Origin of the sequence: Ramlibacter sp. WS9 (assembly GCF_003797765.1) — a bacterium.
Classification (GTDB): Bacteria; Pseudomonadota; Gammaproteobacteria; order Burkholderiales; family Burkholderiaceae_C; genus Ramlibacter.
In genome coordinates this window covers 57013-114204 of record NZ_RKMB01000012.1, presented here as the reverse complement: position 1 = coordinate 114204, position 57192 = coordinate 57013, and the positions used below count along the sequence as shown (strand labels likewise).

General features: G+C 65.7%; 50 protein-coding genes, 1 tRNA gene and 1 pseudogene (2 of these 52 cut by a window edge). 24 read left to right on the top strand and 28 right to left on the bottom strand.

Annotated features, from left to right (window positions below; genetic code table 11):
• Together rpmA and rplU are read right to left on the bottom strand one after the other, a co-directional pair.
• Positions 1–72: the 5' portion of a 50S ribosomal protein L27 gene (gene rpmA / locus EEB15_RS18530; protein ID WP_141511356.1), read on the bottom strand. Its footprint begins 186 nt before the window's first position; 72 of the gene's 258 nt are visible here — the first part of the coding sequence; its start codon is at positions 70–72; the stop codon falls past the left edge of the window.
• 12 nt (positions 73–84) lie between these two features.
• Positions 85–396 (bottom strand): 50S ribosomal protein L21, encoded by a 312-nt coding sequence (rplU, locus tag EEB15_RS18525; RefSeq protein ID WP_141511355.1) that lies wholly within the window; start codon positions 394–396, stop codon positions 85–87.
• 153 nt (positions 397–549) lie between these two features.
• On the opposite strand from rplU, the gene EEB15_RS18520 reads away from it, so the two are divergent.
• Positions 550–1533, top strand: coding sequence for a polyprenyl synthetase family protein (locus EEB15_RS18520; RefSeq protein ID WP_370283699.1), 984 nt, complete (start codon positions 550–552; stop codon positions 1531–1533).
• A 9-nt stretch (positions 1534–1542) separates the two neighbouring features.
• Positions 1543–2295 (top strand): hypothetical protein, encoded by a 753-nt coding sequence (locus EEB15_RS18515; RefSeq protein ID WP_141511354.1) that lies wholly within the window; start codon positions 1543–1545, stop codon positions 2293–2295.
• Here the strand turns inward: EEB15_RS18515 and EEB15_RS18510 are convergent.
• Positions 2265–3074, bottom strand: coding sequence for a hypothetical protein (locus tag EEB15_RS18510; protein WP_141511353.1), 810 nt, complete (start codon positions 3072–3074; stop codon positions 2265–2267). The genes EEB15_RS18515 and EEB15_RS18510 overlap by 31 nt on opposite strands.
• 145 nt (positions 3075–3219) lie before the next feature.
• Here EEB15_RS18510 and EEB15_RS18505 point away from each other — a divergent pair.
• The 9 genes from EEB15_RS18505 to EEB15_RS18465 all read left to right on the top strand — a co-directional run bounded on the left by EEB15_RS18505 (position 3220) and on the right by EEB15_RS18465 (position 12583).
• Positions 3220–3296 (top strand) — tRNA-Pro (locus tag EEB15_RS18505).
• Between the two features lie 21 nt (positions 3297–3317).
• Entirely contained in the window at positions 3318–5144 is a 1827-nt protein-coding gene (locus tag EEB15_RS18500; protein ID WP_141511352.1) for an acetate--CoA ligase family protein, read from the top strand.
• 918 nt (positions 5145–6062) lie between these two features.
• Positions 6063–6644, top strand: coding sequence for a hypothetical protein (locus EEB15_RS18495; RefSeq protein WP_141511351.1), 582 nt, complete (start codon positions 6063–6065; stop codon positions 6642–6644).
• 144 nt (positions 6645–6788) lie between these two features.
• Complete coding sequence (gene pilB / locus EEB15_RS18490; RefSeq protein WP_141511350.1) at positions 6789–8525, top strand: type IV-A pilus assembly ATPase PilB; 1737 nt, start codon at positions 6789–6791, stop codon at positions 8523–8525.
• Positions 8526–8550: 25 nt separating this feature from the next.
• Entirely contained in the window at positions 8551–9768 is a 1218-nt protein-coding gene (locus EEB15_RS18485; RefSeq protein WP_141511349.1) for a type II secretion system F family protein, read from the top strand.
• Positions 9768–10715: an A24 family peptidase gene (locus tag EEB15_RS18480; RefSeq protein ID WP_141511348.1), complete on the top strand. Its 948-nt coding sequence runs from the start codon at positions 9768–9770 to the stop codon at positions 10713–10715. The genes EEB15_RS18485 and EEB15_RS18480 overlap by 1 nt, the downstream gene beginning before the upstream one ends.
• Before the next feature lie 16 nt (positions 10716–10731).
• Positions 10732–11328: a dephospho-CoA kinase gene (gene coaE, locus EEB15_RS18475; protein ID WP_141511347.1), complete on the top strand. Its 597-nt coding sequence runs from the start codon at positions 10732–10734 to the stop codon at positions 11326–11328.
• Between the two features lie 294 nt (positions 11329–11622).
• Positions 11623–12378 (top strand): cell division protein ZapD, encoded by a 756-nt coding sequence (gene zapD / locus EEB15_RS18470; RefSeq protein ID WP_141511346.1) that lies wholly within the window; start codon positions 11623–11625, stop codon positions 12376–12378.
• A 10-nt stretch (positions 12379–12388) separates the two neighbouring features.
• Complete coding sequence (locus EEB15_RS18465) at positions 12389–12583, top strand: DNA gyrase inhibitor YacG (protein ID WP_141511345.1); 195 nt, start codon at positions 12389–12391, stop codon at positions 12581–12583.
• Between the two features lie 74 nt (positions 12584–12657).
• On the opposite strand, the gene EEB15_RS18460 is transcribed toward EEB15_RS18465, so the two are convergent.
• The 5 genes and pseudogenes from EEB15_RS18460 to EEB15_RS34640 form a co-directional block, all read right to left on the bottom strand.
• Positions 12658–13140 (bottom strand): NUDIX domain-containing protein, encoded by a 483-nt coding sequence (locus EEB15_RS18460; RefSeq protein WP_141511344.1) that lies wholly within the window; start codon positions 13138–13140, stop codon positions 12658–12660.
• Positions 13137–14009 (bottom strand): ATP-binding protein, encoded by an 873-nt coding sequence (locus EEB15_RS18455; protein WP_141511343.1) that lies wholly within the window; start codon positions 14007–14009, stop codon positions 13137–13139. The genes EEB15_RS18460 and EEB15_RS18455 overlap by 4 nt, the downstream gene beginning before the upstream one ends.
• The gene (gene argJ, locus EEB15_RS18450; protein WP_141511342.1) at positions 14006–15244 is read right to left on the bottom strand and encodes a bifunctional glutamate N-acetyltransferase/amino-acid acetyltransferase ArgJ; all 1239 of its coding nucleotides are present in this window, start codon (positions 15242–15244) and stop codon (positions 14006–14008) included. Before argJ ends, EEB15_RS18455 begins: the two co-directional genes overlap by 4 nt.
• A 144-nt stretch (positions 15245–15388) precedes the next feature.
• Positions 15389–15808, bottom strand: a complete 420-nt coding sequence (locus EEB15_RS34645; RefSeq protein ID WP_370283714.1) for a rhodanese-like domain-containing protein — start codon at positions 15806–15808, stop codon at positions 15389–15391.
• Between the two features lie 3 nt (positions 15809–15811).
• Positions 15812–16519 (bottom strand): annotated as a pseudogene (locus EEB15_RS34640) (MBL fold metallo-hydrolase); the annotation flags it as partial.
• Between the two features lie 215 nt (positions 16520–16734).
• Here EEB15_RS34640 and icmF point away from each other — a divergent pair.
• The 6 genes from icmF (at position 16735) to EEB15_RS18415 (ending at position 24997) form a co-directional block, all read left to right on the top strand.
• Positions 16735–20028: a fused isobutyryl-CoA mutase/GTPase IcmF gene (icmF, locus tag EEB15_RS18440; protein ID WP_141511340.1), complete on the top strand. Its 3294-nt coding sequence runs from the start codon at positions 16735–16737 to the stop codon at positions 20026–20028.
• Positions 20029–20267: 239 nt separating this feature from the next.
• A complete protein-coding gene (locus EEB15_RS18435; protein ID WP_141511339.1) occupies positions 20268–21041 on the top strand; it encodes an ABC transporter ATP-binding protein in 774 nt (257 codons plus the stop codon).
• 88 nt (positions 21042–21129) lie between these two features.
• Positions 21130–21834 carry an ABC transporter ATP-binding protein gene (locus EEB15_RS18430; RefSeq protein ID WP_141511338.1) on the top strand — a complete coding sequence of 235 codons (705 nt, stop codon included), beginning with the start codon at positions 21130–21132 and terminating at the stop codon, positions 21832–21834.
• A 42-nt stretch (positions 21835–21876) separates the two neighbouring features.
• Positions 21877–23076, top strand: a complete 1200-nt coding sequence (locus EEB15_RS18425; RefSeq protein ID WP_141511337.1) for an ABC transporter substrate-binding protein — start codon at positions 21877–21879, stop codon at positions 23074–23076.
• A 74-nt stretch (positions 23077–23150) separates the two neighbouring features.
• Positions 23151–24035: a branched-chain amino acid ABC transporter permease gene (locus EEB15_RS18420; RefSeq protein ID WP_141511336.1), complete on the top strand. Its 885-nt coding sequence runs from the start codon at positions 23151–23153 to the stop codon at positions 24033–24035.
• Positions 24036–24040: 5 nt separating this feature from the next.
• Complete coding sequence (locus EEB15_RS18415) at positions 24041–24997, top strand: branched-chain amino acid ABC transporter permease (RefSeq protein ID WP_370283698.1); 957 nt, start codon at positions 24041–24043, stop codon at positions 24995–24997.
• Positions 24998–25009: 12 nt separating this feature from the next.
• Here the strand turns inward: EEB15_RS18415 and EEB15_RS18410 are convergent, their stop codons facing one another.
• Together EEB15_RS18410 and EEB15_RS18405 are read right to left on the bottom strand one after the other, a co-directional pair.
• Positions 25010–26584, bottom strand: coding sequence for a hypothetical protein (locus EEB15_RS18410; RefSeq protein WP_233259543.1), 1575 nt, complete (start codon positions 26582–26584; stop codon positions 25010–25012).
• Between the two features lie 74 nt (positions 26585–26658).
• The gene (locus EEB15_RS18405) at positions 26659–28116 is read right to left on the bottom strand and encodes an MBL fold metallo-hydrolase (RefSeq protein ID WP_158290166.1); all 1458 of its coding nucleotides are present in this window, start codon (positions 28114–28116) and stop codon (positions 26659–26661) included.
• A gap of 133 nt (positions 28117–28249) precedes the next feature.
• Here EEB15_RS18405 and EEB15_RS18400 point away from each other — a divergent pair, with 133 nt between their 5' ends.
• A complete protein-coding gene (locus EEB15_RS18400; protein ID WP_141511334.1) occupies positions 28250–29017 on the top strand; it encodes an SDR family oxidoreductase in 768 nt (255 codons plus the stop codon).
• On the opposite strand, the gene EEB15_RS18395 is transcribed toward EEB15_RS18400, so the two are convergent.
• The 7 genes from EEB15_RS18395 to EEB15_RS18365 form a co-directional block, all read right to left on the bottom strand.
• Complete coding sequence (locus EEB15_RS18395; protein WP_141511333.1) at positions 29014–29895, bottom strand: carbohydrate kinase family protein; 882 nt, start codon at positions 29893–29895, stop codon at positions 29014–29016. The genes EEB15_RS18400 and EEB15_RS18395 overlap by 4 nt on opposite strands.
• Before the next feature lie 19 nt (positions 29896–29914).
• A complete protein-coding gene (locus tag EEB15_RS18390; RefSeq protein WP_141511332.1) occupies positions 29915–30877 on the bottom strand; it encodes a DUF3426 domain-containing protein in 963 nt (320 codons plus the stop codon).
• Between the two features lie 43 nt (positions 30878–30920).
• Complete coding sequence (gene prmA / locus EEB15_RS18385; protein WP_141511331.1) at positions 30921–31802, bottom strand: 50S ribosomal protein L11 methyltransferase; 882 nt, start codon at positions 31800–31802, stop codon at positions 30921–30923.
• Positions 31803–31811: 9 nt separating this feature from the next.
• The gene (gene accC / locus EEB15_RS18380; protein WP_141511330.1) at positions 31812–33161 is read right to left on the bottom strand and encodes an acetyl-CoA carboxylase biotin carboxylase subunit; all 1350 of its coding nucleotides are present in this window, start codon (positions 33159–33161) and stop codon (positions 31812–31814) included.
• Positions 33162–33280: 119 nt separating this feature from the next.
• Entirely contained in the window at positions 33281–33736 is a 456-nt protein-coding gene (gene accB / locus EEB15_RS18375) for an acetyl-CoA carboxylase biotin carboxyl carrier protein (RefSeq protein WP_141511329.1), read from the bottom strand.
• A 148-nt stretch (positions 33737–33884) separates the two neighbouring features.
• A complete protein-coding gene (locus EEB15_RS18370) occupies positions 33885–34457 on the bottom strand; it encodes a TlpA disulfide reductase family protein (RefSeq protein WP_141511328.1) in 573 nt (190 codons plus the stop codon).
• Complete coding sequence (locus tag EEB15_RS18365) at positions 34454–35047, bottom strand: hypothetical protein (protein ID WP_141511327.1); 594 nt, start codon at positions 35045–35047, stop codon at positions 34454–34456. Before EEB15_RS18365 ends, EEB15_RS18370 begins: the two co-directional genes overlap by 4 nt.
• Positions 35048–35131: 84 nt before the next feature.
• Between EEB15_RS18365 and mpl the strand changes: the two genes are divergently transcribed.
• Positions 35132–36520, top strand: a complete 1389-nt coding sequence (gene mpl / locus EEB15_RS18360; protein ID WP_141511326.1) for a UDP-N-acetylmuramate:L-alanyl-gamma-D-glutamyl-meso-diaminopimelate ligase — start codon at positions 35132–35134, stop codon at positions 36518–36520.
• Positions 36521–36565: 45 nt separating this feature from the next.
• On the opposite strand, the gene EEB15_RS18355 is transcribed toward mpl, so the two are convergent.
• The 7 genes from EEB15_RS18355 to rodA all read right to left on the bottom strand — a co-directional run bounded on the left by EEB15_RS18355 (position 36566) and on the right by rodA (position 45266).
• Complete coding sequence (locus EEB15_RS18355; RefSeq protein WP_141511325.1) at positions 36566–37567, bottom strand: hypothetical protein; 1002 nt, start codon at positions 37565–37567, stop codon at positions 36566–36568.
• 92 nt (positions 37568–37659) lie between these two features.
• Positions 37660–38781 (bottom strand): 3-deoxy-7-phosphoheptulonate synthase, encoded by a 1122-nt coding sequence (locus EEB15_RS18350; protein ID WP_141511324.1) that lies wholly within the window; start codon positions 38779–38781, stop codon positions 37660–37662.
• Positions 38782–38976: 195 nt separating this feature from the next.
• Positions 38977–39534 carry a hypothetical protein gene (locus EEB15_RS18345; protein WP_141511323.1) on the bottom strand — a complete coding sequence of 186 codons (558 nt, stop codon included), beginning with the start codon at positions 39532–39534 and terminating at the stop codon, positions 38977–38979.
• Between the two features lie 27 nt (positions 39535–39561).
• Positions 39562–41022: a metalloprotease TldD gene (gene tldD / locus EEB15_RS18340; RefSeq protein WP_141511322.1), complete on the bottom strand. Its 1461-nt coding sequence runs from the start codon at positions 41020–41022 to the stop codon at positions 39562–39564.
• Between the two features lie 35 nt (positions 41023–41057).
• The gene (locus EEB15_RS18335) at positions 41058–43121 is read right to left on the bottom strand and encodes a protein kinase (RefSeq protein ID WP_141511321.1); all 2064 of its coding nucleotides are present in this window, start codon (positions 43119–43121) and stop codon (positions 41058–41060) included.
• A gap of 32 nt (positions 43122–43153) precedes the next feature.
• Positions 43154–44104, bottom strand: a complete 951-nt coding sequence (locus EEB15_RS18330) for an NAD(P)-dependent oxidoreductase (RefSeq protein WP_141511320.1) — start codon at positions 44102–44104, stop codon at positions 43154–43156.
• 7 nt (positions 44105–44111) lie between these two features.
• A complete protein-coding gene (gene rodA / locus EEB15_RS18325) occupies positions 44112–45266 on the bottom strand; it encodes a rod shape-determining protein RodA (RefSeq protein ID WP_141511319.1) in 1155 nt (384 codons plus the stop codon).
• 780 nt (positions 45267–46046) lie between these two features.
• Here rodA and EEB15_RS18320 point away from each other — a divergent pair.
• From EEB15_RS18320 to EEB15_RS18300, 5 genes are all read left to right on the top strand, one after another.
• On the top strand, positions 46047–46640 hold the full coding sequence (locus EEB15_RS18320) for a YqiA/YcfP family alpha/beta fold hydrolase (protein WP_141511318.1): 594 nt from the start codon (positions 46047–46049) through the stop codon (positions 46638–46640).
• A gap of 41 nt (positions 46641–46681) precedes the next feature.
• Positions 46682–48730, top strand: coding sequence for a ribonuclease catalytic domain-containing protein (locus tag EEB15_RS18315; RefSeq protein ID WP_141511317.1), 2049 nt, complete (start codon positions 46682–46684; stop codon positions 48728–48730).
• An 80-nt stretch (positions 48731–48810) separates the two neighbouring features.
• Entirely contained in the window at positions 48811–49659 is an 849-nt protein-coding gene (locus tag EEB15_RS18310; protein WP_141511426.1) for an energy transducer TonB, read from the top strand.
• On the top strand, positions 49656–50489 hold the full coding sequence (gene aroE, locus EEB15_RS18305) for a shikimate dehydrogenase (RefSeq protein ID WP_141511316.1): 834 nt from the start codon (positions 49656–49658) through the stop codon (positions 50487–50489). The genes EEB15_RS18310 and aroE overlap by 4 nt, the downstream gene beginning before the upstream one ends.
• A complete protein-coding gene (locus EEB15_RS18300; protein ID WP_141511315.1) occupies positions 50486–51232 on the top strand; it encodes a transglycosylase domain-containing protein in 747 nt (248 codons plus the stop codon). The genes aroE and EEB15_RS18300 overlap by 4 nt, the downstream gene beginning before the upstream one ends.
• A 9-nt stretch (positions 51233–51241) precedes the next feature.
• On the opposite strand, the gene EEB15_RS18295 is transcribed toward EEB15_RS18300, so the two are convergent.
• The 4 genes from EEB15_RS18295 to EEB15_RS18280 form a co-directional block, all read right to left on the bottom strand.
• Entirely contained in the window at positions 51242–52315 is a 1074-nt protein-coding gene (locus tag EEB15_RS18295) for a DUF4157 domain-containing protein (RefSeq protein ID WP_141511314.1), read from the bottom strand.
• A 30-nt stretch (positions 52316–52345) separates the two neighbouring features.
• Complete coding sequence (locus EEB15_RS18290) at positions 52346–53350, bottom strand: hypothetical protein (protein ID WP_141511313.1); 1005 nt, start codon at positions 53348–53350, stop codon at positions 52346–52348.
• Positions 53351–53430: 80 nt separating this feature from the next.
• Positions 53431–56031, bottom strand: a complete 2601-nt coding sequence (locus tag EEB15_RS18285) for an Ig domain-containing protein (protein WP_141511312.1) — start codon at positions 56029–56031, stop codon at positions 53431–53433.
• Between the two features lie 9 nt (positions 56032–56040).
• Positions 56041–57192, bottom strand: the 3' portion of a protein-coding gene (locus EEB15_RS18280; protein ID WP_141511311.1) for an ATP-binding protein. Its footprint extends 219 nt past the window's final position; only the last 1152 of its 1371 coding nucleotides appear in the window; its start codon lies off the right edge, out of view — the gene reads right to left on this strand; the stop codon is at positions 56041–56043.

Below are 57192 nucleotides of genomic sequence, written 5' to 3'. Positions count from 1 at the left end.
CTTCACGCCGAGCATCTTGGGCTGGGAGTCCCGCCCGTTTCGCGTAGAGCCGCCGCCTTTTTTCTGTGCCATGACTAGTGCTCCTTAGCCTGCGATCGCGCCGATTTGCAGTTCGGTGAACTGCTGGCGATGCCCTTGGCGCTTCTGATAGTGCTTGCGACGGCGCATCTTGAAGATGCGAACCTTGTCGTGCTTGCCGTGAGCCACCACAGTGGCAACCACAGTTGCGCCGGACACCAGGGGTGTGCCGACCTTGATCTCGCTGCCGTTTCCGACTGCCAAAACCTGGTCGATCACGATTTCCTGGCCTACGTCCGCAGCAATCTGTTCTACTTTAATTTTTTCGCCGGAAGCAACGCGATACTGCTTGCCGCCGGTTTTTATGACCGCGTACATGTTGACCTCTAAAAAGTGAGTCTCCGCGGACGGATTTCCGCAGAGCCCATGACTATAGCATAGTTTGCAGTCACTCACAACGGCTGACCCGGGCACCACAAGCGACGAGTACCTGCTTCCTATAATCGGCCAAACCCTGAAGCCCGCCCGCCCTTGACTGCCTCCTCCTCCAGCACCGCCTCGGTCCTTTCCCTCATCGCGGACGACATGAACGATGTCGATGGCGTCATCGCCCGCCGGCTCGATTCGGCCGTGCCGCTGGTGGGGCAGGTGTCGCGCTACATCATCTCGGCCGGCGGCAAGCGCTTGCGCCCGGCTTTGCTGCTGCTCGTCTGCGGCGCACTGGGCTACACCGGGCCGCAGCGCTTCAATCTCGCCGCGGTCGTGGAGTTCATCCACACGGCCACGCTTTTGCACGACGATGTGGTGGACGAATCCACGTTGCGCCGCGGGCGGGCCACCGCCAACGAAAGCTTCGGCAATCCGGCCAGTGTGCTGGTGGGCGATTTTCTCTATTCGCGGGCCTTCCAGATGATGCTGGACGCGGGCCAGATGCGCATCATGGAAATCCTGGCCGACGCCACCAACGTGATCGCCGAAGGCGAAGTGCTGCAGCTGATGAACATGCACGACGCCTCGCTGGACGAAGCAGCTTACCTGCGGGTGATCCGCTCCAAGACCGCCAAGCTGTTCGAAGCCAGCGCCCGCCTGGGCGCGGTGCTGGCCCATGCCAGCCCGGAAGTGGAGGAAGCCTGCGCGAACTATGGCCAGGCGCTCGGGACGGCTTTCCAGGTCATCGACGACGTGCTCGACTATGACGGCGATGCGGGCGAGATGGGCAAGAACCTGGGAGATGACCTGCGCGAAGGCAAGGCCACGCTGCCGCTCATCGCGGCCATGCAGCGGGGCACGCCTGAGCAGCGCGGCTTGATCCGCCACGCCATCGAAACCGGCGGTGTTGCCGAACTTGACCGCATCGTGGCCATCGTGCGCGAAACGGGCGCTCTGGAGGTGACGCGCGAGGCAGCGGCAGCCGAAGCGCGCCGCGCCGTGGCCGCCGCGGGTCAACTGCCGCAGAATGGTTATAGCCAGGGCTTGCTGCAGTTGGCCGCTCAACTCCTTCAGCGCCGCAACTGAGGCGCCCTCGTGCGCGACAGCGAGCTGAAGCTTCCGGCCAAGCTGCTGCCGCGCATCGGCGGCATGGCAACCATGCCCAGCCGCCTTGAAAGCCTGCGCATCGCGCTTCCCTACATCGTCGCGCAGGTGGACACGCTCTACCTCTATCTCGACAAATACGAGGAAGTTCCGCAGGAGCTTTCAGCCATGCCCAAGGTTGTGGCGTTGCTGCCAGAAAATCCGGCCAGCAGCCTGGCCACCGCGGGCAAGTTCCATGGATTGAGTCTGCAGCCTGGGCCATGCCTGTACTTCTGTTTCGACGACGACATCATCTATGGTGACGGGTACGTGGATCACCTCGCAGCCGCGCTGCACCGGCACGATTACCGCCCCGTTGTCGGCATGCACGGCGCAGTTTACAAAGTGCCCATCGCGTCCTATGTCAAAGACCGTCAATTGCTTCACTTCAGCAAGGCCCTCAGTTTCGACGTCGTCGTGGACGAACTGGGAACGGGGACCATCGCCTTTCACAGCAGTGCCATCCGAATCGAGCCTGACGGATGGCTGAACCCGAACATGGCGGATCTGCAACTCATGATCGACGCCGTTCGGCAGAAGACCCAACGCATCTGCATCAGGCGCCCTTCCGGCCTGCTGGAGCCGATCGCAGAGAATCAGCCGGATTCCCTTTACCGCCGCTGCCTGGTGGACGACCTGGCAGAAACCCAACTGCTGCGGGCTGCGATGAAGCACTACCCTGGTAGCTGGTGCATGTCTTCCTGAAACATCCACAACGCCTCGTGGGGCACGGCAGGCCCCGGCACGGCGGGCGTATAGGCTCGAATCGAACGGATGGCCGGCGTCAGCTGGCTGGAGTACAGGCCGACCAGTTGCAGCTTGGCCTCCTGCTGGTGCCGGCGATCGAGAATGAGTGACCAACGCTGCAGTTCGCGTCCACCGAGCCACTGCCGCAGGACCTCCAGGCCGCGCTCCCGGCGGACGTTGTTGGCCGCGTAGTGCAGGTCCTCGTAGAAGGCCACGCGGTAGTGTGTCCTGAGTTGGCGCAGCCCCCTGATAACGATGTTGAGCACCGCCAGATGATCCACGTGCGCTCCTATGCCCGCTGGACAAAAGAGCCAGGGCCGGGAGGTCGGACGCCGGCCGACGGTCGGCCCCATCAGGGCGGCGATCAATTTGCCCTGGATCAACTGCGATGCGCCCGCGTACTGCGCCGAGTCGAAAGGCCCCTGGCCCCGGGCCAGCGCGTCCGGATAGTCCAACACGTTGGCGCCGAGGCCACATGCCTGCGCAAACGCGGCATCTTCCGCCAGCCTCCGCCGCGTTGTCGCGAGCATCTGGCCCGCATTGATCGAAGTCTGGTCGGCCCGGTAAAAGCTGATGGGGAAAACGGTGATCAGCGACCCTGCATGCCGTTGCCTCGCCAGACAGCCCAACGAAAAACAGATGTCGTCGGAATGCGGGGACAGGTAGATGTCGTCGTGGCTGGCGGCGCCCAGGACAGATTCAATGGCGGCTTGATCCGGGGGGCGTGCGGCGAGCATGCACCGATGTTAGTCGGGCCGACCTGCTCGGCGGCGCCGGAAAGGCGCTTGCCGGCACATGTGGGCCGCTTTGGTTTTGCTACAATCAGCGGCTTACTGCTGCGGCGCTGCCATCCTATCGAGGGCAATGCGGCGAACAGGCAGACGGGGTGTAGCTTAGCCTGGTAGAGCGCTACGTTCGGGACGTAGAGGCCGGAGGTTCGAATCCTCTCACCCCGACCAGACTTATTGCGACGGCGCGCCGTGACCCCAAATCCCAGCAGCATCCGTCTTCATCCCGAATGGCGTGCCCTTCAGGGTGTTGCCTATGGGCTGAGGGAGCCTACGGCGCAGGGCGGCATCGACGTTGTCCTTCCCCAAGACTACAGCTTCTCGGCGCTGGACGAGGTCATGCGTCCGCTCTTCGACGAAGAGATCGCGCTTCCGCAAGAGACTTCCAGTACGGCGGAATCGATGGTCCACCGCCTGCTGCATTGGCATACGGTGGCACAACGCCAACAAAAGATCCCGGTCTTCGGCAACTCTCGCATTGTCTCCGCGCGTCGTGTTGCAGGTATCAGCCAGTTCATGGTGGCAGTGCCCTATCACTCCCCCCAGGCCACCCAGCAAGCGATGGACTGGATCGTCAAGACCCTCAACGACCTGCTGAACATGCGGGACCCCAAGGCCCACGCCGCCAGGGCCATGCGCGACTTCGAGGGGTTGGTCAAAAGCCTGCGTGTACACGCCCTCGGCGGCATCAACAACTTCCATCTGCTACGCGCTTCGCACGACCTGGACATTCCGGCCCGGGCGCTTTTCGGCGACACCTACTGTTTCGGCTATGGCGCGAACTCGCGCTGGCTCAACAGCACGCAGACCGACCAGACCTCCGCGCTGGGTGTGCATATCGCCGCGAGCAAGCGCAAGACCGCCCATGTGTTGCGCCTGTCCGGCGTGCCGGTGCCTCGCCACTCGGTCGCTCACGACGAGCGCCACGCGCTGGAACTTGCACAGACCCTTGGTTACCCCGTCGTGATCAAGCCCGACGACCAGGAACAGGGGCGGGGCGTATCTGCGGGATTGCGTGATGACGCAGCCTTGGTGACTGCCTACCGGGCCGCTCTCGAGCACTCGAGGACCATCCTCGTGGAGAAGCATCACGATGGTGAAGACTACCGGCTGACGGTCCTGAAGAACCGCGTGGTGAAAATTCTGCGCCGCAGTGCCGGCGGGGTGACAGGCGACAGCGTGCACACAGTCGCTGAACTCGTGGCTTCGAGCCAGGAAACACCTCGCTTCAGAAATTATTTCCGCCAGCACGGCAAGCCATTGCTGCATCTCGATGACGAAGCGCTCGGGTTGCTTTCGGAGTGCGGTTTGTCGCCGGACCACGTTCCGGGCGCCGGCTGCTTTGTCGCGCTACGGCGCAAGAACAACATCTCTGCTGGCGGTATCCAGACGCTGATACCGGTCGCACAAGCCCATCCCGACAACATCGCACTTGCCGTCCGGTCGGTCCGGGCAGCGTTGCTCGACCTCTGCGGTGTGGATTTCTTGATACCGGACATTTCAAAGTCATGGCTTGAGACGGGCGCGGTGATCATCGAGCTGAACTCCAAGCCGCAAGTCGGCTACGCATTGGCGCCCGAGGTCTACGGGCAGACGTTGAAAGAATTGTTGAACGGCGATGGCCGCGTGCCTGTTCACCTGCTGCTCTGCGCCACCGGCCTTGACTGCCCTGACGCGCAGCAGTTGCAGGCGTTCATGCAGGAGCGCAACTGCAACGGCTTGGCCGCAGCCCAAGGTGTGTGGGTGGACGGCGCAAGAGTGGGTGATGCGGAAAACTCCTTCCATGCGGCCCGGATTGCGCTGCTTGACAAAGCGATCACCGGCGCCCTGTGCGTCATGACCGTCGAGGACATTCTTCGCCATGGGCTCCCGGCGGATCGCTTTGACAGCGTGATGATCGCCGGAGAGGACGCGGCGTCCCACGCGGACAAGCTCGCCTTGGCCCACAGCCAAGCCATGCTCAAGGGCGGAGCCGCCCGCGCCATCACGTCTGCGCCGCAATCCTTGCGTTCGCGCTGACGTGGAGCTGCGAAAATTGGCCCGCCCATGGAACCCGTGACCCGCCGTTTGTTCCAGCAGGACCGCCGGAAGGTGCTGGCGGTGGCCCTGGACGCCCCCCCAACACGAGTTGCTGCTGCGATGGATCGCCGAGGGAAAGCTGCCACAACTCCAGAAGCTGCAGCAGCGGGCGTCGGGCGTCGGGCGTCACCATCTCCTCGGTCAAGCGAGACAGCAATGAGCACTGCTGGATACCCATCCTCGCGGGCCGAAGGCGTGACCGCTGGGATCACTGGCTGGATTATTGGAATCCTGCGACCTATGCATTCGACGAGGCCTCGATCTTCGACTGGCTCTCCGCGCCGGTGTTCTACGCGCTTGCCGGACAGCGCCGTGTGGTCGCGTTCGACCTGACGGCGCCCATCGTGCCAGGCGTCGACGGCCTGCAGGTCGTGGGGTTTGCCAGCGAACTCAACGAAGCCTTTCCCCAATCGGACCCACCCGGGCTGATGGAGCAGCTGCTGGACCGGTTCGGGCCCGATCCCAAGATGTCCGACGCCTTGGCCACGGTCAATGACATGTCCCAAAGGCAAGGAGTGTCCTATGCCGTCCCCAGCCTGTACCGGCCGGAAGTGATGCAGGCGTATGCCGAAACCCAGGTGCGTTCGGTCGAGCGGCGCATTGCCGCTTGCCGGCAACTGATGCAAAGCGAAGATTGGGACCTGTTCATCGTGCAGTACTCCGAGGCCCACACGGCCGGCCACCTGATGTGGCACCTGAGTCAGGCACATCCCCTTGGCGTCCTGCGCCAGGGTGACGAGGATCCTTTGCTGGCCGTGCATCAGGCGATCGACAGCTCGATCGGACAGCTGGTGCAAGAGGCCGGCGACGAAGTCTTCGTCGTGTTCTTCACGGTGGATGCCAGCGCACCCGATTGCCTTGAGAACGCACGCGCCGCCGTATTGCCTGAATTTCTGCGATGTCGAGACGGCGGCGAACCGGATTCGGCAACGCGAGATTCCGCAAGCGCCGTCCCGTTCCACCGTCAACCGCCCCGAAACGTTGCTGGCGGTGCTGGCGGGCCGCCCCCACGATATCGCCGATGGCGCTTCGCTCGAACTTGCGCTTGCGCAGCGCGAATTCCTCGCTCGGATGCGGTGGGACGGGTTGCCCCGTTTTTTGACCCGGGATGCGGCGGGGCCGGTCATCGAAACCCTGTCCCATTGGTTCTGCGCAGTGAACGGGAGGGCCGGGAGCGATTTCGAATCGCGCCTCGCAGAACTGGAGCGTCGGTCGCGGTTCAAGGAACGGACCCGGCGGTTCATCGCCGGAACAAAAAGCACCCGATGCGACTTCACGAACCTTGGCGGTATCGACATCGAGTTGTGCAACATTGCCGGGTATTACCCTCGGTTCAAGCTGGCCAGCTCGGCGTCCGACTCGGTACCCCCCCATATCGACGGACCTCGAATCCTCATGTCGTTGCCGCTCGCATTTTCGACGCTGCACCAACGCTCGTAACAAGGCGTTTGGGCACTCCGTCTCATCCTGCCAACTACCGCGCCCCCATTGGCGCTTCCATCATTTACAGGACAAGTCCAATCGGCGATGATCGGCGCGGAGGTTTACAAACGTAGGCATCCGTATCCACACGTACAGACGCCCATGGCCGCAGTCGACCCTTCAGTAACCGAAGCCTCGCCCATGGCGTTGCCGGGTTTGGCGCGCGCACTGATTTCAGCCGGCAAGCTGGGACAGAAGTCGGCGGAGGACATTTCCCGCAAGGCACAGGCCAGTCGCAACAGCTTCATCGCGGAACTGACGGGGTCGGGCGCCGTCTCGGCCTCCGACCTGGCCCACACGATGTCCACCGCGTTCGGTGCGCCGCTGCTCGACCTCGACGCCATCGATCTGCCGCGGCTGCCCAAGAACCTGCTGGACATCAAGATCTGCCAGGCCTTTCGCGTGGTGGTGCTGAGCAAGCGCAACAACCGCCTGATCGTCGCCACCGCCGATCCGTCGGACCAGCAGGCCGCCGAAAAAATCAAGTTCGCCACCCAGATGGGGGTGGACTGGATCATTGCCGAATACGACAAGCTGATCAAGATGGTCGAGGCGAGTTCGGCCACCGCCTCCGAGGCGATGGACAGCATCATCGGCGACGACTTCGAATTCGACGAGTCCACGATGGACACGGGCGTCCAGGAGGACGCCGACACCGTCACCTCGGAAGTCGAGGACGCCCCGGTCGTCAAGTTCCTGCACAAGATGCTGCTGGACGCGTTCAGCATGCGGGCGTCGGACCTGCACTTCGAGCCTTACGAATTCAACTACCGGGTGCGCTTCCGCGTCGACGGGGAATTGCGCGAGATCGCGTCGCCCCCGATCGCCATCAAGGACAAGCTGGCGTCGCGGATCAAGGTGATCTCGCGCATGGACATCTCGGAGAAGCGGGTGCCGCAGGACGGCAAGATGAAGCTCAAGATCGGCCCCGACCGGGTGATCGACTTTCGCGTCAGCACCCTGCCCACGCTCTTCGGCGAGAAGATCGTGATCCGTATCCTGGACCCGTCGAGCGCCAAGCTGGGCGTCGATGCGTTGGGCTACGAGCCCGAAGAGAAGGCCCGCTTGCTGGACGCGGTGTCACGGCCTTACGGCATGGTCCTGGTCACCGGGCCTACCGGCTCGGGCAAAACGGTGTCGCTCTACACCTGCCTGAACATCCTGAACAAGCCGGGCGTGAACATCTCGACGGCTGAAGACCCGTCCGAAATCAACCTGCCCGGCGTGAACCAGTGCAACATGAACGACAAGGCGGGAATGACCTTCGCGACCGCGCTCAAGTCATTCCTGCGGCAGGACCCGGACGTCATCATGGTCGGCGAAATCCGCGACCTGGAGACCGCCGACATCGCCATCAAGGCAGCCCAGACGGGCCACCTGGTGCTGTCGACGCTCCACACAAATGATGCGCCCACCACGCTGACGCGGATGCGCAACATGGGCATCCAGCCGTTCAACATCGCATCCAGCGTCATCCTCATCACCGCCCAGCGGCTGGCGCGGCGCTTGTGCGTCAATTGCAAGGCGCCCGCCGACATCCCCCACGAAACGCTGCTCGAAGCGGGCTTCAAGGAGGAAGACGTCGACGGTACCTGGACGCCCTACCGTCCGGTGGGCTGCTCGATGTGCAACAACGGCTACAAGGGACGGGTCGGCATCTACCAGGTCATGCCCATCACCGAAGATATCCAGCGAATCATCCTGGCCGACGGCAGCGCCCTGGAAATCGCCAAACAAGCCGAAATGGATGGCGTCAAGAGCCTGCGGCAGTCTGGTCTCTACAAGGTCAGGCTCGGTGTGACCTCGCTCGAAGAGGTGCTGGGCTGCACCAATGTATAACGGCAGGGTTTAGAGGAGTACGCCCATGGCAACCGCAGCCGCAACCAAAGTCACCGAATTCGTCTACGAATGGGAGGGCCGCGACCGCAACGGCAAGCAGGTCCGCGGGGAAACGCGCGCCGCGGGTGAGAACCAGGTCAACGCCGCGCTGCGCCGCCAAGGCGTCACGCCCACGAAGGTCAAGAAGCGCCGCATGCGGTCGGGCAAGAGGATCAAGCCTAAGGACATCGCGATCTTTACCCGCCAGCTGGCGACGATGATGAAGGCCGGCGTGCCCCTGTTGCAGGCCTTCGACATCGTGGGCCGCGGCAACCCCAACGCTAGTGTCACGAAGTTGCTCAACGACGTGCGCACCGACGTTGAAACCGGTACGTCGCTCTCGGCTGCGTTCCGCAAATATCCGCTGTACTTTGACAGCCTCTATTGCAATCTGGTCGAAGCAGGTGAAGCGGCCGGTATTCTCGAAGCGCTGCTGGACCGCCTGGCGATCTACATGGAAAAGACCGAGGCGATCAAGTCAAAGATCAAGTCGGCGCTGATGTACCCGATCTCGGTGGTGGTCGTGGCGTTTGTGGTGGTTGCCGTCATCATGATCTTCGTGATCCCTGCGTTCAAGGAAGTGTTCAGCTCCTTCGGTGCGGATCTGCCCGCGCCCACGTTGTTCGTGATCGCCCTGAGCGAGATCTTCGTGAAGTTCTGGTGGTTGATCTTCGGCGGGATCGGCGGCGGCTTCTACTTCTTCATGCAAGCCTGGAAGCGCAGCGAGAAGGTCCAGATCTTCATGGATCGCGCCATGCTGAAGCTGCCCGTGTTCGGCGACCTGGTTTTCAAATCCGTGATCGCGCGCTGGACGCGCACGTTGTCCACGATGTTTGCGGCCGGCGTCCCGCTCGTCGAAGCGCTGGACTCGGTGGGCGGCGCGTCTGGCAACTACGTCTACCAGGCTGCCACCGAGAAGATCCAGATGGAAGTGTCCACCGGCACCAGCCTGACCACCGCCATGACCAATGCCAGCGTATTTCCGTCGATGGTGCTGCAAATGTGCGCGATCGGCGAGGAGTCCGGGTCGCTCGACCACATGCTCGGCAAGGCCGCCGACTTCTACGAGGCCGAGGTGGACGATATCGTCGCCGGCCTGTCCAGCCTGATGGAGCCGATCATCATCGTGTTTTTGGGCACTCTGATCGGCGGCATCGTGGTTTCCATGTACCTGCCCATCTTCAAGCTCGGCCAGGTCGTGTGATGATTGTCTCGCCGATGGCTGATGCCGCGATGGCCGGCGTGCTGGGCCTGCTCGTGGGCAGCTTCCTCAACGTGGTGATCCACCGCCTGCCCAAGATGATGTTCCGCGAGTGGCTGGACGAGTCCACGGACAACTTCGTGCCGGCAGAGGGCATGCCCAGTTTGTGGCAATTGGTCTTCGGCAGCGGTGCCTCCACGCCCAAGGACCTCGCGGCGGCCGCAACGGCGGCCCTGCCGCAAGTGCGAGCCCTTCCTGCCTTGAGCCTGGCCAGCCCCCGGTCGCGGTGCCCGGCGTGCGGCCACGCGATCAAATGGTATGAAAACATTCCTGTGGTGAGCTACATCGCGCTGCGCGGAAAGTGCTCGGCTTGCGCGACCCGCATCAGCCTGCGCTATCCCCTGGTCGAACTGGCCACAGGCGTCGCCTTTATGGTGGTCGCATCCCACTGGGGGCTGACACCGGTCGGCTTGGCGTGGGCCGTGTTCGCCGCGATCCTCATCGCGCAATTTCTGATCGATTTCGACACGCAATTGCTGCCCGATTCCCTCAACTATCCCCTGCTCTGGCTCGGGCTGCTGGTGGCGGCGCTGGGATGGAACATCCGGCTCGATTCGGCCGTGTGGGGCGCGATTGGCGGCTACTTGAGCCTGTGGTCGGTCTACCAGTTACACCATCGCCTGACGGGCAAGGTCGGCATGGGACATGGCGACTTCAAGCTGCTGGCGGCCCTGGGCGCGTGGTTCGGCGCCAAATCCCTGCTGGCGCTGATCCTGTTGTCCTCGATTGTCGGCGCCGCGGTGGGTGGCGCGCTCATCGTCGTCGGCAAGCTGGCCCACAAGGACATTCCCATTCCGTTCGGTCCGTTCATCGCCGGCGCGGGGCTGGTCGCCATGGCCGCCGGGCCCGCGAAGCTCCAGCAGTGGCTGCCTTTCGCCTTCCCCTTCTAGCGGAGGCCCGCGCGTGATGCGGGTGGGCCTTACCGGCGGCATCGGTAGCGGCAAGAGCACCGTCCTGCAGATGCTGGCCGGGCTCGGCGCGGCGGTCATCGATGCGGACGCCATCTCACGCGCCACCACGGCGGCCGGCGGCGCGGCCATTCCGGCCATTGCGCAGCGATTCGGCGCGGAATTCGTCCAGGCCGACGGCGCCCTGGACCGAAACCGCATGCGCGAACACGTCTACGCCGACCCGCGCGCGCGCAAAGCCCTCGAGGAGATCATCCATCCATTGGTGGGCCAGGAAAGCACCCGCCAGGTCCAAGCGGCACTCCAAGCCGGCGCCCGCTGCGTGGTGTTCGACATTCCGCTCTTGGTCGAGTCGGGCCGTTGGCGCTCGCAGGTCGACGAGGTGCTGGTGATCGATTGCTCGCCCCAGACGCAGGTCGAGCGCGTCGTCGCGCGCAGCGGGCTCCAGCCCGAAGAAGTGCAGGCCATCATCGGTGCGCAAGCTCCCCGCGCACTGCGGCTGGCGGCGGCCGATGCCGTGATCTGCAACGATGGCTTGTCGCTGGAACAGCTGCGTGACAAGGTGGTACAGGTGGCCCGCCGCTTCGGGCTATGATTGGTCGTTTTGCGAGAGACCAAGGGCCTGTTCACACTGTTTTTTCCAGATGCGTTGCGAGTCAAAAAGGTCATGCGCAAGGCGCGAAATGCGAGCCGGGGTCGGCCCCCGGCCGCATTTCGTAACGCGGCGCATGGCCTTTTTGGCCGCAACCCGGAGGGAACGTGGTTAAAACCGCGCCACTCGTTGTTGCACTCCTAGCCAAGGCGAAAAGCCTTGGCGTCGTCGCGCGCCTAGATTGGCGCGGTTTTAACCACGTTCGCACTGGCAAAAACAGTGTGAACAGGCCCTAGCGTGATCCTCTACGAATACCCTTTCAACGAACGCATCCGCACCTACTTGCGCCTGGAGCACCTGTTCCGCCGGCTTGGCGAACTGGTGCCGCGCGAGCATCCCATCGATCACCATTACGCGCTGGCCACCATCTTCGAAGTGATGGACGTGGCCGCGCGCGCGGACCTGAAGTCCGACGTGATGAAGGACCTCGAAAAGCAGAAGCAAGCGCTCAATAGCTATCGTGGCAATCCCGCCATCGCAGAGAGCGTTCTGGACGAAGTCATCGGCAAGCTTGAAGGCTGCTTCTCGACCCTGAACAACCTGCCGGGCAAAGCCGGCCAGTCGCTCACCGAAAACGAGTGGCTCATGAGCATCCGCAGCCGCGTGGGCATCCCGGGCGGCACCTGCGAATTCGACTTGCCAGCCTACTACGCCTGGCAGCATCGCAGCGCCACGATGCGCCAGGACGACCTGGAACGCTGGGCCTCGACGCTGGCGCCGTTCGCTGAATCCGTTCACATGCTGCTCAAGTTGCTGCGCGATTCGGGCACGCCACAGAAGGTGATGGCCAGCCATGGCCAGCTGCAACAGACGCTGCCGCAGGGCCGCACTTTCCAGCTGTTGCGCCTGCGCCTGGACCCGAAACTCGGCCTGGTGCCCGAGATCAGCGGCAACCGCTTGATGGTGTCGGTGCGCCTCATGCGCCAGGAAACGGCCGACCGCCTGCAAGCCAGCAACGACAATGCCCAGTTCGAGCTGACCCTCTGCTCGTGAGGTGCACGTGATGGCCCAGCCGGATCAGCCCGAGAACGTCAAGCCGCGCCTGGTACGCTGTCCTGCGTGCGGCGGAGACAGTGTCTACGTGCCCAGCAACCCGTACCGCCCGTTCTGCTCGGAGCGCTGCAAGAACATGGACCTGGGCGCCTGGGCCAGCGAAAGCTTTCGCGTGCCCGAGGCGCCGCCGCGCGATGACGAATGACCCCGGCTGCGCCGGGGATGACAAATGACGAAGAGGTCTTCGCGTCCGTCATTGGTCATTGAAGCGCAGCGATGTCATTTGTCATGCGTCCGGCCCTCGAAGCCGCGCTCCTGCGCGAACCACTGCAGCACCGGCACCGTGCCGGGCAGCACCGGCTCCACTTTCACCGGCAAGGACTCCCAGGCGTACGACTGACCCTCGTGCATGTGCAACTCGCCGGTCCACTCGTAGACCTTGCAGAAGTTGAGGCGCACCAAAGCATGCGGGTAGTCGACACGTTCGATGCGCCACGGGTGGACCGCACCTATCGTGACGCCGATCTCTTCGATCAGTTCGCGCCGCAGGGCCTGCTCCACGGTTTCCCCGGCTTCGACCTTGCCGCCCGGGAATTCCCAATAGCCTTCATAGACCTTGCCCGGCGGCCGCGACGTGAGCAGGAAGGCGCCGTCCGGGCGGAGCAACACGCCCACAGCCACTTCGACTTCCTTGCGGTCGGGGCCGCCCTCACGGGGTCGGTCACCATGGGCGACCAAGGGCTTCGAATCAACGCCGCTCATGCGGGGTGGCGGCCAGCATAGTCGCGGGCGAACTGGTAGGCCACGCGGCCGCTGCGCGAGCCGCGCTCCAGCGCCCACACCAGCGCCTCGGGCCGGGCTGCGGAGATCGCCTCGGCCTTCACGCCGAACCAGGCCAGCCACTGCGCCGTGATGGCCAGGTACTCGTCCTGATTGAACGGGTAGAAGCTCACCCACAGGCCGAAGCGCTCGGACAGCGAGATCTTTTCTTCGATCACCTCGCCCGGGTGCACCTCGCCGTCTTCGGTGTGCGTGTAGCTGAGGTTCTCCTTCATGTACTCGGGCAGCAGGTGGCGCCGGTTGCTGGTCGCATAGATCAGCACGTTGGGCGTCGCCGCCGCCACCGAGCCGTCGAGGATGGACTTGAGCGCCTTGTAGCCCGGCTCGCCCTCCTCGAAGCTCAGGTCGTCGCAGAACACGATGAACTTCTCGGCCAGCGGCGCGACCACGTCCACGATGTCGGGCAGGTCCACCAGGTCGGCCTTGTCGACCTCGATCAGCCGCAGGCCCTGCGGCGCGTATTCGTTCAGGCAGGCCTTGATCAGCGACGACTTGCCGGTGCCGCGCGCGCCCGTCAGCAGCACGTTGTTGGCCGGCTGGCCCTGCACGAACTGCAGCGTGTTGCGCTGGATCTTTTCCTTCTGGACGTCGATTTCTTTCAAGTCCGCGAGGCGGATGGCGCCGACGTGGCGCACCGGCTCCAGCGCGCCGTGGCCGGACGAACGCTTGCGGTATCGCCACGCGGTCGACAGCGTCCAGTCGGGGGCCGACAGAGGTTGCGGCAGGATCGCTTCGATCCTCGAAAGCAGCTGCCCAGCCCGCTCGATCAACTGCTCAAACTTTTCGTTCATGACCTGTAATCAGCATTGATGCTCACGTAGTCGTGGCTGAAGTCGCAGGTCCAGACCGTGTCGGCGGCATTGCCGCGGCCCAGGCCCACCCGCACCGTGATCTCGCTTTGCTTCATCACGCGCTGGCCGTCCTCTTCGCGGTACGCCGGGTTTCGCCCGCCGTTCACGGCGACGTGCACGTCGTCCAGGTGCAGGTCGATCTTCGTCTGGTCGAGGTCGTCAATGCCCGCATAGCCGACCGCCGCCAGGATTCGGCCCAGGTTGGGGTCGCTGGCGAAGAACGCAGTCTTCACCAATGGCGAGTGCGCGATGGCGTAGGCCACCTTGCGGCATTCCTCGCCGGTCTGGCCGCCTTCCACGCGCACCGTGATGAACTTGGTCGCGCCCTCGCCGTCGCGCACGATGGCTTGCGCGAGCAGCCGCGCCACGTCGGTCATGGCGGCCTTCAAGGCCTTGCCGGCGGCGCTGTCCAACGACGTGATGGGCGCATGCGCCGCCTTGTTACTGGCGATCACCACGAACGAGTCATTGGTCGAGGTGTCGCCGTCGACCGTCACGCGGTTGAACGAGCCCTCGGCCAGTTCCAGCGCGAGTTGCTTCATCACACCCGCGTCGACCTTGGCATCGGTGGCCATGAAGCCGAGCATCGTCGCCATGTTCGGGCGGATCATGCCGGCGCCCTTGCTGATGCCGGTGATGGACACAGTGACGCCGTCGATCGCGACCTGCCGGCTGAACGCCTTGGGTACGGTGTCGGTGGTCATGATGCCTTCGGCGGCGCGCAGCCAGTTGTCGGCTTTCGCATCGGCCAGCGCGGCCGGCAAGCCCGCCTCGATGCGATCCACCGGCAGCGGCTCCATGATGACGCCGGTGGAAAACGGCAGCACCTGCTCAGGCGCGATGTCGAGCTTCTGCGCCAGTGCGACGCAGCTCCTCTTCGTGCGCACCAATCCGTCCTGCCCCGTGCCTGCGTTGGCGTTGCCCGTGTTGATGACCATGGCGCGAATGCCGCCGCGCCCGGCCGACTGCTCCAGGTGCTCGCGGCATACCTGCACCGGCGCGGCGCAGAAACGGTTCTGGGTGAACACTCCCGCGACCGAAGCACCTTCGTCGATCAGCACGACCGTCAGGTCCTTGCGGTTGGCCTTGCGGATGCCGGCTTCGGCGATGCCGATGCGCACGCCGGGCACGGGATGAAGTTCGCCGGCCTGCGGCGCGGACAGATTGACAGCCATGGCTCTTGCTCTTGTTACGAGTGAAGAAAAGTCTATTTTCGCGCACGCCATTCGGGGGCCACCGCGGAACCGGCTTCGCCGGGCCGCCGGTGGCGCCCCCTGAGGGGGAGGCGGCCACAGGCCGCTGCGGGGGGGAGCTTCATCCTAACGCTGGCGCCACGGCAGCCCGAGCATGCGCCATCCGCCGCGCTTGCCGCGCTGCGCGTTTTCGTCGGGATCGCCCTCGAAGCCTTCGAGGACGTTGTACGCCTCGATGCCCAATTCGGTCGCGCGCCGGGCGGCGGCGATGGAACGCACGCCGCTGCGGCACAGCAGCAGCGCCTTCTTGCCGGGCGGCACGGCCTCCTTCAGCCCTTTGTCGAAAGACGGGTTCGGCACCATGCCCGGCCACTGCTTCCACGCCAGCGATACCGCGCCCGGCACGAAGCCGACCCATTCGCGCTCGGCGTCGCTGCGGATGTCGACCAGCACCGCGCCGTCTTGCCACCAGTCGTAGGCGAGTTGGGGCGGGACGTCGCCGGCATAGCCTTGCGCCGGCCGGGCGGCCAGCGGGTCGCCGGCCAGTGCCGCGGTCCGTGGCGCTTCCGCATCCTGGCGCAGGCCCGAACTCTGGTTGGCCGGCACGGCTTCATCGATGCGGCGGGGTTTGGGCAGGTTCAATTCAGTCATGACAATCACGAATTCTGCCAGCGTCTTTCCGGCCACACGGGCGTTGCCGGTTTTCTCGGCGCCAATGGTCGAATGGCTGCGGCCGTTGTAGTCGTGGCCCGGCCAGACGATGGTGGCGTCGGGCAACGCGAACAGCACTTCGGTGATGCTGCGGTACAGCGCCGCGGCGCTGCCCGATTGGAAGTCCGTGCGGCCGCAGCCGTTGATGAGAAGCGTGTCGCCGGTGAAGGCGTGGCCGCGCCAGAGGTAGCTCATGCTGCCGGCCGTGTGCCCGGGCGTGTGCAAGGCCTTCAGCTCCTCGGCGCCGAAGCGCAGCACGTCACCATCCTTCAGCTGCACCGCGGCCGTTCCGATGCCGCAGCCCTCCGGCGCCGCCGTGCGCGCGCCCGTGTGTTCGGCCAGCAAGCCGGCGCTGGTGATGTGGTCGGCATGGGTGTGCGTCTCCAGCGTCCATGCCAGCTTGAGCCCGAGCTCGCGCAGCGCCGCCAGGTCGCGCGCCAGTTGCTCGTCGACCGGGTCGATGATCAGCGCTTCACGCGTGCCCTCGTCGGCCAGCACATAGGTGTAGGTGCTGGAGGCCGGGTCGAACAGCTGGATCGGTTGCATGACGGCATTGTGCAACGCCGTGGGCTCAGCACCGGGTAACGGTGGAAAAGCGGCCGAGCCACGCGGCGATGTACATCTGGCCAGGGCTCACCCTTTGGCTGCCGAAATACCTGCGCGGTTGACGAGCGGTTGACGTTTACGTAAACGTCAAGTAAGGTAGGGGTCCAGAATAGCTGAACCCTGGGGCTCTGTGGCCTCGGGCCGGAGACGTTTTCATGACCGACCTGTCCGCCGAATTCAAGGCGCTCGCCAACTACCGCCCCACGCACAAGGTTCGCTTCGTCACGGCCGCCAGCCTGTTCGACGGGCACGACGCCGCCATCAACATCATGCGGCGCATCCTGCAGGGCATGGGCGCCGAGGTGATCCACCTGGGCCACAACCGCAGCGTCGACGACGTCGTCACCGCTGCGCTGCAGGAAGACGTGCAGGGCATCGCCATCAGCTCCTACCAGGGCGGGCACGTCGAGTACTTCAAATACATGGTCGATCTGCTCAAGGCCCGCGGCGGCGCCCACATCCAGGTGTTCGGCGGCGGCGGCGGCGTGATCGTGCCGCCCGAGATCCGCGAGCTGCAGGCCTATGGCGTCAGCCGCATCTACAGCCCGGAAGACGGCCAGCGCATGGGCCTGGCCGGGATGATCGGCGAGATGGTGATGCGCTGCGACAAGGACATCACGCAGTACGCGCCCAAGGATGCCAAGGCCATCGAGGGCCATGGCGAGATGAACTGGCGCGCCCTTGCGCAACTCATCACCGCGCTGGAGAACGGCAAGGCCGACGGCACGCTGATGGACGGCGTCAAGGCGGCGGCGCAAGGCAAGAAGATCCCCGTGCTCGGCATCACCGGCACTGGCGGCGCCGGCAAGTCATCGCTCACCGACGAATTGATCCGCCGCCTGCGGCTGGACCAGGGCGACAGCCTGCGCGTCGCCATCATTTCCATCGACCCGTCGCGCCGCAAGAGCGGCGGCGCGCTGCTGGGCGACCGCATCCGCATGAACGCCATCGGCCCGTGGAGCCAAGGGCCGCGCGTGTTCATGCGTTCGCTGGCCACGCGCGACTTCGGCAGCGAAATCTCGGCCGCCCTGCCCGACGTCATCTCGGCCTGCAAGGCCGCCGGCTTCGACCTGATCGTGGTGGAAACCTCCGGCATCGGCCAGGGCGACGCCGCCATCGTGCCGCTGGTCGACGTGCCGATGTATGTGATGACGCCGGAGTTCGGCGCCGCCAGCCAGCTCGAAAAGATCGACATGCTCGACTTCGCCGAGTTCATCGCGATCAACAAGTTCGACCGCAAGGGATCGCTCGATGCCCTGCGCGACGTGGCCAAGCAGGTGCAGCGCAACAAGGAAGCCTGGGGCAAGAAGCCCGATGAGATGCCGGTGTTCGGCACGATGGCGGCGCGCTTCAACGACGACGGCGTCACGGCGCTGTACCAGGCGCTCAAGCCTCGCCTGGCCGAACTCGGCTTGCAACTCAAGGAGGGTGAACTGCCCTTGGTCAACGCGCGCCACAGCACCAACCAGACACCCGTGGTGCCGGCCGCGCGCACGCGCTACCTGGCCGAGATCAGCGACACCGTGCGCGGCTACAAGAAGCGTGGCCGCGAACAGGCGAAGCTGGCGCGCGAAATCCAGCAGCTGAAGGAAGCGGCGCGGATGCTGAAGGTCGACAAGCCCGACCGCGCGCCCGCATCCGAAGCGGCGCTCGACCTCGCCGGCAAGCGCCTGGCTCTGATGGACCGGGATGCGCTGCAACTGCTCAAGCAATGGCCGGACATGCAGAAGGCTTACGCCGGTGACGAGTACGTGGTGAAGATCCGCGACAAGGAAATCCGTACGGCGCTCACCACCAAGTCGCTGTCCGGCACCACCATCCGCAAGGTCAGCCTGCCGCAGTACGAGGACCATGGCGAAATCTTGAAATGGCTGATGCTGGACAACGTGCCCGGCAGCTACCCCTACACCGCCGGCACCTTCGCCTTCAAGCGCGAGGGCGAGGACCCGACGCGCATGTTCGCCGGCGAAGGCGACGCCTTCCGCACCAACAAGCGCTTCAAGCTGCTGAGCTCGGGCATGCCGGCCAAGCGCCTATCCACGGCTTTCGATTCCGTCACGCTGTACGGCAACGACCCCGACCTGCGGCCCGACATCTACGGCAAGGTCGGCAACTCCGGCGTGTCCATCGCGACGCTGGAAGACATGGAGGTGCTGTATTCGGGCTTCGACCTGTGCAGCCCCACAACCTCCGTGTCGATGACCATCAACGGCCCGGCGCCGTCCATCCTGGCAATGTTCATGAACACCGCCATCGACCAGAACATCGAGAAGTTCAAGGCCGACAACGGCCGCGACCCGACCGATACCGAAGCCGCCAAGATCCGCGAATGGGTGCTGGCCAATGTGCGCGGCACGGTGCAGGCCGACATCCTGAAGGAAGACCAGGGCCAGAACACCTGCATCTTCTCCACCGAGTTCAGCCTCAAGGTGATGGGCGACATCGCCGAGTACTTCGTGCACCACAACGTGCGCAACTTCTACTCGGTGTCGATCTCCGGTTACCACATCGCCGAAGCCGGCGCCAACCCGATCAGTCAGCTGGCCTTCACGCTGTCCAACGGCTTCACGTTCGTCGAGGCGTATCTGGCGCGCGGCATGCACATCGACGACTTCGCGCCCAACCTGTCGTTCTTCTTCTCCAACGGCATGGACCCGGAGTACACCGTGATGGGACGCGTCGCGCGCCGCATCTGGGCCGTGGCGATGAAAGAGAAGTACGGCGCCAACGAGCGCAGCCAAAAGCTCAAATACCACATCCAGACGTCGGGCCGCAGCCTGCACGCGCAGGAAATCCAGTTCAACGACATCCGCACCACGCTACAGGCGCTGATCGCGATCTACGACAACTGCAACTCGCTGCACACCAACGCTTTCGACGAGGCGATCACCACGCCGACTGAGGAGTCCGTGCGCCGCGCCATGGCGATCCAGCTCATCATCAACCGCGAGTGGGGCCTGGCGAAGAACGAGAACCCGAACCAGGGCGCCTTCATCATTGAAGAGCTAACCGAGCTGGTGGAAGAGGCCGTGCTGGCCGAGTTCGAGCGCATCGCCGAGCGCGGCGGTGTGCTGGGTGCGATGGAGACAGGCTACCAGCGTGGTCGCATCCAGGACGAGTCCATGCACTACGAGATGCTCAAGCACACCGGCGAGCTGCCCATCGTCGGCGTCAACACTTTCCGCAACCCGCACGGCGACCAGGTGCAGGACAAGCTGGAACTCGCCCGTTCCACAGACGATGAAAAGCAGAACCAGCTCAAGCGCCTGCAGGACTTCCACGCGCGCAATGCGAAACAGGCACCCGCCATGCTCAAGCGGCTGCAGCAAGCGGTGATCGACAACCGCAACGTGTTCGAAGTGCTGATGGACGCGGTGCGCGTGTGCTCGCTGGGCCAGATCACCAATGCGCTGTTCGAAGTCGGCGGCCAATACCGCCGCAATATGTAGGGCATCCGGACAGTCAGCCTTCTGACAGCCACGCCGCCGGCCCGTGCACGCTATCTTTTGGATAGCGATACTGCCAATGAAATAGCGGATTTCCGGGGCCCAAAAGGAATGCCCCGGGTTCGCGATCACGCAAAACTACCTAAGGCATTACCCGCTATCGCACTGCAACACGGCTCCCTAGCATTCGCCATCCCATCGCGAGCCTCATGGCCCGCGTCCCCGTATCAACAGGAGGCGACTTGGCAGCTGAGTTCATTCTCGAGACGAAAGGCCTGACCAAGGAGTTCAAGGGTTTCGTCGCCGTGAACAACGTGGACCTCAAGGTCCGGCGCGGCCACATCCACGCGCTGATCGGCCCCAATGGCGCGGGCAAGACCACCTTCTTCAACCTGCTGACCAAGTTCCTGCCGCCCACGCGCGGCACGATCACTTACCACGGCGTCGACATCACCAACGAGAAGCCGGCGCAAACGGCACGGCGCGGCATCGTGCGCTCGTTCCAGATCTCGGCGGTGTTCCCGCACATGACGGTGCTGGAGAACGTGCGCGCCGCCCTGCAGCGCAACCTGGGCACCTCGTTCCATTTCTGGAAACCCGAGCAGTCGCTGTTCCACCTGCACCAGCGCGCGCAGGAACTGCTGGCCGAAGTGGACCTGCAAGACTTCGCCCAGGAGCTCACCGTCAATCTTCCCTACGGCCGCAAGCGCGCGCTGGAGCTGGCCACCACCATGGCGCTGGAACCCGACCTGATGCTGCTCGACGAGCCCACCCAGGGCATGGGCCACGAGGACGTGCACCGCGTGACCGAGCTGATCAAGAAGGTCTCCACCGGCCGCACCATCTTGATGGTGGAGCACAACATGAACGTGGTGTCGTCCATCGCCGACCGCATCACGGTCTTGCAGCGCGGCGCCATCATCGCCGACGGCCCCTACGCCGAAGTCTCGGCCAACCCGCTGGTGATCGAGGCCTACATGGGCACGACCGACGCAGCACTGCAAGGAGCGCATTAATGACCCCCACGCTTCTCACTTCGTGTAGTGCGCTGCCCCCCGAGGGGGCCCAGGCCCGCCTAGGGGCGGCCCGTCGGAGGCCTGAGTGATGGCCAAAGAACTCCTCAAGATCGAAGGCCTGAACGCCTGGTACGGCGAATCGCACATCCTGCATGGTGTGGACCTGACGGTGAACGAGGGCGAGGTGGTCTGCCTGCTGGGCCGCAACGGCGCCGGCCGCACCACCACCATGCGCGCCATCGTCGGCCTGACCGGCGCGCGCAAAGGGTCGATCAAGATCAATGGCGAAGAAGCGATCAAGCTGCCGCCGCACAAGGTGGCGCGCCTGGGCGTGGGCTACTGCCCCGAAGAGCGCGGCATCTTCGCCAGCCTGTCGGCCGAAGAGAATTTGATGCTGCCTCCGGTGATCGCCACGGGCGGCATGAGCGTTGGGGAAATTTACGAGATGTTCCCTAACCTGAAGGAGCGTGCCGGCAGCCCCGGCACGCGTCTTTCGGGCGGCGAGCAGCAGATGCTGGCCGTGGCCCGCATCCTGCGCACCGGCGCGCGCCTGCTGCTGCTGGACGAAATCTCCGAAGGCCTGGCCCCGGTGATCGTGCAGAAGCTCGCCGAAATGATCCGCACGCTCAAGGCCAAGGGCTACACCGTGGTGCTGGTCGAACAGAACTTCCGCTTCGCCGCGCCGCTGGCCGATCGCTTCTACGTGATGGAGCACGGCCGCATCGTCAAGCAGTTCGCGCAGCGCGAGCTGGCCGACAACATGGCGATGCTGCAGGAGTTCCTCGGCGTGTAGGTGCCCTTCCCTCGACCGACCCCTTTTATCCAGGAGACCGCAATGAAACTCAAGACACTCGCCCTCGCAATGGCCGTTGGCCTCGGCACCGTGAGCGCCTTCGCCCAAAGCAACTCGGGGCCCGTGAAGATCGGCTTCATCACCGACATGTCCAGCCTGTACGCCGACATCGACGGCCCGGCCGGCGGCGAGATGATCAAGTGGGCCGCGCAGGACTTCGGCGGCAAGGTGCTGGGCCGCGACATCCAGGTGATGACGGCCGACCACCAGAACAAGGCCGACGTCGCCAGCTCCAAGGCACGCGAGTGGATCGACAAGGACAACCTGTCGCTGCTGATCGGCGGTACCAGCTCGGGCACCGCCATCGCCATGTCCAAGGTGGCGGCCGAGAAGAAGCGCCCGTTCATGGTCGTCGGCGCCGGATCGGCCCGCCTGACCAACGAGGACTGCACGCCCTACACGGTTCACTACGCCTACGACACGGTGGCTCTGGCCAAAGTGGCAGGCAACGCGCTGGTGAAGGCCGGCAACAAGAACTGGTACTTCCTGACGGCCGACTATGCGTTCGGCTACTCGCTCGAAGGCGACGCCTCCACCGTGGTCAAGGCCAACGGCGGCACCGTGGTGGGCGCGGTGCGCCACCCGCTGAACGCGTCGGATTTCTCGTCCTTCCTGCTGCAGGCGCAGTCGAGCAAGGCGCAGATCCTGGGCCTGGCCAACGCCGGCGGCGACTTCACAAACGCGATGAAGGCCGCCAAGGAATTCGGCATCAACAAGACCATGAAGATCGCCGGTCTGCTGGTGTTCATCAACGACGTGCACAGCCTGGGCCTCGCCAACACCGAAGGCCTGCAGCTGGCCGACAGCTGGTACTGGAACCAGGACGACGCCTCGCGCAAGTTCGCGCAGCGCTTCTTCGAGAAGTACAAGCGCATGCCTTCGAGCCTGCAGGCCGCCGACTACTCGGCCGCGCTGACGTACCTGAAGGCCGTGAAGGCAGCAGGCACGACCGACGCCGACAAAGTGATGGCCGAGATGAAGAAGACGCCGGTGAGCGACTTCTACAACAAGGGCCAGATCCGCGCCGACGGCCGCATGATCCACGACATGTACCTGTTCCAGGTCAAGGGCCAGAAGGAATCGAGCACGCCGTGGGACTACTACAAGCAGGTCTCGAAGGTGCCGGGCGACCAGGCGTTCACGACGATCGCCGAGTCGAAGTGCGCTTTGGTGAAGAAGTAATTTAGGGCTCTTGCCCCTCACCCCAGCCCTCTCCCCAGCGGGGAGAGGGAGCAACGCAGGCGACTGACGAACCCATGGAAATTTTCGGCATCCCCCACCAGGCATTCCTGGGCCAGCTCATGCTGGGCCTGGTGAACGGCGCGTTCTACGCAATGCTCAGCCTCGGGCTGGCCGTGATCTTCGGCCTGCTGGACATCGTCAACTTCGCGCATGGCGCGCTGTACATGCTGGGCGCGTTCGCCGCCTGGATCATGCTGGATAAGTTCGGCATCAATTTCTGGCTGGCGCTGATCCTCGCGCCACTCATCGTCGGTGCGCTGGGGGTGGCGATCGAGCGCTCGATGCTCAAGCACCTTTACGGGCTTGATCCGCTATATGGCCTGCTGCTGACTTTCGGCCTGTCGCTGATCTTCGAAGGCGTGTTCCGCGACCAATACGGTGTATCGGGACAAAACTACCCGGTGCCGGAGCTGCTGTCCGGCGCCACCAACCTGGGCTTCATGGTCCTTCCCAACTACCGCGCCTTCGTGGTCGTGGCCTCGCTGGTCGTCTGCCTGGGCACCTGGTTCCTGATCGAGCGCACCCGGCTCGGCGCCTACCTGCGTGCCGGCACCGAGAACGCCAAGCTGGTCCAGGCCTTCGGCGTCAACGTCCCGATGATGGTGATGCTGACCTACGGCGCCGGCGCCGGCCTGGCCGCGCTGGCCGGCGTGCTGGCCGCACCCATCATCCAGGTCAACCCGTTGATGGGCTCCAACCTGATCATCGTCGTCTTCGCCGTGGTGGTGATCGGCGGCATGGGCTCGATCCTGGGCTCGGTCGTCACCGGCCTGGGGCTGGGCGTCGTCGAGGGCATGACACGCGTGTTCTACCCGGAAGCCTCCAGTGTCGTGGTCTTCGTCGTGATGGTGATCGTGCTGATCCTGCGTCCGGCGGGCCTGTTCGGCAAGGAGGCATGAACAGCATGAACAAAATGACCAACGACAACAAGCTGATCCGCATCACGTACATCGCCCTGCTGGCGCTGGCGCTCATCGCGCCGCTGATGGGCCTGTACCCGGTGTTCGTGATGAAGCTGCTGTGCTTCGGCCTGTTCGCCTGCGCCTTCAACCTGCTGCTGGGCTTCACCGGCCTGCTCTCGTTCGGCCACGCGGCGTTCTTCGGCTCCTCGGCCTACGTCACCGGCTACTTCATCAAGGCGCAAGGCATGTCGCCGGAACTGGCCATCATCGCCGGCGTCATCGTCGCGGCTTTCCTGGGCCTGGTGTTCGGCCTGGTGGCGATCCGCCGCCAGGGCATCTATTTCGCCATGATCACGCTGGCGCTGGCGCAGATGGTCTACTTCATCTGCCTGCAGGCCTCGTTCACCGGCGGCGAGGACGGCCTCCAGGGCGTCCCGCGCGGCGCGCTCTTCGGCGTGCTCGACCTGGGGTCCGACACCACGATGTACTACGTGGTCGTCGCGATCTTCATCGGCTGCTTCCTGGGCATCTCGCGCATCGTGACCTCGCCCTATGGCCAGGTGCTCAAGATGATCCGCGAGAACGAGCCTCGCGCCATCTCCCTGGGTTACGAGGTGGACAAGTACAAGCTGCTGGCCTTCGTGCTGTCCGCGGGCCTGGCCGGCCTGGCGGGCTCGCTCAAGACGCTGGTGATGGGCTTCGCCACGCTGTCGGACGTGCACTGGACGATGTCGGGAGAAGTCATTCTCATGAGCCTGCTGGGCGGCGTGGGTACGTTCTTCGGCCCGGTGCTGGGCGCCGGCATCGTGATTTCGCTGCAGAACCTGCTGGCCGACAAGGTCGGCAGCTGGGTCACCGTGATCATCGGCGCGATCTTCGTGGTGTGCGTGCTGGCCTTCCGCAAGGGCGTGGTCGGTGAGTTGCGCGCGTGGATGGAGCGGCGCCGCGCGCGGGCCTGACCTGAATCCTAGCTACTCCTCGGCGCGGCGCCAGACAGCCGCCAGCGCCTTGAACTTCTGCCAGGCCGAGAGCCGCTCGTCCGACAGCGCGTCGAGGAAGTCGGACAGTCCCTTGGACTTGGTCATGGTGTAGAAGGTCAGGAAGATCGTGGGGATGAAGACCGCCGCGAAGTAGAACAACTTCTTCGCCGGCGGCGCATCAGCCTCGGCGATGAGATTCATCCCCAGGAAGCCCGTCGTCACGGTGCCGATCAATCCGAAGATCGTGACCACGGTCAGCCGCACCACGGTGTTGGCCTGCCTGCGCAGGCTGTCGGCGTCCAGGTAGCTGTTCATGTCCTTGATGCGCTCCTTCACTTCGGCGTAGAGCGGCTCGAGTTCGAGGTTCTGTTCGCACATGTGCCACAGCGCCTTGACGTGCGACTGCTGCGAGATCTCGTGGAACCAGTAGCGGTGCGTGAAGCGCAGGAAGCCGGCGAAGCTCTCGCGGATGGAGCGCTTGAAGCGGCGGATGCTGGGCGGGTCGGCGATGTCCAGCCGCATCAGGGCTTCGGCCAGCCGGTCCGAGAACATCAGCAGCGCGGCCTTCTGAAAGTGCGCGATCAGGAACAGCAGGAAATGCTGGTGGCGGAACTGCGCCAGCACGCCGCGGTCACGGCAGCTGAAGAACTGTGAATGCGCCTGGCCCACGACGACCAGCGCATGCCCGCTGCACAGGTAGCGCGTGTTCGGCGCGGCGCCGCTGTCCTCCCAGAAGCGGTCATAGCAAAAGCGCTGCTCGAAGTCCTGCAGGTGCTGCGCGTGCGGCATTGCCGCCGGGCCGGCTTCGCCCACGCCGGTGATCAGGCACAGCCGCGCGAAGTCGGCACGGCTCAGCGTCCGCGGGTCGTCCAGCGCCAGGTAGCCCATGAGCGGCATGCGGTAGTACTCGATCTGGCGAAAGCGCAGCAGCCCGGGTTCGCTCGAGTGGTCGCTGACGAGGGGTTGCAGCATGAAGGCCCAATGCGCCGACACCCGCGGCGCCCGGTGCTCGCACACGTGGGCGAGGAACAGCTCGCGCTGCTGCGCGTCCGAGCGCGCCAGCACCTGCCCATCCGCGCCCAGCCATTCGACGCTGGCCATGCAGTGTTGGGGCTGGCCGTCTTCGTCCCAGCCGCCGGGGTAGGCGCGGCCGAAGCGGTACAACAGCTCCTGCGCCTGCGGCAACGAAATCTCGCTGGCGCTGACCTCCAGGTTCAGCAGGACCAGGTCGACGTCGAAGAAAAAGTAGAGGTCGGCATGGACGATGTCGAGCGTCAGCGGCTCGTCGCCGGGCTTCGCCGCCATGCGCACGCGCGCGATGTCGTGGCGCCTGAAGACGCGCATCGGCGAGCCGGTTTCACGCCCTCCGTCCTGGCGCCGCGAACGCCCTTCCCCGTAGAGGAAGCGCTGGACATAGGGCAGGAAGGCGGTGAACTCGTGGTAATGCCGCTCATGGAAGCTGCCGCCGTCGCCGGTGTATTCGTCCACGACCTCGCGCCAGGGCGAGCTGTCGCCCATGTCGCGCAGGATCTGCCAAGGGGCCTTGCGGTTGCCCGCAACAGGCATCAGCCGCAGGGGCCACAGCAGCGCCTGCCTCAGGTGCCGCACCGCGGGCGGCGATGCCGATGCGGGCTCGGTGCTCAGGGCCGCCTCCCAGTGGCCGTATACAGCTCGCTCGCCGGCACGATGCGGCCGTGCAGCGGCAAGATGCGATCCACGTTCAGCCGCAAGCGCTCGATGCTCTGCACCAGGTTGACGTTGTTGGCATTGGGCGGCGCAGGCGGCGCCGCGCCGGGGGCACCTGGCGTGTAGGCATCGGCCTCGATCAGGAGGCGCTCCGCGGGCAGCCACACCATCATGAATCCTTGCGCATGGATGCTGTCCTCGATCATGAAGACCTCCACCGTGCGCGAGCCATCGCTGAAAGTGCGCTGCGTGTTGACGCCGGTCACGGCCACCTTGGCGCCCGATTTGGCGAGCGCATCGGGGCTGACGCTGTTGGCCCGCGCCATCGTGCGCTCGTACCAGGGCCGCGCCTGTTCGCTCACCACCAGCGTCGCGCCTTCGGCGGCGGCGGCGCGCAGGCCACCCGAATGGTCGAAGTGATGGTGGGAGTTGATGGCATAGCGCACCGGCTTGCCCGGCACCAGCTTGCGCGCCTCGGCCAGGACGGCCTGGGCGCGGCCGTCGTACAGCGGGCTTTCCACCAGGATGAGGTGATCCTTCATCTCGATCAGCACGCTGTGGTGCGAGCCACCGGCCAGGTACCACACGCCCTCGGCCGCTTTCTCAGGAGCCACGCGCTCAGCGAATGAAGACACCAGCGCCGGCACTTCGATCCCGGCGGGTACATTCGGCTCGACTTCCTTCACCGCGATGTCGAGCACCGGGAAACCGCCTTGCTCTTGCTGGATGCGTGACGGGAAGCGCACGCCCGCGAAATCGCGGTAGCCCGAGTACAAGGTGATGGTGGGTGTGTCACCCATGACCGGGTTGGGCTGGACTGAATCGATACGCTCGACGAAGCCGTCCGCGGTGATCCAGGCCGATGCGCTGAACCGCCCGGGTTCGTTGAACGAGACGATTCGCTTGCCGCCTTCCGTGCGCAAGGTCGCTGTCGCATTTCGCATGCCGGCCTTCAGAACGCCGTGGGGACTCGTCCACAGGTCGTGCGTGCGCCCGGACAGCGCCACCGGCGACGCGACTGGCGCCGGGCCGGTGAGATTCCAGGCATGTTCGCCACGCACCAACGCGGTTGCGCGTTGCTCGCCCGCCAACGGAAGGCCACTGCCCCCGGTGGTTTCGGCCCGGCTGCGCGCCGCATCTTCGCGCATGGCACCGGTCTCGTAGTCGATCACGCGAGAAAACGAAGTGATGTTGACGCGCGGCCAAGCCATGCCCGGCTGATACGCCTGGCCGAAACTGGCGCCCGTGCCGCTGCCGGCGTAGCGCAGCGACTTGAGGGTGGTGCCGCCCATGGCCCGGTCGGCCTCGCGCAGCACTGCGTGCGCTTCGTTGCCGGGCGTTGCGCAGGAAGCCAGCAGCGACAACGCCGCTCCCGCCATCGTCAATGTCCGCAGAACGTGTGGCCATGTCATGGGTTTTCCTTGTGTGGATGAGCCGGGACGGCCGCCGCACATCCTAGCCTCTGCGGCGGCCGGTGTCATCCAGGTGATTGGCCGGCGGGCGGCGCGGCGCTAACCTGCGGCATCACCACCCAAGGAACCGCCCATGAACGACCTCTTTTCCCTCAAGGGCCGCACCGCCCTCATCACCGGCGGCTCGCGCGGCATCGGCCGCATGATCGCCCGCGGCTTCCTGACCCAGGGTGCGCGCGTCTACATCTCGTCGCGCAAGGCCGCCGCCTGCGACGACACGGTCAAGGAGCTGTCGGCGCTCGGCCCCTGCGTCTCGCTGCCGGCCGACGTGTCGACGGTCGACGGCGCCAAGGCGCTGGCCGCGGCCTACGGCGCCAGGGAAGACAGCCTGGACATCCTGGTCAACAACGCGGGTGCGGCCTGGGGCGAATCCTTCGACACCTTCCCGGAAAAGGGCTGGGACAAGGTGATGGACCTGAACGTCAAGTCACCGTTCTTCCTGACCCAGGCGCTGTACGAGCAGTTGCGCAAGGGCGGCAAGGGCAAGCCCGCCAAGGTGATCAACATCGCGTCGATCGACGGCGTGTCTGTCAACCCGCAGGAAACCTATTCATATGCCGCCAGCAAGGCCGGCCTCATCCACCTGACCAAGCGCATGTCGCTACGGCTGGTGAAGGACAACATCGTGGTCAGCGGCATCGCGCCCGGCGCATTCGCGTCCGACATGAACCGCGACGCGCGCGACCACGGCGACGAAGTGGCGCAGCGCATCCCGGCCGGCCGCATCGGCACGGACGAGGACATGGCCGGCGTCGCGATCTACCTCGCTTCGCGGGCCGGTGACTATGTGGTGGGAGAGACCATCGTGGTGGATGGCGGCGTGACGCTGGCGCGCGGCTAGAGCGTGTAGTTCTGCGGCCCGCGGCTGGCGATCTTGGTCGCGCCGACGCGGTTGCCCAGTTCGGCGCACTTCGCGAGAGACCAGCCTTGCTCCAGTCCGTGGAGCAGCGCGCCGCGCCAGGCATCGCCGCAACCCGTGGGATCGACAATCGAAGCCGCCTTCACGGGCGGGACGATCGTTTTCTCCCCGCCGATCCAGACTTCGCACCCCTCGCCGCCCAGTGTGACGACCAAGCCCTGGACGCGTTTGGAAATTTCCGCGCTGCTCCAACCTGTGCGGTCGCTCAGCATCTTGCCTTCGTAGTCGTTCACCGTCACCCAGGTCGCCTGGTCGATGAAATTGGCGAGCTCCGGCCCGTCGAACATCGGCAGGCCCTGGCCCGGGTCGAACACGAACGGGATGCCGGCGGCCTTGAACTGCTGCGCATGCTGCAGCATTGCGTCGCGGCCGTCGGGCGAGATGATGCCCAGCTTGACGTCGGCGCGCGGCTCGATGCGCGTGATGTGGGCCTGCATCATCGCGCCCGGGTGGAACGCGGTGATCTGGTTGTTGTCGCGGTCCGTCATGATCATCGCCTGCGCGGTGTAGGTGTCATCCACCTGGCGCACGTACTGCGCATCGATGCCCAGCGTCTTCAGGCGCGCAAGGTAATCCGCCCCGTCGCTACCCACTGTCGCCATCGGCAGCGGGTTGCCGCCCAGGAGCTTGAGGCTGTAGGCGATGTTGCCGGCACATCCGCCGAAGTCGCGGCGCAGCGCCGGCACCAGGAACGACACGTTCAGGATGTGCAGCTGGTCGGGCAGGATCTGCTCGGCGAAGCGGCCCTCGAAAGTCATGATGGTGTCGAAGGCCAGGGAGCCGCAGATGATCGCTGCCATAAATTTTCTTTGAGTTGAGTCAGGGATAGAAAGCCAACAGGCGGTAGCCCGCAATGCGCGCGCCCGACCCGTTGGCCGATACCGCGAGCGCCACGGAACCGGACCACTCGGCGGCGGGGGCGATGACGCCCGCGGCGGCCCCCAATTCGGCGGGGGTGAGCACGCGCCGCACGACCGGCTGGTCTTGCACGTCGGTCAGGGTCAGTTCCAGCGCCGGCATCGCCACCGGCATGGGCGCCTGGTTCTTCACGGTGAAGTTGAGCCGGTAGGCGTCGCTGCGCAGCTTGTTGAACGAGGAGCTGTCGATGACGATGGTGTCGATCTGGCGCGGCGGTGAAATCTTGCAATCGAGCGGCCCGCACAGCCCGGCCAGCCAGGGGCGCAGGGCCGGGTGGGTTGCAGCGAGCCGGTCGCGGTCATGGACGCCAACCTGCGCGGCCAACAGCAGCGCAAGACCGACGAGAAGCAGCACCAGGGCGGCGCGAACGCCGCGGCGGCGCCAGAATTCCTGACTGCGGGCCTCGCGCACGAACGAAAGGTCGTGCAGTTCCGGCTCGGGCTCGCGCACGGGTTCGAACCGCGCCGGCCGGGATTCGGAGATACCGCCGTCGTCCTGCCGGCGCAACTCGAAAGGCTGGTCCAGCGGCGTCTCGCGCAGCGCACGCGCCTCGGCTTCGAGCTGCTGCGAATCGAGCGGGTCGAGTGAAATACTGTAGCCCGACTCGATGTTCTGGGAGGAAGCGAAGCCCTGGGACTCGCCCCCGTTTTCGCGCGCGGGCGTGGCCGCGTATGCGACGGGCAGCGGGTCGGGCTCGGTGACGGAAGCATCTGCGGTCGGCGGCGCTTCGGCCTGCAGGTTCGCGGAAGCGTCGAAGACGTCGGCGCAGTGGCCGCAGCGCACCCAGCCTTCGGAGATCCTGAGTTGGTCCGGCACGACTTTGAACATCGTCCCGCAGGCGGGGCAGCGCGTGATCAGGCTCATGTGCCCGCGATTGTAGCCAGCGGGCGCCGCGTCATCCCAAGGCCTAGAACTGGGCGGTCATGAGCACCCAGCCGTCCTCGGTGTCGGAAACTTCGAGACGCCCATGCGGGGCGTACGCGGCTGTCAGCTCGCCGGCCTGGCGCTCCAGGATGCCCGCCAGCACGAGCGAGCCGCCCGGCGCAACGTGGGCGCACAACAGCGGTGCCAGCACCTTCAGCGGTGTGGCCAGGATGTTCGCCAACACCGTCTGGTACTGGCCATGCGCCTTGTCGGGCAACCCGGCATTGAGTTCCACGTCGTTTGCCTTGGCGTTGTCCAGCGTGGACTGCACGGCCGCCGGGTCGATGTCCACCGCATCGATCTGCGCCGCGCCGAAGCGGGCCGCGCCGATCGCCAGAATGCCCGAGCCGCAACCGTAGTCGAGCACGCGCTGGCCCTGCGTGCCGTGACGCGCAATCCAGCGCAGGCACATGCGCGTGGTCGGGTGCGTGCCGGTGCCGAATGCGAGGCCGGGGTCGAGCCGGATAATCTGCCGGGCCTGCGCGGGCGGTTCATGCCACGTCGGCACGATCCAGAATTCGGGCGTGATGGAAACCGGCACGAACTGCGATTGCGTCAGGCGGACCCAATCCTGGTCGGCCACCGGCGCGATGCCCAGCAGCTTGCAGCCGCCGAAAAAGTCCTGCAGCTCAAGCAGCCGCGAAGCGTCCCGTGCATCGGGCTCCGTGCCGAACAGGGCCAGCACGCGGGAGCGCTGCCAGCCTTCCTTCGGCGGCGGCATGCCAGGCTCGCCGAAGAGCGCCTGCTCGGCGTCGGTCTGCGCGTCGGCGTCCTCCACCGAAACACTCAGCGCATCGAGCGCATCGAGGGCGTCGCAGAGGGTTTCGACCTTGTCCTCGGGACACAGCAAGCTGAGTTCGAACATCACACCGGGCTACCGTTTGTGATGCGACAGCCACTCTTCCAGGTAGTGGATGTTGGTGCCGCCGTCCATGAACTTGGCATCGACCATCAGCTCGCGGTGCAGCGGGATGTTGGTGTTGATGCCTTCCACCACCGTCTCCAGCAGCGCCGTGCGCATGCGGGCCAGCGCCTGCTCGCGCGTGTCGCCGTGCACGATGATCTTGCCGATCATCGAGTCGTAGTTCGGCGGGACGAAGTAGTTCGTGTAGACATGGGAGTCGACCCGCACGCCCGGCCCGCCGGGCGCGTGCCACATCGTGATGCGGCCCGGCGACGGCACGAACTTGTACGGGTCTTCCGCATTCACGCGGCACTCGATCGCGTGGCCGCGCAGCACGATATCGCGCTGGGCGAAAGGCAGTTTCTCACCGGCCGCCACCATGATCTGCGTCTTGACGATGTCGACACCGCTGATCAGCTCGGTGACTGGATGCTCCACCTGCACACGGGTGTTCATCTCGATGAAGTAGAACTCGCCGTTCTCGTAGAGGAACTCGAAGGTGCCGGCGCCGCGGTAACCGATCTTCTTGCAGGCGGCGACGCAGCGCTCGCCGATCTTCTCGATCAGCTTGCGCGGAATGCCCGGGGCCGGCGCCTCCTCGATCACCTTCTGGTGGCGCCGCTGCATGGAGCAGTCGCGCTCGCCCAGGTACACGGCGTTCCTGTGCTTGTCGGCCAGGATCTGGATTTCGATGTGGCGCGGGTTCTGGAGGAATTTCTCCATGTACACCGCCGGATTGCCGAACGCGGCGCCGGCTTCGGCCTTGGTCATCTGCACCGCATTGATCAGCGCCGCTTCCGTGTGAACCACGCGCATGCCGCGCCCGCCGCCGCCGCCGGCGGCCTTGATGATCACCGGGTAGCCGACGGCCTTGGCGGTACGGCGGATGATGACCGGGTCATCCGGCAGCTCGCCCTCGGACCCCGGCACGCAAGGCACGCCCGCCTTGATCATGGCCTGCTTGGCCGACACCTTGTCGCCCATCGTGCGGATGTTGTCGGGCGTCGGGCCGATGAACTGGAAGCCGCTCTTTTCGACGCGCTCGGCGAAGTCGGCGTTCTCGGACAGGAAGCCGTAACCCGGGTGGATCGCCTCCGCGTCCGTCACTTCGGCGGCCGAGATGATCGCCGGCATGTTGAGGTAGCTCTGGGGCGACGGCGGCGGGCCGATACACACGGCTTCTTCGGCCAGCTTGACGTACTTGGCTTCGCGATCGGCTTCGGAATAGACCATGACGGCCTTGACCCCGAGTTCGCGGCACGCCCGCTGGATGCGCAGCGCGATTTCGCCTCGGTTGGCGACAAGAATCTTCTTGAACATTCAATCTCCGTGGGGCCGCGCTAAGCCATTCGGGAGCACCCGCGGGACCGGCTTTGCCGGGCCGCTGGATGCGCCCCCTTGAGGGGGAGGCGCCGGAGGCGCTTCGGGGGGGAGCTCATTCACTCGACCACGAACAGCGGCTGCCCGTATTCGACGGCCTGGCCGTTCTCGCACAGGATCTTCGTGATCGTGCCGGACTTGTCGGTCTCGATCTCGTTGAGGATCTTCATCGCCTCGATGATGCAGATCGTCTCGCCTTCCTTGACCTGGGTGCCGATCTCGACGAAGGGTTTGGCGCCGGGGCTGGAAGAACGGTAGAACGTGCCGACCATAGGCGACTTGACGATGTGGCCACTCGGCACTTCGGCCGCTGCGGGAACCGGCGCTGCCGCGACCGGTGCCGCTTGCGGCGCTGCCAGGGCCGGGGCACCCATCACCGCAGGGGCGGCTTGATACACGACGGCACCGCCGCCCTTCACAATGCGTACCTTGCCTTCCGCCTCGGTGATCTCGAGTTCAGAAACGTTGGATTCCGACACCAGGTCGATCAACGTCTTGAGTTTGCGCAAGTCCATGTGCTCTCCAACGCGTGCTTAACGAAAGGAAGGCGAATTTACAGCAAAATTCGCTTACTTTGCGCTTCTTCGCTCTTTTTAGTTTATTTTTTCAGCGCCGGACTTGACGCTGCGGCCCGCTTGATGCAGGCCCGGAAGGCCCGCCACGCTACCCGACCTGGGTCCACATCGCCAGGTCGGCGGGCGTGATGCGGCCCATTTTACGCTGCAGCACGTCCCCGCCGGCGCCCAGTACGACTGTGAAAGGCAGCCCACCCGCGAGGTTGCCGAAAGCGTGCCCCAGGTCAGTACCGCCCATGCCGGCCATGCCGATGGGAAAGCTGACCGGCGTGCGCTCCAGGAATTTGCGAACGGCACTCGGCTGATCGATCGCCAAGCCCACAACTTGCCAGCTTTTAGAAGCGTTTTGCTTGTAGAAGGCGTCCAGCAGCGGCAACTCTTCGACGCACGGCGGGCACCAGGTGGCCCAGAAGTTCAACACCAAGGGTTTGCCGCGCAGCGACTGCATGGCCAAGGTGGCACCGGCTGGTGTGTCGAAACTGAGCGCCCAAAGTGCATCGGCGGCGGCACGTCCGGTACCTGCGGCCTGGAATTTCCACCACGCAGCACCCGCCCCGGCCGCTGCAGCTGCCGCGGCCACACCGCCGTAGAGAAGAAAGCGGCGACGGCCCGGTCCAGCGGGACGAGCGGAAATGGTGGGTGTGTCGGCAGATGGCGTCATGCCACGCCATTTTCCACCAGCGCGCGCACGGCGGCGATGTCGCCGCGCGGAGCACGGCCCTTGGCGTCGCGCTTCAGGGCGCCGCGCACGTCGTCGTGGTCGTAGATCATGAGGTGCACGCCGATCGGCTCCCCCAGCTCGCGGCTGATGCTGGACAGGCTCAGGGCCTCCACCGAATCGCCGTTGAATCCGGTGACGGTCCGCGCCTCATAGTCCACCTTGTTGTCGACGAGGGCCATCTCGGCCGACTTCGGATCGTCGCAAAACAGCTGGATATAGATATCGGACAGCCGGGTCGCGGTGCCATGCCAGACGGCGCCGCCCAGATACGGCCGGAACTGCGCCAGGCGTTCCATCCAGGTCAGGGCCAGTTTGCGCAGGGCGGCAAGCTCGGCCGGTTGGGTATCGGCGCAGAACAACTCGATGTATTCACGGACTGCACCCTCGATGGCATCGTTGTCCGGCAATGCGCTGCGCGCGTTCAGTCCCAGCTGGCGCACCGCGCGGCGCTTGGCCGGGCCGTATTCAAGGCCCTCCTCCACAACCATCCGCGCGGCCGTCGCGGCGATTTCCAGTTTCACGCTGTCCATGGGAGCCGATTCTGCATGGATAAACGGATGTGGAAGTTACGGCTCGTGCGCCGTGCCCGGCAGGGCCCCGCCGATAATTGCGGCATGCATATCCACATCCTCGGCATTTGCGGCACATTCATGGGAGGCTTGGCCGCACTGGCCCGCGAAGCCGGGCACAAAGTCACCGGCTGCGACGCCGGGGTGTATCCGCCGATGAGCGACCAGTTGCGCGCGCTCGGCATCGAACTCATCGAAGGCTTCGGCGCCGATCAGCTTTCGCAGAAGGCAGACGTCTGGGTCGTTGGCAACGTGGTCTCGCGCGCCCGCAAGCCCGATGGCAGCGCGCGCTATCCGCTGATGGAAGCCATCCTCGACGGCGGCCTTGCGTACACCAGCGGCCCGCAATGGCTTTCGGAACATGTGCTCCAGGGCCGGCACGTTCTGGCGGTGGCCGGCACGCACGGCAAGACCAGCACCTCGTCGATGCTTGCCTGGATTCTCGAACACGCCGGCCTGCAGCCCGGCTTCCTCGTGGGCGGCGTGCCGACCAACTTCGGCATCTCAGCCCGCCAGGGAAAAGGAAACTGCTTCGTCATCGAGGCCGACGAATACGACACCGCCTTCTTCGACAAGCGCAGCAAGTTTGTCCATTACCGTCCGCGCACCGCGGTGCTGAACAACCTGGAGTACGACCACGCCGACATCTTCGACGACCTGGCGGCGATCGAGCGCCAGTTCCACCACCTGGTACGCACGGTGCCATCGACCGGCCGCGTCATTTTCAACGGATTGGAAGAGAGCCTTTCACGCGTCCTCCACATGGGCTGCTGGAGCGAGCAGCGCAGCTTCGGTGCAGCCATCAGCGACTACAGCGCCCAGGGCGAGCCGCACCGCTTCGACGTGATGGAAGGCGGCCGTGCCTCCGGCCGCGTCGAATGGGACCTGGGCGGCGTGCACAACCAGCTCAACGCCTTGGCCGCGATCGCCGCGGCCGCGCACGTGGGCGTGGCCCCCGAGGCCGCCGCCCGCGCCCTGGGAGAATTTCGCAACGTCAAGCGCCGCATGGAAGTGCGGGGCACCGTGGCCGGCATCACGGTGTACGACGACTTCGCCCATCACCCGACGGCGATCCGCACCACTGTCGACGGGCTGCGGCGCAAGGTCGGCGCGCAGCGGATCATCGCGGTGTTCGAGCCTCGCAGCAACACGATGAAGCTCGGCGCGATGAAGTCGCAACTGCCCTGGAGCCTGGAGCAGGCCGACATCGCGTACTGCCACAGCGGGGGGCTGGACTGGGACGCGGCCCAGGTGATGGCACCGATGGGTGGCAGGGGCCGCGTGAGCGGATCCATCGATGAACTGGTGCGGGAATTGGCGCAGGCCGCCCAGCCGGGCGACCACATCCTGTGCATGAGCAACGGGGGCTTCGGCGACATCCACGCCAAGCTGCTTCGCGCCTTCGCTGCGCGTGAGGAAGCGATCGCCCGCTAGGCAGAATTCGACCGCGGCCTGCGCTCGAGCAAGACAGTCGATGTTCTATCGCGGCCCGAGCCAGGCCGGCGCGGTGAGGTCCGCCACAGCGAGGGGAAGCAGCGGCGCCACATCCAGCCTGCCAGGCAGGCTGCTATTGGGGAGCGAATCGTATTCGCCGGCGCGCGGCGCTTGCCCAGGCCCCGCTCGCTTCGGGTTGGACGTGATGCTGCCCACGAAATACAGCGCGGCCAGGTGGCGGGCCAGTTGCTTCGCTGCGATGCCGGTGCGCCGCTGCAAGGCATCGAAGCCGGCCGGGCCGCGCGCCAGTTCGCGGATCAACAACAGGTGAGAATCGCCCAGCATCCGCTGCGGCAGGCGCGGTGCACGCCGGAAATACAAAAGATCCGCCCGGTAGTGACGGGGGAGCAGATCGGACTGGGTACGCGTCGAGTACTGCCACATGAGCTGCGACATGCTGACGCTCTTCATGTGCTCGGGCGTGCCGGGGCTCTCCCGGCGCGTCCACACCGCGTCCTCGAAATCGGCGGGAGTGGAGCCGGGCAGCACCGCCACATCGCCATGCATGTCGACCACGGCCAGCAGCCGTCCGTTCGCGGACACGTCGAAAACCCCGCTGCCCAGGGCCGCCTCGTGCTCGGCGACCAGAGAACCGAGGCAGAACTGCGCCGTCAGCGGCGACAGCCACGTCTCAAACGCCTCGAGTACCGCGCTCATGCTTCGACGCGAGCCCGCGTCGAAGCTGTACGCCGGAACCAGGCCGTTGCACGCCAAGGGAAGTGAAAACGCCACCGGCCGATCGACGTCGGGCAGGTGAAGGCGCAACGCCCGTTCAGTGGGCGCGCCCGGCGCGACCTGCACGATGTCGCCGGGCAAGAGCTTGGCACGCGCACCGCTCACCCACCAGACATCCGCTTCGGAGACCCGGGCGAGCTCCCACTGCGCAGCGCCGGGCGACGCCGCAGGCAGGGCTGCGGCGATCTGGCTTCTTTCAGCAGCTGAAAAGCCCGCCAGGCCGAGGCGCAAGACGGGGAGCTCAATGGTCATGTGTGCGGACACTCCCTGTCGGGGGCTATCGAATGAGCTGCAAATGTATCCGGTCCGTTACTTTTTGTAAATTCAACCCTACAGTACTGCTCCTACCGGGCGCGCCGGGTCTTGACGGCGTCGGAGAGGAGGTCCAGCACCTGGAGCGAGTCGCCCCAGCCCAGGCAGGCGTCGGTGATGCTCTTGCCGTATTCCAGCTCCATCGGGTCGTCCTTGCCGGGCGAGAACTTCTGGGCGCCCGAGTTGAGGTGGCTTTCCACCATCAGGCCGAAAACACTGTGCGAGCCCTTGGCGACCTGCTCGCCGATTTCCCGGGCCACGTCGATCTGCTTCTCGTGCTGCTTGCTGCTGTTGGCGTGGCTGCAGTCGACCATCAGCGTGGCCGGCAGCTTGGCCGCCTCCAGGTCCTTGCAGGCGGCGGCCACGCTGGCGGCGTCGTAGTTGGGCGCCTTGCCGCCGCGCAGGATCACGTGGCAGTCCTTGTTCCCGTTGGTCTGCACAACGGCGACCTGGCCGTTCTTGTGCACCGACAGGAAGTGGTGCCCGCGCGCCGCCGCCTGGATCGCATCGGTGGCGATGCGGATGTTGCCGTCGGTGCCGTTCTTGAAGCCGATCGGCGCCGACAGACCGGAGGCCAGTTCGCGGTGTACCTGGCTTTCGGTGGTGCGCGCGCCGATCGCGCCCCAGGAGATCAAATCGCCGATGTACTGGGGCGAGATCACGTCCAGGAACTCGCTGCCGGCCGGCAGGCCCAGGCGGTTGATCTCGATGAGCAGTTGGCGCGCGATGCGCAGGCCCTCGTCGATGCGGTAGCTCTCGTCCAGGTAGGGGTCGTTGATCAGGCCCTTCCAGCCCACCGTCGTGCGCGGCTTCTCGAAGTACACGCGCATCACGATCTCCAGCGTGCCGTTGTACTTGGCGCGCGCTTCCTTCAGCCGGCGGGCGTAGTCCAAGGCGGCGCTCGGGTCGTGGATCGAGCACGGCCCGATCACCACCAGCAGCCGGTCGTCCTTGCCGGCCATGATGTTGTGGATGTTGCGCCGGGTGTCGGTGATCAGCGCCTCGACGGCCGTGCCGTGGATGGGGAAGAAGCGGATCAAATGTTCTGGAGGGGGCAGCACAGTGATGTCCTTGATGCGTTCGTCGTCGGTATCGCTGGTCTTGTCGACGGGGTGCGCATACCAGGCATCGCTGGAGGTGGATTTCGCGGTCATTCGTGGGCTCCTTCCGGGTTCAAGAAAATTCTGGGCATAAAAAAACCGCCGGGGGTCCGGCGGTTTTCAGGGAGTTCTGTGTGCGCTATTTCTGGGTACGCTCAGATCTCTCTACCGCCGGGGCATGAGAAAACCAAAAGTAGCCAAAAAAATACGCGCGAGTCGTATGCATGGCTTGCAATGTAGCACATTCGATCACAGGCGCAATTTCTTCCACCATTGCACGGCCCGCTCCATCTGGGGATCCGAGAGCGCGCCCAGTGCAGACGGTTCGGCTCCGGGTTCCTGCGCCATCCACTGCTCGTACATGTCGATCATCAGCACGCCCTCACCCAGCGTCCGCCAGGCCACCAATTCGAAGTCTTCGGCCGACAGCAGCAATTCGGAGCTCCGCGGCCCGCCGTCGAGAAGCCATTGCCCGATCAGCACGCGGAAATTGTTCAACGCCTGCAGGTAAGCCGCGTACTCGTACAGGCCGCGCCAGGACAGGCTGAGGCTCACCACCATGTTGCGATGGCCGCGCAGCACGGTGAGCAGGTCCACCAGCATCGGCGCAACGGCGGTGCGGACGCGGCTCAGGCGCAGGCCGGCGACGATGGCTTCGATGTGCACGGCGAGTTGCGCCATGCTTTCGGACAACTGGCGGCTGTCTTCGTCGGCGACCGCGCCGCGCAGGAAGTTGCTGAGCTCGCCGAACGAGTTGATGCTCGGCAGGTTGGTCGACGGATCGATCGGAACGCGCGGGTTACCCATGACGTATGCCCGCGTCCGGCCAGGGCGCTAAGCCGTCCCGCCGACGGTGAGGCCGTCGATGCGCAGCGTGGGCTGGCCGACGCCCACCGGCACGCTCTGGCCTTCCTTGCCGCAGGTGCCGACACCACTGTCAAGCTTCATGTCATTGCCGATCATGGTGACGCGGGTGAGCGCGTCCGGCCCGTTGCCGACGATGGTCGCGCCCTTGACCGGGTATTGGATCTTGCCGTTCTCGACCCAGTAGGCTTCGCTGGCCGAGAACACGAATTTGCCGGACGTGATGTCGACCTGGCCGCCGCCGAAGTTGGTGGCGTACAGGCCCTTCTTGATGCTGGCCACGATTTCCTCGGGCACCCGGTCGCCACCCAGCATGTAGGTGTTGGTCATGCGCGGCATGGGGATGTGCGCGTAGCTTTCGCGGCGGCCGTTGCCGGTGGACTTGACGCCCATCAGACGGGCATTCAGCGAATCCTGGATGTAGCCGCGCAGGATGCCGTCTTCGATCAGCACGTTGCGCTGGCTGGCGTTGCCTTCATCGTCGACGTTGAGCGAGCCGCGGCGGTCGGCGATGGTACCGTCGTCCAGCACCGTCACGCCCTTGGCCGCGACACGCTTGCCGATGCGGCCGGAGAAGGCGCTGGAGCCCTTGCGGTTGAAGTCGCCTTCCAGGCCGTGGCCGATCGCCTCGTGCAGCAGGATGCCGGGCCAGCCCGAACCCAGCACCACCGTCATTTCGCCGGCGGGCGCGGGCCGCGACTCGAGGTTGGTCAGAGCAGCACGCACCGCGTCGTCCACATAGCTTTCTATGCGCTCGTCGTCGAAGTACGCCAGGCCGAACCGGCCGCCGCCGCCGCCCGAGCCCACCTCGCGCCGGCCGTTCTGCTCGGCGATCACGGTGATCGACAGGCGCACCAGGGGCCGCACGTCGGCGGCCAGCGTGCCGTCGGCACGCGCGACCATCACCACGTCGTACTCGCTCGCCAAGCCGGCCATCACCTGCGCCACGCGCGGGTCCTTGGAACGGGCCAGCTTCTCGGCACGCTCGAGCAGCTGCACCTTGGCTGTACTGTCGAGCGTCGCGATCGGGTCCACGCCCTGGTAGAGCGAACGGCCGCCGGCCACCTTTCGCGCCGGGACCTTGGTGCGGACGTTGCCCGCCGCGGCGGAAATCGTGCGCACGGTGCGCGCGGCGTCCAGCAGCGAGGCTTCGGAAATATCGTCGGAATAGGCAAAAGCGGTTTTTTCGCCGCTGACGGCCCGCACGCCCACGCCCTGGTCGATGCTGAAACTGCCGGTCTTGACGATGCCTTCTTCCAGGCTCCAGCCTTCGCTGCGGGTGTACTGGAAATACAGGTCGGCGTCGTCGACCTTGTGGGCCTTGATTTCGGCCAGGGCGCGCGACAGATGGGTTTCGGTGAGGCCAAAAGGCTCCAGCAGGAGCCGTTGCGCCGTGGCCAGGCGCTCGATGGTGGGTTCGCGGGAAATCATCGAGCCATTCTAGGCTTGTGCCGCGCGCGGCGCTCTCAAATCAGCGCGCGCCGTTCCAGGTCGGCCAGGAGAGATTGCGGCGAATCGTAACGGTCCGCAGGCTTCTTGGCCATCAGCCGCTCCACGACCGGCTGCAGCGCTGCGTGTGCGGGCGGCAGTTCGGGCGTGGGCGCGGACAAGTGCCGCGCCAGCAGCACGTCCAGCGAATCGGCGTTGAACGGCCGCTGGCCCGCCAGCATCTCGAACATCATCACACCCAGGCTGTACAAATCGGACTGCGGAGTGATCGGCTGCCCCGCCGCCTGTTCGGGGCTGAGGTAGTACGGCGTGCCGACGACGTCGCCGTGCCGGGTTTGCGTGAGGCCCATGTTCCTGGGCTGCAGCATCGACTTGGCGATGCCGAAGTCGGCCAGCGCGACGCTGCCGTCGGGGCGGCGCATGATGTTTTCGGGCTTCAGGTCGCGGTGGATGATGCCGCGCGTGTGGATCGCATCCAGCGCCTGCGCCACTTGCGCAATGATGCCCAGCACGCGCTTCTGCGACATGCCCGCAGTGATCTCGGCCCGCAGGTCGCCGTCCTCGAAGTACTCCATCGCGATGTAGGCGTGGTCGTCGGTGAAGCCCTGGTCGTAGATGCGCACGACGTGAGGGTGCTCGATCAGCGACAGCAGCGCATATTCCTGGATGAAGCGCGCCAGATGTTCGCTGACGCCCTTGCCACTCGCGTCCAGCACCTTGAGCACCACCGGCAGGTCGTCGGTTTCCCGGGCCGCGAGGTACACCTCGGTCATGCCGCCCGAGCCGATCTTGCGGCTGAGGCAATAGCCCTTGAGGCGTAGCGGCGCGTCCCCGGCCTTGAACTCGTGGTCCTTGAAGGCCGACAGCTTGGACTGCAGCGCGCCTTTCACGGCGCGCGCGGTGATCTCGGAGTTGATCTGCACCGCGTCGCGCACCTCGTTGGCCCGCTCCGTCAGCGTCGCCATGCCGTGCCGCATGTCCTCGATATCGGTGACCAGCCCGATGATCTCCGCGACGTCGACGAAGACATTCTTGCCCCGGACCGACAGCGACGTCATGCCGCCCGTCTGCACGCCCTCGCCCGCCTTGTCCAGCGCCGCGGTACTGGCCACCACCGTCCAGCCCAGCTCCTTGCTGGCGCCTTCCAGCCGGGCCGCCACGTTGACCGTGTCGCCGATGGGCGTCGTTTCCTTGTTGTTCAGTGTGCCGAGGCGGCAAATCGTCACCTCGCCCGCGTGCAGGCCGACGCCAATGGCGAACGGCGGCAGGCCGCGCTGCGCGAAGCGCATGTCCAGCCAGGTGCGGAACTCGTGCGTGGCCAGCACCATGCCCAGCGCCGCGGACACGGCGCGGCGCGACGCGGACAGCGGCGAGCCGCCGCTCATCGTGTCCGCGAAGACCGCCATGAGCCCATCACCGATGAATTTGAGGTGGCGCCCGCCGTTCTTGAGAACGGGCTCGCAGCTGCGCTCGAAATATTCGGTGAGCAACTCGGCGACTTCGGAAGAATTGAGCTTCTCGGCCAGCGAAGTGAAATTGCGGATGTCCGAAAACAGCACCGTGGCATTCATCACCGTGTCGGCGATCGCACCGTCGGGCGCCTCCAGGCCGAACTTGTCCGGCAGTGCGCTGCCCCCGAGGCTTTCGGTGAAGGCGCGGCGCAAATGCTCTTCGCGCGCCGTCACGGCATGCTGGATGCTGTCTTCGATGCGGACCTTCTTTTTCAAGAGCCCCTGCAGCGCTTCGAGCAGTTCCACCCGGGTGAACGGCTTGGCCAGGTAGTCGTCGGCGCCCGCCGTCATGCCGCGGCGCATGCTCGCCCGGTCGTCCAGCGCCGTGAGCAGCATGACCGAAGTGGACGCCAGATCGAGATCCGCCCGGATCGCCTCCAGCAACTCGAAGCCGTTCATTTCAGGCATGCTCACATCCGAGATCACCACGTCCGGGCGCACTGCGCGCGCCCGCTCCAGCCCCAGTCGCCCGTTGATCGCGGAGTCGATCTCGTAGCCCTCCAGCTTGAGCAGCCGGATGACGTTGTTGCGGATGGCGTCGTCGTCTTCGACGATCAGGATCATGGTCATTGGGGCAAAGTCTAGCGGTATGCCCCCCCGGGTCAAGTGCCGGACAGCAACTTGAACAGGGCCGCGTCGTCCAGCGGCCCGAGCCCGGCCTGCGCGGCACGGGCAAACACGTCGTGGGCGGCTCCCCCCAGGGGGCCTTCGAAGCCCGCCGCTTGTGCCGCCTGCACGGCCAGGCGCGTGTCTTTCTGCAGCAGCGTCACGTGGGCGCGCGGCTCGTAGTCGCCCGCAATGGCCCGCCGCATGCGGTCGGAGCCGATCCAGCTTTGCCCGCTGGACTGCTCGATCACGTCGAGCGTGGCCGCCGGATCCAGCCCCATGCGCTGCGCCATGGCGAGCGCTTCGGCGGCGCCGGCCAGGTTGATGCCGGCCAGGAGGTTGTTCACCAGCTTGGTCCGTGCACCATCGCCAGGGCGCCGGCTGATGCGAAATACCTTATTGCTCAAGACTTCGATGAGCAGGCGCCGGCGTTCGAACACGTCATCTTCGCAAGCCACCATCAGGCTCATGCTTCCGTCCCGCGCACGTGCAGGGCCGCCCGACATCGGCGCGTCGATGGTCGAAATCCCGGCTTCGGCCAGGCGCTGGGCGAAATGTTCGACATCGCCAGGGGCAATCGTCGGGCAAAGCATCACCGTCTGGCCCGCCCCCATCGCCGCAGCCGCGCCGTTGGCACCGAACAGCACTTCTTCGGTCTGCGCTGCGTCGACCACGCAGACGATCAGCACGCCGCAGCCCACCACCGCGTGTGCCGGGTTGTCGCGAGGGATGGCGCCGAGTTTTTGCAAGGCCTCCATCTTCGCCGGGTCGACGTCGAACACATGGACCGGCCAGCGCTGGTCGAGCAGCCGCTGCGCCATCGCGCCGCCCATGTTGCCGACACCGGCGATCGCGACTCCGTAGGTGGCCCCCACGCTTGCGGCCAAGGCCGCTGCGCTGCCCCCCAAGGGGGCGTTCGCGCCTTGGGGCGGCCCGGCGTCGCTCATAGGCCCTTTACGACTGGACGAGGCGCTTGGCCTTGGAGATCGACATCAAAATGCCCAGGCCCATGCCGAGCGTCACCATGGCCGTGCCGCCGTAGCTGATGAACGGCAACGGCACGCCCACCACGGGCAGGATGCCGCTGACCATGCCCATGTTGACGAAGGCGTAGGTGAAGAAAATCATCGTGATCGCGCCCGCCAGCAGGCGCGCGAATAGGGTCGAGGCTTCGAGCGCGATGGCCAGGCCGCGCAACACCAGGAAGATGAAGCCGGCAATCAGGCACAGATTGCCAAGCAGGCCGAACTCTTCCGAGAAGGCCGCGAAGATGAAGTCGGTGGTGCGCTCGGGGATGAACTCCAGGTGGGTCTGCGTACCCTGCATGAAACCCTTGCCGAACAAGCCGCCGGAGCCGATGGCGATCATCCCCTGGATGATGTGGAAGCCCTTGCCCAGTGGGTCCTTGCTCGGGTCCAACAGCGTGCAGATGCGTTGTTGCTGGTAGTCGTGCAGGATCGGCCAGCGGTATCCTTCGGCGCACAGTTGGCCTTCGAAGACCACCAGCAGCACCGCAGCGAGGAGCCCGATGGCCACCGGCGGCAGGATCAGCTTCCACGACAGACCCGCGAAAAAAATCACGGACAGCCCCGCCACCATCACCAGGATGGCCGTGCCGAGATCGGGCTGCTTGACGATCAGGCCGACCGGGATGGCCAGCAGCACGCCGGCCATCAGGAAGTCGGCCGCGCGCATCTGCCCTTCCCGCTTCTGGAACCACCAGGCGAGCATCAGCGGCATCGCGATTTTCAGGATCTCGCTGGGCTGGATCACGATGCCCACATTGATCCAGCGCCGCGCGCCCTTCTTGGTCAGCCCGAAGATGGCGACGGCCACCAGCAGCGCCACGCCGATGGTGTAGAGCGGCACCGCGAAACTCATGAGCCGCTGTGGCGGTACCTGGGCCACGACGAACATGATCACGCCCGCGATCAACATGTTGCGGCCGTGATCGGCGAAACGCGTGCCGTGGTCGAACCCCGACGAATACATGGTCAGCAGGCCCGCGCAGGCCAGCAGGAACACCGCGAAAGCCAGCGGCCCGTCGAAGCCCACCAGCATCGGGGCCACGCGCCGCGTGAGGGATGGTTTTTCGAAGACTGCGGACATCGGCGTGATTATCCGACGAGTGAGACCTTCCAGAAAAAGCGTTTTTGGTGCTCCTGAGAGTTGCGCCCCGAGACCTCGCGGCAACGCCGCACACGGCTGGGCCGCGGCGCGATGGCTACGACGTCCGGCAGCGGTGCTTCGCACCTATGGCCGGATTCCCCACGCTGAACGGTCTTGCGGCCCGCGCGGCGCAACTCACCGAGCTTCGCTCGGTTCAAACAGGCGCCGCGAGCATGAGACTGTCGCGTCGCAAGCGACGCTGGGCCGCAAGACCGTCCACCGCGGGCGTCTGGGCTTTACTCGCGCCGCGGCCCAGCCGTGTGCGGCGTTGCAGTGAGAGCGTGGCGTGCCGGCGTGGCGCGCCGAAAATCTGGGCAGAAGACGCAGGGGTGGCACCTCACCGGTGGCGCGCCGAAATGGTGGTTGCAAAGCTGTGCGTGGGCGGGCTGCGGCGCGAATAGAGCCCAGGCGCCTGCGGCGGGTGACCCCGCGGCCCAGCGTGGCTACGAGGAGCGCGCAAAGCGCGCGGATCGAGCCATGCGACCGTTTCATGCTCGCGGCACCTGTCTGAACGGCGCTTGCGCCGTGAGTTGTGCCGCGCGGGCCGCGGGGGCGCCCGGCGCAGGGAATTCGGCCGGAGGTGCGAAGCACCGAGGCCGAACGCCGTAGCCGCGCCGCAGCCCGCCCATGCACAGCTTTGCCGCGAGGTCTTCGAACGCAAAACAGGCGAAACGCTCCCCCGAACTCCGGAGAAGAACCAAAAGATGGGAATATCCCCCCATGGCCATCACCCACCTGCTCTACCTCCACGGTTTCCGTTCCTCCCCCCAATCCGCCAAGGCGCGGCAGGTTGCCGCCCGCGTCCATGCCGACCATCCGGACGTGACCTGGTGGTGCCCGCAGCTGCCGCCTTCGCCCCAGGCAGCAATGAACATGGTCCTGCAAGGCATTTCCGCCTGGCCCCAGGCCGCGATGGCCGTGGTCGGGTCATCGCTGGGCGGCTTTTATGCCACCAGCGTGGCCCAGGCTGTGGGGTGCAGCGCCGTGATGCTGAATCCGGCCGTGCATCCCGCGCGTGACCTGGCGAAGTACATCGGCGAGCAGGTGTCATGGCACGATCCCAACGAACGCTTCTTCTTCGAACCCGCCTTCGTCGACCAGTTGCGGGCGCTGGAGACCGGGCCGCTCCTGCACCCGGAAAAGTGCTTCGCCGTGATCGCCAAGGGCGATGAGGTGCTGGACTGGCGCGAAATGACGGCGCGCTATGCCGGCGCAAGAATCAAGCTGCTGGAAGGCAGCGACCATGCCCTGACGGATTTCGACGCGCACATCGACGAAGTGTTCGACTTCCTGGATTTGTTGCCCGGGCTTTAACCCCGCGGGACCATGCCGCAGTGCATGGGACAATCCATCCCATGTTTGCATTGTTTGAAGATGCCGGGAAATTCCAGGCGGGACGGGTATTGGCCGAAGCGGAGGCATCGGCCCAGGTCGAGCTCGACAGCGGCAAGCGCGTCAAGGTCAAGGCCGCCAATATCCTGTTGAAGTTCGAGAAGCCGGCGCCCGTGGAACTGATGCGTGAAGCGCAGGCGCTCGCGTCCACCATCGAGCTGGAGCTGGCCTGGGAATTCGCACCCGAGGATGAGTTCGGCTTCGCCGACCTGGCGCGCGACTATTTCAGCGACAAGGCCACGCTGGCGCAGCAGGCCGCGGCGTTGCTGCGCCTGTTCGAGGCGCCGCACTACTTCCGCCGCGCCGGCAAGGGCCGGTTCAAGAAGGCGCCGGCCGAAATCCTGCAGCAGGCCCTGGCCGCCATCGAAAAGAAGAAGCAGGTTCAGGCGCAAATCGAGGCGTGGGCCGCGGAGCTGGCCGCCGGGAGCTGCCCGCCGTCGATCCGCGAACAGCTGTTCAAGATCCTGTTCAAGCCCGACAAGAACGCGCCCGAGTACAAGGCCGTCGTCGACGCTTCGCGCAACACGCATACGGCGCCACTGGACCTGCTGCAGAAGGCCGGCGCCATCGCCAGCCCTTACCAGTTCCACTGGAAGCGCTTCCTGTTCGACAACTTCCCGAAGGGCACCGCCTTCCCGCCGCTGCAGGCGCCCCAGATCCAGGACGAACTGCCGCTGGCCGATGTGCGCGCGTTCTCCATCGACGATTCGGCCACCACCGAAATCGACGATGCGCTGTCGGTGCAGGGCCTCGGCTCAGGCACCGTCACGCTGGGCATTCACATCGCTGCGCCAGGCCTCGCGATGCAGCCTTCCAGCACTATCGACCAGGTGGCGAGGCACCGGCTGTCCACGGTCTACATGCCCGGCTACAAGATCACGATGCTGCCCGACGATGTGGTGCAGGCGTACACCTTGCAAGAGGGCCGCGACTGTCCCGCCGTCTCGCTGTACGCCACCTTCGACGAGGAAACGCTGGTACTGCAGGACACGCAGACAAAGCTGGAGCGGGTGCCGATCGCCGCGAACCTGCGGCATGACCAGCTCGATGCGGTCGTGACCGAGGATTGGCTGCGCGCCGAATCGCCCGGCGACGCGCCCGAAGCCGTTGCCGGCCTGCACGCGCCGCTGTCATTCCTGCACCGCCTCGCCACGCACCTCAAGTCGCTGCGCGAAATCGCGCGCGGCAAGCCCGAAATCTTCAACCGGCCGGACTACAACTTCCGCCTGGTGGGCAACGATGGCGCCGAGCCGATTGGCGAAGAGCAGGTGCAGATCACCGTGCGCCGCCGCGGCGCGCCGCTGGACCTGATCGTCGCCGAAGCCATGATCCTGGCCAACAGCACCTGGGGCAGCTGGCTCGGCGAGCTGGGCGTGCCGGCGATCTACCGCAGCCAGGCAAGCCTGGCGCCAGGCGTCAAGGTGCGCATGGGCACGAAGGCGCTTCCGCACGCGGGCATCGGCGTCAAGAGCTACGCATGGAGCACCTCACCCCTGCGCCGGTACACCGACCTTGTGAACCAGTGGCAGATCATCGCCGCCGCGCGCCACGGCCGCACCGCCGCCCTGGCCGCACCGTTCAAGCCCAAGGACGCGGAGTTGTTCTCGATCATTTCCGGATTCGATTCGGCGTACACGGCCTACAACGGTTACCAAGCCGGGATGGAGCGCTTCTGGACCCTGAGGTACCTCCAGCAGCAGAACATCAAAGAATTGACGGGTGTGGCCTTCAGGGACGGCCTGGTGCGCGCCGACAACCTGCCGCTGGTACTGCCCGTGCTGGGCGGCGGCGAATTGCCGCGCGGTGCCCACGTTCGCGTGAGGCTGGGAGAGATCGACCTGATCACCTTGGACGTCCATGGCACTGTCATCGAACGCCTGGATGTGGCGCCCGAACCACTGGAAAGCGAAGAAGACACGGAAGACGAACCGGAAGCCGGCCCCATCGCCATCGCCGTGGACCTCTCCGAGCCCGAGAGTTCCGCGGGCGCAGACGCGCCGACGGCAAGTTGACGGGCCAGCGGTCCCGTCGAACGCGCCGAGTTATCGCGGTGCGAAGCATCCGCGATAACCCATAATCTGCCCTCGTGAACCTGCGTTCCCTCAGTACCCTGCAGATCGCGCTCGGCGTTTCCGTCGCCGTGCACGCAGTTTTGCTGACGGTGCGCTTCGTCAACCCGGAAGGCTTCAATCGCGTGTTCCACGACACGCCGCTCGAAGTGATTTTGGTCAACACCAAGGCCAACGAGAAGGTCGACAAGGCCCAGGCCATTGCGCAGACCACGCTCGCCGGCGGCGGTGAGGCCGCCAAGGGCCGCGCCACCTCGCCCCTGCCTCCGTCGGCCCTGACCGAGCTGGGCGACTCGTCCGAAGACGCGCAGCGCAAGATCGAAACCATGCAGGAGCAGCAGATGCTGCTTCTGGGCCAGATCAAGAAGGCGCTCGCGGCGCTCCCGCCGCCCGACCCCAAGCAACCCACCAGCAACGCCGAGGCGGCCGCGCGCGAACAGAAGCGCCGGCAGTTGATCAAGCTGCTGGCCGAGATCGAGCGGCGCATCAACGACGAGAACGCCCGCCCCAAGAAGCGCTACATCAGCCCGTCGACGCGCGAAGAGGTCTACGCCATCTACTACGACGGCCTGCGCCGCAAGATCGAGGACAAGGGCACGCAGAACTTCCCCGAGGTTGCCGGCAAGAAGCTGTATGGCGAGCTCACGATGGTCGTCACCGTCAACTTCGACGGAAAGATCCTGGACGCCGAAGTCGCCGAGACTTCAGGCAGCCTGGTGCTGGACCGGCGCGCCCAAGCCATCGCCCGCAACGCCGGGCCTTTTGGCCGTTTTTCCGACGAGATGCGCCGCAAGGCCGACCAGATCGTCGTGGTGTCGCGCTTCACGTTCACACGCAACGAAACGCTGGAAACGAAACAGCTCGCCCGATGACGACCGACCTCTATTGTGTGATGGGCAACCCCGTCGAACACAGCAAATCTCCCTGGATTCACGCCCGCTTTGCGCAGCTCACCGGGCAGGAGCTGCAATACAGCAAGCGTCTCATCCCGCTTGACGGGTTCGTGGAGGGTGTGCGTGCTTTTCGTGCCGAAGGCGGCAAGGGTTGCAACGTCACCGTGCCGTTCAAGTTCGAATCACCCGCGCTCGCGACGCGAATGACACCGCGTGCCGAGTTGGCACAGGCCTGCAATACGTTGCGGTTCGACGGCGACGGAATCTTTGCGGACAATACGGACGGCGTGGGACTCGTCAACGACATCCGCAGCAACGCCGGCGTCGACCTGGCCGGCCGCGACGTGCTGCTGGTCGGCGCCGGCGGTGCGGCAGCGGGTGTGCTGGGTCCGCTAATCGAAGCCCGGCCGCGGCGAATTACGGTGGCCAACCGCACGCGATCCAAGGCAGCGGTTCTGGTCGATCGTCACGCCGCGCTGGCGCGCGAGTTCGATGTCGAACTCATGGCCCCCGAGCTGGGGCTGCTGCAAGGCAGCTTCGACGTGGTCATCAACGGCACCGCGAGCAGCTTGAGCGGCGGCGGCGTTCCGGTGCCGGCCAGCGTGCTCAAGTCCGGCGCACTGGCTTGCGACATGATGTACGGGCCGGCAGCGCAGGGCTTCATGGACTGGGCGCACGAACACGGTGCCGTCCCGCGCGACGGGCTCGGCATGCTGATGGAGCAGGCGGCCGAAGCCTTCCTGGTATGGCGCGGCCTGCGCCCGCCTTCGGCCCAGGTGCTGGCCGAATTGCGCGCGGCCCTTCGATGAAGGCATTGCTGCGTTGGCTCTTGCTGGTCATCGTGGCGGCGGCCGCGCTGCAGGTCTTCTTCATCGCGCGGATCGCATTGATGGCGACGGTGGATCCGCAGTCCACCAGCTTCCAGCGTTCCGAAGCGTTTCGCATCACCGCGCAGAAGGGCCAGTTGCGCTGGCGCCAGCAATGGGTTCCCTACGATCAGATTTCCGACCATCTCAAGCGAGCGGTGATCGCTTCCGAGGACGGCGCGTTCGCGAGCCACGACGGGGTGGATTGGGAAGCGGTGGAAAAGGCCTGGCAGCGCAACAGCAAGGCCGAAGAGCAGGCAGCGCGGCGCGAGGCGGCACGCGCGCAGCAGGCGGCGCGGCCCAACGCGCGCCCGCCCAAGATCGTGGGCGGCTCCACCATCACGCAGCAGCTGGCCAAGAACATCCTGCTGTCGGGCGAGCGCACGTTGCTGCGCAAGGGCCAGGAATTCGTGCTGACCTTCGCGCTGGAGAAGATGCTGTCCAAGGAACGCATTCTCGAGATCTATCTGAACAGCGTCGAGTGGGGCGAAGGCGTTTTCGGCGCCGAAGCGGCGGCACGGCACTACTACCGCAAGAGCGCGGCGCAACTCAGCCCTTACGAGGCGGCACGGCTGGCGGTGATGCTGCCGCGGCCGAAGTATTTCGAGAAGGTGCCGAACTCCGGCTACCTCGCATCGCGCGCCTCGACCATTGCTGCACGCATGCGGGATGCGGAACTGCCGTAGCGGCGCGGCCTAAGAAAGCGGTTTGTTCGCCAGGTCGCCGTACGCCGCGGCTGCCGCCTGTACCCGCAGCAGCACCGCCGGATCGGACGGCGTGTCCAGCGTCGAGCCGCCGTGGTCGGTGCTGGAGGGCACGTCCTTGAAGAGGTTCGGCTGCCAATCGCAGATGCTGGTCACCACCTCGTCCACCCACAAGTTGTAGCTCGCCGCGAGCGCCTCGCGAGGAAGGGCCGGCGGCTGGATTTTCAGCTTGGCCAACACCAGGCTCAATGAGAAGGCGGCCTGTTTCCTGCTCTTTCCTTCGATGTGCCAATCGATCAGGTTCTTGAGGATCCAGTGGTGGGGAACGTAGTGCTTGGTCGAACCCGTGTTGCTGCCGTCCGATCCGGTGTAAGGAACGCTTGAGGGGCGCTGATAGATCACCTGCGCGATGATCTCGTCTTCGAATGGGCCCCGCACCTCGCCAAACAGCACGTCCGCCCGCATGTAGCAGAACAGTACGCGCTGTGCCACTTCGCCACGCGGCTGCGACGGGCCAGCCCCCTCCTGCGGCTTCATCCCCGTCCCCGGCTCCGCGCGCAGTTGCGTGGCCTTGTTGCCCATCTGGTCGGCTTCCTGCTCCAACCCGGGATCGTCGTTCACCGCCGTGCCGGCCACGTCCTGCGTGGCCTGGACCCGGCCCTGCCGCTGCTGCACGACGTGCCACGCTTCATGCGCCAGATGCTTTTCCTGCCCGGGCCCGAGGTGGATGTCGTTGCCCTGCGCGTAGGCCAGCGCGTTGAGTTGCGCGGGCCGCGCCGAGCCCGCGTGCACGCGCACGTCGGACATGTCCATGCCAGACAGCGACTCGATCCCGTTCTTGAGCGAATCGGGCATGCCCGTCCGATTGGGTGCGGGCTCGGCCTTGGCCTGCAACTCTTCATCCTGCGGCCCCATCAGCTGCGCGGCGTCGCCGAAAGAGTCTTGCAGTTGCCTGCGCTGCGCCAGCATGGCCGGGCTGTTGGCGATGTGGGCGTCTTGCTGGGAGCCCGCTGCGGGCTCGGCCCCGCCGGCTTCGCGTTTCTGGGCAAAAGTGCGATTGGACATCGTAGTGCTCCTGTTCTCGAGAAGGCCCTGTCACCCCACGTTCAGGTGCACCTGGACCAGCTTGCCCAGCACCCGCATGTTGATGTTGGCTTGCTTGTCGCTGGGGCGGTAGATGCTTCCCTTGCCCTGCGCGGCCTTGTTGGTTGCCTTGTGCACGTCGCGGATGACGATGCCCGTGCGGTCGTCGCCGGGCGCGGGATTCTGGATTCCCACCGCTTCGTAGTCGCCGCCGCCGTCCAGTTCGTCGATCACCGCGTTGACGTCGGTCACTGTCCATCCGACGCCGATACTGCCGTTGAGGTTGCCCTCGATGAAGAGGCTGACACCCAGCTTCAGCGCCTGCGTGGCAATGGCCGAGAACCCGCCGGCGTCGATTTCGGCGACCAGCCCGGCCGCGGTGACTTGCTGTCGGCGCCCGGCGACGCGCGCCCTGTGCTGGTTCTCGCGCGCCGTGCCGTCCAGGAGCTTGAGCGCACTGTCGGCACCTTCCTCCCGATTCGTGGCAAACCGCAGGCCCAGTTCCCAGTCCGCGTCCTTGAGGTCCGCGGCATCTGCGCCGAGGAGCTCGGTCAGGGCCGCGCGTGCGGTCCCCTCGTCCTTGAAATACCAGGTGGCGTTGAATTTCTTGGCGCCGTGGTCCTCCCATTTCACGAGCTGCGCGGGACCTTCGGCGCCTTCCTGCACAGGCTCGGCCGGCGACAAGCCGAGCTTGCCGGGATCGTCTGCCGCTTGCGCCATTCGCGCGAACGGCCCCGGCTTTCCCTGCGCGACCAACTCCTCGTCGGGCTTGGTCATGGCTTGAAGCTCTTCGTCCGGCGCCGCCTTGGCCTGGAGTTCCTCTTCAGGCGCGGTCTTGGCCTGCAACTCTTCTTCCGCGGGCATGAGCTGCGCGGCCGCGCCGAACGCACCTGCCATCTGCTTGCGCTGTGCCAGCAGCGCGGGACTGTTGGCCAGCAACGCGCCCTGTTGCGAGCCGCGGGCAGACGCGGCCGTCTCGTCTTGGGACGGACGTTGGACTCGGATGCGACTGGACATGGGGAACCTCTTTCAGTTGGACCGTTGGTTGCTTTCGTGGGCGTTGCGCCGGTAGCTGGATCGCAAGGTGTGCGTCGCCGTCACGGTGGGATATCCCGCGGCCGCACCATGAAGTAGACGGCGCCGAGGAACGTTGCGACCAGGAATAATTTGAGCAATTCATTGCCCTCGCGCCACGGCCTCAGCTCGGGATCGCAATTGAGCAACCCGCCGCCGACGAGCACAGTGAGGATCAGGCACGCCAGCATCGCCATCAGCCACTTGCGGCCGATGCAGCCCAGGCCGCCGAACCACGCGATGGCCGCGAGCGCGGCCACGTCGGCCAGCAGGAGCACAAAGAAGGCGGCACGCAGCGGCCAGCGGTTGGTGCACACCAGGTTGCACAGGCTCGTCACCTCGGCGGCGCCATCCTTGCGCATCGCACGGTTGATCGCGGCGTACTGGCCTGCGGCCGCACCATCGTCCATCACCGGCATGCGCCACAGGCCGACCCCACCGAAGTTGTCGCGGAAGTAAGCCAGGTCGTCGGAAAATTGAAGGGGATCGGCATTGTTGTGCGACACGACGGGAACCATCTTTCGCAGCAGCACGCGCCGGTTGTTGCCGAAGAGTCCGCTCGCGTCCTCGATGGATTTGCGCAGCGCCTTCTTGCTGGCGGATGTGGGCTCGGACAGCAGCACCAGGAACTTCACCGTGACGTTGGTTCGGCTCTTGTAGGTCTCGGATTCATCGAGGATGCGGTCGTTCTCCAACAGCGGTTCCTCCGCGCGCAGGACGTGTTCGAACAAGGCGGGATAGTCGAACGGCGCCTTGCCGATCTGGCGGTCCGACACCGCGATGTTGAGCGCATAGGCCCGGCCGCCCTTGCGCAGCTGGGCGATGAACGCCTGCATGACCTTGCCGAAGAAGCCGGAAAACCGCCGCGTGTCCGCGTCGTCCGTGGCCGTCGGGAAGTTGTCGAAGTACAGCGTGATGCCGTCGGCCATGACCGGCCTTTGCGAGTAGAACGGAACGAAGCGCTTCAAGCGTGACGCGCGGTCCCGCAGTGGCGTGTCGGCCGCCTGCACGGCGCTGCGCGCCAGCTCGCGCGCCACGCGTTCCAGCCGCGCGTCGCCCTGCGCCAGCAAGCGCTTCCAGTCGTTGCGGTAGACGATCAGGTCCAGCCGGGTGCCGTGGCGCTGCGCGACCTGGACGAAAGCGGTGTTGTCCGCGTCCCAGTTGGCCGGCATCTGAACGCCGCCTTCGTCGTCGAACGGCAATGCCATGTAGCCGACCCGGCTCAGCAGACTGAAGTTGGTTTCCTGCGGCGCACCCGCAGCCGCCCAGAACGGATAGAAGCCGTACACCTCGCCCAGCAGGTCTTCGTGCACGCACCCGCAGGATCCGCCGGTCCACTCGATGCGCTGGGCCTTCGAGATTTCGTAGGGCTTCTCGGCCAGCGCGACCAGCCGCTGGCGCACCGGCTCCGGCAGCAGGTAGGCGGGCAAGTCGGCGAGAGCGACCACGACAGCCGTTGATGTGGTGGCGAGTGGCGCCGTTGGCACCGGCGCCGATGCGGGTTTCGCCGCGAGCGTGGCGGTTGCCGGCGCAGCAGGACACGGCACACTGCCGGCGGCCGGGGCCGGCAAGCCCTTTTGTTCCGTGGCTTGCTGCACCAGGCCGGAGACGAAACCGCACAGTTGCCAGTCCACCGCACTTTCGAACAGCGCGCGGCTGGGATACTCGACACCCAGCAATGGCGTGAGGATGTCGCGCAGTTGGCGCAGCTGCAGCAGGCGCGCGGCTTCGGCGGCTTCAGCCCTGGCGTCGGTGACCTCCGGCGGCTCGATCAACACGCCGTCCTTGGCCACGGGCGCCGCCGCAAGCGGCGGTTCGACCGGTGGGTTCGCCGGGGCAGTCGTGCCGCCGGGTTCCGGTGCGGGCGGTGGTGCGGGCTTTGGCGCGATGGCGTCCAGGTCGGCGGGCATGAGGCGATAGACCGACACGCCCGGCCCGGCCCGGCCCCGGGCGAACGCATCAGCCTGCTCCGTCGACAGGGTCAACGAAGTCGGTGGCTTGGGCGCCGATGCCGGTGCGGAAGCCGGGCGTGCCGGCGTCTTCGCGGGCGGCCCGGTCACGCGCAGGGTGTATGTTTGCTGCGCCGTACCCGGCGGGCTGGCCTGGTCCGTGGCCTTCAATGTGAAGCGGCTCAATCCCGCCACCGTCGGCGTGCCGGCAAGATCACCCTCGTCGGAGAGCACCAGGCCCGGTGGCAGGGTTCCGTCCTGAATGGACAACTTGTAGCCCGGCACGCCGCCCAGCACGATGCGTGTGCGCTTGTAGGCAGTGCCCACATGACCGGATGGAAGCACTGCCGAGGCCGTGGCGAGGTGCAGGCTGGGAGCTTCAGCGGTACAGGTCTGCGGCTTGTTGGCGGGGACTGTGCAGGTGGCTGCGGGTACTGCGACCGTAGCGGCCGTGGCCGATGCCGCCCCCGATGCGGGCACAGCCGGCGCGACTGCCGCGGTGGACGCGGCCGGCTTCGGAGCCGATGCGGGCGCGCCGGCTTGCGCCACGGTGACCGTTTGCGCATAGGCAAGGCGCAGGGGCTGCGGGCCTGCGCCCGCGGGCTGGAGCCAGAGGGCCAGCCCCAGCGCCAGCAAGGGCCGGCAGCGGGCGGCGATCGCGTTGTTCTTTCGCATGGTCTGCTCCTACGCGGTCCTTCCCTCTTTGCGCAATTCCTTGCTGATGCCCTTGCGCAAGTCGGCCATGGAAATCGTCTCCTGGCCCGCCTGCAGCGCATGGATCGCGCCGTACCGCACCACGTTCGCGATCGCACCGCCCGAAAGCTCGTGCGCCGCCGCCAGCGCGCCGAAGTCCACGTCGGGCCCGACCCGGCCGGTGTCGCCCAGCATGCCCTGCCACAAACGCAGGCGCTGCGAAACATCGGGCATGGGGAAATACACCAGCGACTGGAAGCGACGGGCGAAGGCGTCGTCGATGTTGGCCTTCAGGTTGGTCGCCAGGATCACGATGCCCGGGAAGTCCTCGACCCGCTGCAGCAGGTAAGACACCTCCTGGTTGGCATAGCGGTCGTTGGAACTCGACGTGCTGGTGCGCTTGCCGAAGAGCGCATCCGCCTCGTCGAAGAACAGGATCCATTGGCGGTTCTGCGCCTGGTCGAAGACATTGGCGAGGTTCTTCTCGGTTTCGCCGATGAACTTCGACACCACCATCGAGAGGTCGATGCGGTACACATCCCGCTGCGCCGCCTGGCCGATCAGCGTGGCCGTCAAGGTCTTGCCGGTGCCCGGCGGGCCGTAAAAGAGGCTGCGATAGCCCGGCTTGATGGACTTCTCGAGCCGCCAGTCGCCCAGCAGCGTCGCGCCCTTGTCGGCCCACGTGCGCAGGGCGGCGATCTCCGCCAGCACGTCGCGGCCCAGCACCAGGTCGCCCCACCCCAGCCGCGTGGTGATGAGCTTCGCCGGAAACGACACGTTGTAGTCGGGCTTGTGCCACACCCCCGTCGTCATGCGGTGCAGGTACTCGGTGGAGATGAAGAGCGATCCGGAAAGGAACGGCTCGCCCGGCGCGTCGTGATCCAGCCGCAGGATGCTGCGGCGCTGGAATGCATGCTCCGGCTCGAAAAGCGCCAGCATCTCGAGCCGCTTGGCCACGTTGGCGCCGGCAAGCACGAAAGCCGCGGTCTCGCCCGTGGGCAGGAAGCCGCCGTGCGTGCGCCCTTTCCAGCCGCCGAACTCGGTGAAGCTGCGGTCCAGGTTGCGGTTGCGCACGAACAGCGTGTCCAGCGCTTGCGGCCGCACGTGCGGGATGAGCGCCAGCACGAGCAGCACGCGCTCGGC

Bases quoted from the DNA above. Each gene is read 5' to 3' on its own strand.
- rplU (WP_141511355.1), bottom strand. From the start codon at position 396: ATGTACGCGGTCATAAAAACCGGCGGCAAGCAGTATCGCGTTGCTTCC.
- EEB15_RS18510 (WP_141511353.1), bottom strand. From the start codon at position 3,074: ATGCTCGCCGCACGCCCCCCGGATCAAGCCGCCATTGAATCTGTCCTG.
- pilB (WP_141511350.1), top strand. From the start codon at position 6,789: ATGGCCGCAGTCGACCCTTCAGTAACCGAAGCCTCGCCCATGGCGTTG.
- EEB15_RS18485 (WP_141511349.1), top strand. From the start codon at position 8,551: ATGGCAACCGCAGCCGCAACCAAAGTCACCGAATTCGTCTACGAATGG.
- EEB15_RS18480 (WP_141511348.1), top strand. From the start codon at position 9,768: ATGATTGTCTCGCCGATGGCTGATGCCGCGATGGCCGGCGTGCTGGGC.
- coaE (WP_141511347.1), top strand. From the start codon at position 10,732: ATGCGGGTGGGCCTTACCGGCGGCATCGGTAGCGGCAAGAGCACCGTC.
- EEB15_RS18465 (WP_141511345.1), top strand. From the start codon at position 12,389: ATGGCCCAGCCGGATCAGCCCGAGAACGTCAAGCCGCGCCTGGTACGC.
- EEB15_RS18460 (WP_141511344.1), bottom strand. From the start codon at position 13,140: ATGAGCGGCGTTGATTCGAAGCCCTTGGTCGCCCATGGTGACCGACCC.
- EEB15_RS18455 (WP_141511343.1), bottom strand. From the start codon at position 14,009: ATGAACGAAAAGTTTGAGCAGTTGATCGAGCGGGCTGGGCAGCTGCTT.
- argJ (WP_141511342.1), bottom strand. From the start codon at position 15,244: ATGGCTGTCAATCTGTCCGCGCCGCAGGCCGGCGAACTTCATCCCGTG.
- icmF (WP_141511340.1), top strand. From the start codon at position 16,735: ATGACCGACCTGTCCGCCGAATTCAAGGCGCTCGCCAACTACCGCCCC.
- EEB15_RS18430 (WP_141511338.1), top strand. From the start codon at position 21,130: ATGGCCAAAGAACTCCTCAAGATCGAAGGCCTGAACGCCTGGTACGGC.
- EEB15_RS18425 (WP_141511337.1), top strand. From the start codon at position 21,877: ATGAAACTCAAGACACTCGCCCTCGCAATGGCCGTTGGCCTCGGCACC.
- EEB15_RS18420 (WP_141511336.1), top strand. From the start codon at position 23,151: ATGGAAATTTTCGGCATCCCCCACCAGGCATTCCTGGGCCAGCTCATG.
- EEB15_RS18415 (WP_370283698.1), top strand. From the start codon at position 24,041: ATGAACAAAATGACCAACGACAACAAGCTGATCCGCATCACGTACATC.
- EEB15_RS18410 (WP_233259543.1), bottom strand. From the start codon at position 26,584: ATGCCTGTTGCGGGCAACCGCAAGGCCCCTTGGCAGATCCTGCGCGAC.
- EEB15_RS18405 (WP_158290166.1), bottom strand. From the start codon at position 28,116: ATGACATGGCCACACGTTCTGCGGACATTGACGATGGCGGGAGCGGCG.
- EEB15_RS18400 (WP_141511334.1), top strand. From the start codon at position 28,250: ATGAACGACCTCTTTTCCCTCAAGGGCCGCACCGCCCTCATCACCGGC.
- EEB15_RS18395 (WP_141511333.1), bottom strand. From the start codon at position 29,895: ATGGCAGCGATCATCTGCGGCTCCCTGGCCTTCGACACCATCATGACT.
- EEB15_RS18390 (WP_141511332.1), bottom strand. From the start codon at position 30,877: ATGAGCCTGATCACGCGCTGCCCCGCCTGCGGGACGATGTTCAAAGTC.
- prmA (WP_141511331.1), bottom strand. From the start codon at position 31,802: ATGTTCGAACTCAGCTTGCTGTGTCCCGAGGACAAGGTCGAAACCCTC.
- accC (WP_141511330.1), bottom strand. From the start codon at position 33,161: ATGTTCAAGAAGATTCTTGTCGCCAACCGAGGCGAAATCGCGCTGCGC.
- accB (WP_141511329.1), bottom strand. From the start codon at position 33,736: ATGGACTTGCGCAAACTCAAGACGTTGATCGACCTGGTGTCGGAATCC.
- EEB15_RS18370 (WP_141511328.1), bottom strand. From the start codon at position 34,457: ATGACGCCATCTGCCGACACACCCACCATTTCCGCTCGTCCCGCTGGA.
- EEB15_RS18365 (WP_141511327.1), bottom strand. From the start codon at position 35,047: ATGGACAGCGTGAAACTGGAAATCGCCGCGACGGCCGCGCGGATGGTT.
- mpl (WP_141511326.1), top strand. From the start codon at position 35,132: ATGCATATCCACATCCTCGGCATTTGCGGCACATTCATGGGAGGCTTG.
- EEB15_RS18355 (WP_141511325.1), bottom strand. From the start codon at position 37,567: ATGACCATTGAGCTCCCCGTCTTGCGCCTCGGCCTGGCGGGCTTTTCA.
- EEB15_RS18350 (WP_141511324.1), bottom strand. From the start codon at position 38,781: ATGACCGCGAAATCCACCTCCAGCGATGCCTGGTATGCGCACCCCGTC.
- EEB15_RS18345 (WP_141511323.1), bottom strand. From the start codon at position 39,534: ATGGGTAACCCGCGCGTTCCGATCGATCCGTCGACCAACCTGCCGAGC.
- tldD (WP_141511322.1), bottom strand. From the start codon at position 41,022: ATGATTTCCCGCGAACCCACCATCGAGCGCCTGGCCACGGCGCAACGG.
- EEB15_RS18335 (WP_141511321.1), bottom strand. From the start codon at position 43,121: ATGACCATGATCCTGATCGTCGAAGACGACGACGCCATCCGCAACAAC.
- EEB15_RS18330 (WP_141511320.1), bottom strand. From the start codon at position 44,104: ATGAGCGACGCCGGGCCGCCCCAAGGCGCGAACGCCCCCTTGGGGGGC.
- rodA (WP_141511319.1), bottom strand. From the start codon at position 45,266: ATGTCCGCAGTCTTCGAAAAACCATCCCTCACGCGGCGCGTGGCCCCG.
- EEB15_RS18320 (WP_141511318.1), top strand. From the start codon at position 46,047: ATGGCCATCACCCACCTGCTCTACCTCCACGGTTTCCGTTCCTCCCCC.
- EEB15_RS18315 (WP_141511317.1), top strand. From the start codon at position 46,682: ATGTTTGCATTGTTTGAAGATGCCGGGAAATTCCAGGCGGGACGGGTA.
- aroE (WP_141511316.1), top strand. From the start codon at position 49,656: ATGACGACCGACCTCTATTGTGTGATGGGCAACCCCGTCGAACACAGC.
- EEB15_RS18300 (WP_141511315.1), top strand. From the start codon at position 50,486: ATGAAGGCATTGCTGCGTTGGCTCTTGCTGGTCATCGTGGCGGCGGCC.
- EEB15_RS18295 (WP_141511314.1), bottom strand. From the start codon at position 52,315: ATGTCCAATCGCACTTTTGCCCAGAAACGCGAAGCCGGCGGGGCCGAG.
- EEB15_RS18290 (WP_141511313.1), bottom strand. From the start codon at position 53,350: ATGTCCAGTCGCATCCGAGTCCAACGTCCGTCCCAAGACGAGACGGCC.
- EEB15_RS18285 (WP_141511312.1), bottom strand. From the start codon at position 56,031: ATGCGAAAGAACAACGCGATCGCCGCCCGCTGCCGGCCCTTGCTGGCG.